We start from the raw sequence: 52,923 nt of genomic DNA, 5'->3' as shown, positions 1-52,923 counted from the left end.
GTTTTGGCGGTTCTTTTATTATGGAAAAACGCTTATTCACCGTAGGTGCTTCGCAAATTAAGTTACTAAAACAAGGAGTAGATGTATGTCTAAAAAATTGACTTTCCAAGAAATTATTTTGACTTTGCAACAATTTTGGAACGACCAAGGTTGTATGTTAATGCAAGCTTACGATAATGAAAAAGGTGCTGGTACAATGAGCCCTTACACATTCCTTCGTGCCATCGGTCCAGAACCATGGAATGCAGCTTATGTAGAACCATCACGTCGTCCTGCAGATGGTCGTTACGGTGAAAACCCTAACCGTCTTTACCAACACCACCAATTCCAAGTGGTTATGAAACCATCTCCATCAAACATTCAAGAACTTTACCTTGAGTCATTGGAACGTTTGGGAATCAACACTTTGGAACACGATATTCGTTTCGTTGAAGATAACTGGGAAAACCCATCAACTGGTTCAGCTGGTCTTGGATGGGAAGTTTGGCTTGACGGTATGGAAATCACTCAATTTACTTACTTCCAACAAGTTGGTGGTTTGCAAACTGGTCCTGTAACTTCAGAAGTTACTTACGGTCTTGAACGTTTGGCATCATACATCCAAGAAGTGGATTCAGTTTATGATATCGAATGGGCTCCAGGTGTAAAATACGGTGAAATCTTCCTTCAACCAGAATTTGAACACTCAAAATACTCATTTGAAATTTCTAACCAAGACATGCTTCTTGAAAACTTTGAAAAATTTGAAACAGAAGCAAAACGTTGCTTGGAAGAAAACTTGGTTCACCCAGCGTATGACTACGTTTTGAAATGTTCACACACATTTAACTTGCTTGATGCGCGTGGTGCTGTTTCTGTAACAGAACGTGCAGGTTACATCGCTCGTATCCGTAACTTGGCTCGTGTCGTTGCTAAAACATTTGTGGCTGAACGTAAACGTCTTGGTTACCCATTGCTTGATGAAGCAACACGTGAAAAACTTTTGAAGGAGGATGCTGAATAATGGCTAAAAATTTACTTGTAGAACTTGGTTTAGAAGAATTACCAGCTTACGTGGTTACTCCAAGTGAAAAACAACTTGGCGACCGCATGGCAGCATTTTTGAAAGAAAAACGTTTGGCATTTGAAAGCATTCAAACTTTCTCAACTCCACGTCGTTTGGCTGTACGTGTGATTGGTCTTGCTGATGCACAAACTGATTTGATAGAAGACTTTAAAGGTCCTTCTAAGAAAATCGCCTTGGACGCTGATGGCAACTTTACAAAAGCTGCACAAGGTTTTGTTCGTGGTAAAGGTTTGACAACTGATGACATTGAATTCCGTGAAGTTAAAGGCGAAGAATATGTCTATGTTACAAAACACGAGGCAGGAAAAGCTGCTAAAGAAGTACTTGTTGACATTCCAGAAATCTTATCAGCAATGACTTTCCCAGTAAACATGCATTGGGCAAATAATACATTTGAATACATCCGTCCTGTTCACACATTGACAGTTCTTCTTGACGACGAAGCTTTAGACCTTGATTTCTTGGATATTCATTCAGGTCGTGTGAGTCGTGGTCACCGTTTCCTTGGTCACGAAACAGAAATCGCTAACGCTGATTCATATGAAGAAGATTTGCGCAAAGTCTTTGTTATCGCTGATGCTAAAGAACGTCAAGACATGATTGTTAACCAAATCAAAGATATTGAAAAAGCACAAAATGTTCAAGTCGAAATTGACGATGAATTGCTTAATGAAGTTCTTAACTTGGTTGAATACCCAACTGCCTTTATGGGAAGCTTCGATACTAAATATCTTGAAGTTCCAGAAGAAGTTCTTGTGACATCAATGAAAAACCACCAACGTTACTTTGTTGTCCGCGATCAAGATGGTAAATTGATGCCAAACTTCATTTCAGTTCGTAACGGTAACGCTGAACACATCGAAAATGTTATCAAAGGTAACGAAAAAGTGCTTGTGGCTCGTTTGGAAGATGGTGAATTCTTCTGGCGTGAAGACCAAAAACTTAAAATCGCTGATCTTGTTGCAAAACTTGATAACGTTACATTCCACGAAAAAATCGGTTCACTTTCTGAACACATGAACCGTAGCAAAGTCATTGCTGCTTACCTTGCTGAAAAAGCTGGTGCTTCTGCAGAAGAAAGCAAAGCACTTGCACGCGCTGCTGAAATCTACAAATTCGACCTATTAACAGGTATGGTTGGTGAATTTGACGAATTGCAAGGTATCATGGGTGAAAAATATGCCCTTCTTGCTGGTGAAGATGCCGCAGTAGCAACAGCTATTCGCGAACACTATCTTCCAAACTCAGCTGATGGTGACCTTCCAGAAACTAAAGTTGGTGCACTTTTGGCACTTGCTGATAAATTGGATACAATCCTATCATTCTTCTCAGTTGGCTTGATTCCATCAGGTTCAAACGACCCATACGCTCTTCGTCGTGCGACAGCTGGTGTGGTTCGTATCATGGATGCCTTTGGTTTGAAAATTCCAATGGATGAATTGGTTGACAACCTTTACGCTTTGGAATTTGATAGCTTAACATACGAACACAAAGCAGAAGTGATGGACTTCATTCGTGCACGTGTTGAAAAAATGATGAACAAATCAGTTTCTAAAGACATTAAAGAAGCTGTTCTTGCTGGTTCAAACTTTGTTGTTGCTGAAATGCTCGAAGCAGCTGATGCTCTTGTTGAAGCAAGCAAAGCAGAAGGTTATAAAGCAGCAGTTGAAAGTCTTTCACGTGTCTTCAATCTTGCTGAAAAAGCAGCAGCTGATGTGGCTGTAGATGCAAGCTTGTTTGAAAATGATGAAGAAAAAGCATTGGCACAAGCTGCATCAGAATTGAACTTGTCAGGTAATGCTAGCGATAAATTGGCTCAATTGTTTGCATTGAGCTCAGTTATCGACAAATTCTTTGACAATACTATGGTAATGGTAGATAATGAAGCTGTTAAAAACAATCGTTTGGCTATCCTTGCTGAATTGACAGCAAAAGCTAGCAGCGTAGCAGCATTTAACAAATTGAATACCAAATAAGCTTAAGAAATCTACTCTTTGAGTAGATTTCTGACTTATATCGGACTTCTGAATTTTAGAGGTTTTGGTAAATTATAGAAAGGAATAGCGTACGAAACAGTTGTTTTGTATGTTAGGTGAGTCTTACTCATGAATGAAAAAAAGATTCAACGTATTAATGAACTTGCGCGTAAGAAAAAAACAGTTGGTTTGACTGGTCCAGAAAAAGTCGAACAAGCTAAACTTCGCAAAGAGTATATTGAAGGTTACCGTCATTCACTTCTTCACCACATTGCAGGTATTAAGATTGTCGATGAAGATGGAAATGATGTGACACCAGAAAAACTTCGTCAATTGCAACGTGAACGTGGTTTGCATGGCAGAAGCCTTGACGACCCAAATTCGTAAGAATATTTACAGCTCAGCCATTATGGTTGAGCTTTTTTAGAAAATGTTTACAAAAATCCAAATAATAATTTAATTTAAAAAGTCAAGTATTTTATGTTATAATAGAATCCGAACAATAATACTTTAAGTCCTTAAAAACAGAAAGGTTTCACTCATGACATTTGATGCTATTGATCAGTTGGCAGTCAATACTGTCCGTACGCTCTCAATTGATGCCATTCAGGCTGCTAATTCAGGTCACCCAGGCCTTCCAATGGGAGCTGCACCTATGGCTTATGTTCTTTGGAATCATGTAATGAATGTTAATCCGAAGACAAGCCGTTCTTGGTCTAACCGAGATCGTTTTGTATTATCTGCGGGTCACGGTTCTGCCCTTTTATACAGCCTTCTTCACTTATCAGGCTATGATGTAAGCATTGATGATTTGAAGAATTTCCGTCAATGGGCTTCAAAAACACCAGGTCACCCAGAAGTAAACCACACAGATGGTGTTGAAGCAACTACTGGACCTCTTGGACAAGGGATTGCTAACGCTGTTGGTATGGCAATGGCAGAAGCTCACTTGGCAGCTAAATTTAACAAACCAGGTTTTGATATTGTTGACCACTACACATATGCTTTGCATGGTGATGGTTGTTTGATGGAAGGTGTCAGCCAAGAAGCAGCAAGTCTTGCTGGACATCTTAAACTTGGTAAATTGGTTCTTCTTTACGATTCAAACGACATCTCACTCGATGGTCCGACATCAAAAGCTTTCACAGAAGATATTAAAGGTAAATTTGAAGCTTACGGTTGGCAACATATTTTGGTTAAAGATGGTAACGATCTTGAAGCTATTGCAAAAGCAATTGAAGAAGCAAAAGCTGAAACTGAAAAACCATCTATCATCGAAGTCAAAACAATCATCGGTTTCGGTGCTGAAAAACAAGGAACATCTGCAGTCCACGGTGCTCCTCTTGGTGTTGATGGTATTGCCTACGCTAAAAAATCTTACGGTTGGGAATATCCAGAATTTACAGTACCTGAAGAAGTGGCTAAACGCTTCGAAGTTGGTATCAAATTCCGCGGTGAAGCTGCTCAAAATGCATGGGAAACTAAATTCCGTGAATATGAAGCTGCTTATCCAGAATTGGCTGCTGAATACAAAGCAGCATTTGCTAACAAACCAGTTGATGTAAAACTTGAAGACTTCGAACTTGGAACAAGTCTTGCTAGCCGTTCATCAAGTCAACAAGCTATCCAACAAATTTCAGCACAAGTTCCATCATTCTGGGGTGGTTCAGCTGACCTTTCTGCATCAAATAATACAATGGTCAAAGTAGAATCTGACTTCCAACCAGATAACTACCTTGGTCGTAACATTTGGTTTGGTGTACGTGAATTTGCTATGGCAGCAGCAATGAATGGTATTGCTCTTCATGGTGGTACTCGCGTTTACGGTGGTACATTCTTCGTATTCTCAAACTACCTTCTTCCTGCTGTTCGTATGGCTGCTCTTCAACAATTACCAACAGTTTATGTTATGACACACGATTCAATCGCTGTTGGTGAAGATGGTCCAACTCACGAACCAGTTGAACAATTAGCTAGCGTTCGTTCTATGCCTAACCTTAATGTTATTCGTCCAGCAGATGGTAACGAAACAAATGCTGCATGGAAACGTGCTCTTGCTGAAACTGATCGTCCAACAATGCTTATCCTAACTCGTCAAAATCTTCCTGTTCTTGAAGGAACAAAAGAATTGGCAGAAGAAGGATTGAACAAAGGTGCTTACATTATTTCAGAAGCTAAAGGTGATCTTGATGGTATCCTTATCGCTACAGGTTCTGAAGTGAAATTGGCTCTTGATACTCAAGCTGCTTTGGAAGCTAAAGGTGTTCATGTTCGAGTGGTTTCAATGCCAGCTCAAAACATCTTTGATGAACAAGATGCTGCTTATAAAGAAAGCATCCTTCCATCTAACGTTACAAAACGTTTGGCAATTGAAGCTGGTTCAAGCTTTGGTTGGGGCAAATATGTTGGTCTCCAAGGTAAAACTCTTACAATCGATACTTGGGGAGCTTCAGCACCAGGTGCTAAAATCTTTGAAGAATATGGATTCACAGTTGACAACGCTGTTAACCTTTACGAATCATTGTAATCTTTGATTATTTATAGATAGAAGTCCTTGCTTTAGCAAGGGCTTTTTATAATTAGTTGACAAATAAAGTAAGAAAAGGTAATATATTGTAAAACCTTATTTGTGTTATTATGATAGTACAAATAATCTTGGGGGAAGGTGAGATTTAATGGAAGAAAAATGTAGTAAGTTATATTCAGCTATTAAAGTCGCTTATGAAGATATGATTGTCAGACAAGATATAGAACTATCAAAGATTTTACTATCAGCGTCTAATGAAGTTATCAAGAGTAGAGATGCTGGTTTATGTGCTTTGCATTTAAATCGCAAACTAAATCTCTACAGCGCTCATAACGATTTAATTTTGCCGCGTGGTGTTAAGGAATTAAAAAAATTAACTCAACAGTGGGCAAGAGATTATTACGAAAAAAAAGAAGTCTCTAAGTGGATAAAGTCACTTTGAGGAGATTAGGGGGAAAGAAAAAATGATTCGTTTTGAACATGTTTCAAAATTATATGGGGATAAGGAAGCACTTAGTGACCTAAACGTGAGTATTGAAAATGGGGAAATTTTTGGTTTAATTGGTCATAATGGTGCTGGGAAAACAACAACTATTAGTATCTTGACGTCAATTATTGATGCGACATACGGTGAAGTTTACGTGGATGATTTGGCACTTTCTAAACATCGTGATGAAATCAAAAAACGTATTGGTTACGTCCCAGACTCACCTGATTTGTTCTTGAATTTGACAGCTAGCGAATACTGGCATTTTTTGGCTAAAATCTATGGTGTTGCTGATGCGGAAGCTTCTGAACGAATTGATCGTTTGTCGCACTTATTTGATATTGCAGAACATGTCGATGACTTGATAGAAAGCTTCTCACATGGGATGCGTCAAAAAGTGATTTTAATTGGAGCTTTGATTTCGAATCCTGATATCTGGATTTTGGATGAACCATTGACTGGTCTTGATCCTCAAGCTTCTTTTGATTTGAAAGAAATGATGAAAGAACACGCTCGTGGTGGCAATACAGTTTTGTTCTCAACACACGTTTTAGCAGTTGCGGAACAATTGTGTGATCGTATTGGTATCTTAAAAGAAGGTAAATTAATTTTTGTTGGTTCTTTAGAAGAACTAAAAGCTAATCACCCTAACAAAGATTTGGAAACTATTTACCTAGAACTTGCGGGGCGCAAGGTAGAAGAGGGGTGAGCGTATGAACTGGTCAACTGTTTGGGAACTCGTTAAGATTAATATTCTATATTCAAATTCACAAACTGTAACTGCAGTTAAACGTAAGCAAGAAAAGAACCCAAAGAAAAATTTTTCAATGTACAAGAGTGTGATTCGTCAGCAAATTTTCTTGAGTCTTTTCTTTGCGGTGATTTACATTTTTATGTATGTCAACCTAGATTTTAACTACTATCCAGGTTACTTCACTTTTTATACTGCTATCTTTTTTATCATGGCAACTTTAAATGCATTTACCGCCATGTATAGCATTTTTTATGAAAGTGATGATGTTAAGCTTTATGCACATTTACCAATAAAATCAAGTGAACTTTATTTAGCAAAAGTAATCTCAAGTTTTGGAATGGGACTAACTTTTTTGATGCCCATATTATCACTCTTTTTCATAGCTTATTGGCAAATGGCAGGCCTTTTAGTTGCCATTATTGCAACTTTGATTGGATTTGGCATTCTTTTTCTAACGTCAACAGTGCTGTCACTTTATGTCAATAGTTTTGTTGGTAGCTTAATTGCTCGTAGTCACCATCGAAAATTGATTTCAACAGTTTTGATGTCACTTTCTACGATTGGTGCAGTAGGGGCCATTCTTTATATGAATGTCATCAACAGTAGAAATATGGGTGATGTTACAGCAATTACTGATTGCCCAGTTATTCCTTATTTTAGAGGTTTTTATGATCTTGTTAAAGCCCCCTTTAGCTTGGCGACAGTTTTGAATTTTTATTTACCTGTACTTGTTCTTTGCGGCCTAGTGATTGGTCTGGTTAAATGGGCGATGCCAAATTATTACCAAAGTACTTTGTATACTAGACCTAAAGAAGTTAAGGCTAACAAGCAGCCAAAATCTCATTCAGGTAAAATTCCTTCGTTGACAAATATGATGATTCGTCATCATACGTCGACACTTCAAAACGCAACCTTACTCAGTCAGACTTATTTAATGCCTTTGATTTATGTGGTGATTTTCTTAACCCCAATGCTGGTCAATGGATTTTCTTTAGCTAAGGTATCTAACCAGTATTTTGGAATAGCTTTGTTGGTTGGAGCTATTTTGGGAACAACTTGTGCTATGCCAACGACTTTATTAGGTGTTGGGATTTCACTTGAAAAAGAGAATTATAATTTTTTGAGAACTTTGCCGCTTAATTTTAAAGGTTTCCTTATTCAGAAATTCATCGTTTTGGCTTTTCTTCAAGCCTTAGTTCCTGCTTGTGTTTATTTGGTTGTTGGGTTATGGCTTTTACACCTAAGTTTGCCACTGATGTTAGCCTTCTTGCTGGGATTGTGCGCTATGATTGCTATTCAAGGACAAGTCATGTATTGGCGTGACTATAAGCATCTCAATCTGCTTTGGCAAGATGTGACACAACTCTTTAATCGCAATTCTGGTCAGTGGCTTGCCTTCGCTATTATGATGTTAGCTTATCTTCTTGGTGGAGGACTTGCACTAGGCTTAGTGATTCTTGGTAATGCAATTCATCAGGTACAACTTATTAATATGACCGTGGCAATTGTTTTAATCATTTTAGCAATTATCAGTCAAGTGCTGATTAGCCACAATTTTTGGAAGAAAATCTCACACTAATTTCTAAAATCTCCTGAAATTAGGATGAGAATTAAAACTGACTAAATAGTTAGATAAAACCTTATAAAAACAGTTCCTAGGACTGTTTTTTTAGTGTATAATAAGCGTATGAAACGAAATTTTGAATCAGTACAACGAATTGTTATAAAAATTGGGACAAGTTCTCTTGTCATGCCAAATGGCAAAATTAACCTTGAAAAAATTGATCAGCTAGCCTTTGTTATTTCTAGCTTAATGAATAAAGGAAAAGAAGTTGTTTTGGTATCATCTGGTGCCATGGGATTTGGTCTTAATGTCTTGAATATGGACAAACGTCCAACTGAGATTGCACGTCAACAGGCGGTGTCAAGTGTTGGACAGGTTGCTATGATGAGCCTCTACTCACAAATCTTTTCACATTATCAAACAGAAGTCAGTCAGCTTTTGATTACACGTGATGTTATCGAATATCCAGAAAGTTTGACAAACTTCACCAACGCTTTTGAAACTCTTCTTTCAATGGGAATTGTTCCAATCGTTAATGAAAATGATGCTATCAGCGTTGATGAAATGGATCACGCAACAAAATTTGGTGATAATGACCGACTTTCTGCCATCGTTGCTAAAGTGACAAAAGCAGATTTGCTAATCATGTTATCAGATATTGATGGTCTTTATGATAAGAATCCAAATGTTTATGAAGATGCTAAACTTCGTGAACATGTTACTGAAATTACTGATGAAATTATTAAGTCAGCTGGCGGTGCCGGTAGTAAATTTGGTACTGGTGGCATGCTTAGCAAGATTAAGAGTGCTCAAATGATTTTTGATAATAACAGTCAGATGATTTTAATGAATGGTGCAAATCCACGTGATATTTTACGTGCTCTTGAAGGTGCTAATATCGGAACATGGTTTTCACAGTCTAAGTAATAAAGGAGGCTTGAAATGAGCTATATTGATGAACTAGGTAAAAATGCAAAAACAGCTTCTCAAAGTTTGGTAAAGCTTGGGACAGCAGAGAAAAATAAAATCTTGGCTCAAGTAGCGGACGCTTTGCTTGCTGAAACAGATTTTATCTTGCAAGAAAATGCACGTGATGTGGCAAAAGCGCAAGAAAATGGCATTTCACCAGTTATGGTGGATCGCTTGCGCCTAGATGCTGGCCGCATTGAAGGTATTGTCGAAGGTGTTCGTCAAGTAGCTGATCTTCAAGACCCAATTGGACAAGTTGTTCGTGGCTATACGAATCTAGATGGCTTAAAAATTGTTCAAAAACGTGTGCCATTAGGTGTCATTGCTATGATTTTTGAAAGTCGTCCAAATGTCTCTGTCGATGCTTTTAGCCTTGCTTTCAAAACAAGTAATGCCATTATTTTACGTGGTGGTCGTGATGCCATTCATTCAAATACTGCTCTTGTAACAGTTATCAGAAAAGCTCTAGCTGAGGAAGGAATTGACCAAAATGTGGTTCAATTAGTCGAAGATACTAGCCACGCTGTTGCTGAAGAGTTGATGCAAGCTGTCGATTATGTTGATGTTTTGATTCCACGCGGTGGTGCTCGCTTGATTCAAACAGTTAAGGAAAAATCTAAAGTTCCTGTTATTGAAACAGGTGTCGGAAATGTTCACATTTATGTTGATGATTCAGCAGATCTTGATATGGCAACTAAGATTGTAATCAATGCTAAAACACAACGTCCAAGTGTTTGTAATGCAGCAGAAAGTTTGCTAGTGCATAAAGATGTCGCAGGAATTTTCTTACCACAATTAGAAGAAGCGATTAATAAGGTTCATGCGGTTGAGTTCCGAGCTGATGAGAGAGCACTAGCCATTTTCAAAAATGCAGTAGCTGCAACGGTAGATGATTACGCAACTGAGTTTTTAGATTACGTCATGTCTGTTAAGGTTGTTGATTCGCTTGATGAGGCTATTGACTGGGTAAATCATTATACAACACACCACTCTGAAGCTATTGTGACAAAAGATTTGGAACATGCTGAGCGTTTCCAAGATGAAGTGGATGCAGCGGCAGTTTACGTTAATGCGTCAACACGTTTTACGGATGGATTTGTCTTTGGTCTAGGTGCTGAAATTGGGATTTCAACACAAAAAATGCATGCGCGTGGCCCAATGGGCTTGGAAGCTTTAACTAGTACAAAATTTTATATTAATGGTAGAGGACAAGTTAGAGAATAAGCTGATTTTCTAATAAGGCTATTTTCAAGTGGCTGATAGTCTATATAAATTCAAATAATTACCAAGTATCTCAATTATGGGATACTTGGTTTTTCTATTTCTCCCTATCTTTTAAGGAAGAATCTTTCTATTTGTGTTATAATGAAAGGTATGACAAAAGACTTTCATCATATTACAGTACTTCTACATGAAACCGTTGATATGCTTGATATCAAGCCAGATGGAATCTATGTAGATGCAACGCTAGGAGGAGCAGGACACAGTGAATATCTCCTCTCTAAGCTTGGCCCGAATGGTCATCTTTATGCTTTTGACCAAGACCAGACGGCTATTGATAATGCACAAATTCGACTAAAAGATTATATTGAAAAAGGACAAGTCACTTTTATCAAGGACAACTTCCGAAATCTTGCTTCAAATTTAGCAATGCATGGAGTAACTGAGATTGACGGTATTTTATATGACCTTGGAGTGTCAAGTCCGCAACTAGATGAACGTGAGCGTGGTTTTTCATACAAGAAAGACGCTCCGTTAGATATGCGTATGAATCGTGAGCAAGATTTGACAGCTTACGATGTGGTAAATACATACGACTACCATGATTTAGTGCGCATTTTTTACAAATACGGTGAGGACAAGTTTTCTAAGCAAATTGCTCGCAAAATTGAGCAGGCTAGACAAGTTAAACCGATTGAAACAACAACTGAATTAGCAGAAATTATTAAATCAGCTAAGCCTGCTAAAGAACTTAAGAAGAAAGGTCATCCTGCTAAGCAGATTTTCCAAGCTATTCGAATCGAAGTTAATGACGAGCTTGGGGCAGCTGATGAGTCTATCCAACAAGCTATTGATTTGTTAGCAGTGGATGGTCGCATTTCTGTGATTACCTTCCATTCTCTTGAGGATCGTTTGACAAAACAATTGTTCAAAGAAGCATCAACAGTTGAGGTTCCAAAAGGTTTGCCATTTATTCCAGATGACATGCAACCAAAACTTGCTTTAGTCAATCGCAAACCAATTTTGCCTAGTCAAGAAGAATTAGAAGCCAACAATCGTTCACATTCTGCCAAGTTACGTGTGGCTAGAAAGGTTCGTAAGTAATGACTGAAAAACACCGTAATGAAGCCATTGCTAAGGCTCTTAAACGTCGTATTCGAAAATTTTCACGCATTGAAAAAGCTTTTTATGGTTCAATTATTTTAACGGCTATTACCATGGCGATTAGTATTATTTACCTTCAAAGCCGTAATCTTCAAGTACAACAGCAAATCACTGATTTAAATAGTCAGATTACTGAAGTACAGACAAATTACGACAATGCTAAACAAGAGGTTAACGAACTGTCAAGTCGTGACCGTGTTGAGCAAATTGCACAAAATGCTGGTTTAACAAGCCAACAGGATAATATTAAACAGGTGGAGTAGTCTATGAAAAAATTAATGAATCGTTTTTTAGACTATGTGGTAAAGGACAGACGCACACCCGATAAGAATCGCGAGCGTGTTGGTCAAAATCTGATGATTTTGGCAGTCTTCCTTTTCTTTGTGTTTATTATCAATTTCGCGATTATTGTGGGAACAGATACCAAGTTTGGTCATAATCTATCTAAAGAAGCCTCAGATGTTTACCAACAAACAGTGACGGTTCAAGCCAAACGTGGTACGATTTATGACCGTAATGGTGTTGCACTGGCTGAGGATTCGACAACTTATAGTGTTTATGCTATTATTTCGAAATCTTATGTGTCAACAACGGGTGAAAAACTCTATGTTAAAAAATCTCAATACGATAAAGTTGCTGAGATTTTGAATGCCCAAATCGGTATTGATAAAGACGAAGTCTTAAAACAATTGAATCAAAGTGGGCTTTTCCAAGTGTCATTTGGAAGTTCAGGGTCTGGTTTATCATACAGTAAGAAATCAGAAATTGAAACAGCTATGAAGGACGCTGGAATTAAGGGAATTGGATTTGAATCAACACCTGGACGTATGTATCCAAATGGTGTCTTTGCTTCGCAATTCTTAGGACTTGCCCAATTAAAAGAAAATAAAGATGGTAAAACATCAAGTCTTGTCGGAACCTCAGGTTTAGAAGCTTCTTTAGATGATGTTCTATCAGGGACAGACGGAAAAGTCACTTATCAAAAAGATAAAAATGGTAACTTATTATTAGGAACTGAAACAACTGTAAAACGAGCTGTTGATGGGAAAGATGTTTATACAACACTTTCTGAGCCATTACAATCTTATCTTGAGTCACAAATGGATATTTTCCAAAATGATGCTCAAGGTAAATATGCCAGTGCGACAGTGGTTAATGCTAAGACAGGAGAAATCTTAGCAACGACACAACGTCCAACTTATAATGCACAGACAATGGAAGGTTATAATGAAGATAACCTAAAAACATGGAATACCCTTCTATATCAAAGTTATTATGAACCAGGGTCAACCATGAAAGTAATGACACTTGCCTCAGCTATCGATGATGGTATTTTTACGCCAAATGAAGTGATTTCAACAATCAACGGTATTACAGTTGCTGATACAAAAATCAATGACTGGAACGTCAACGAAGGTAACACTTCTGTTCAATATATGACGTATGCCCAAGGGTTTGCTTGGTCAAGTAACGTTGCTATGACAAGTCTTGAACAAAAAATGGGTAATGACAAATGGCTAAACTATTTGTCTAAGTTTAAATTTGGTTACCCAACACGTTTTGGAATGGTTAATGAAGGTAGCGGTTTGTTGCCATCAGACAATGAAGTAACCATTGCTATGAGTGCATTTGGACAAGGTATTGGTGTGACGCAAGTTCAAATGTTGCGTGCCTTTACTGCGATTTCTAATAAAGGTGTCATGCTTGAACCACAATTTATTAGTCAAATCTACGATCCAAATAATAATACAGCCCGTAAAGCGTCAGCTGAAGTCTCTGGTAAACCTGTCTCAGAAAATGCTGCTAATCAAACACTTGATTACATGGTAACGGTTGGTACAGATTCACAATTTGGTACTTTGTATGATAACACAGAAGGAGCACCGGTTATCCAAGTTGGTGATTACTCAGTCGCTGTCAAATCAGGTACTGCCCAAATTGCGGCACCTGCCGATCAAGGTGGAGGCTATTTGACAGGTGACAATGATTACATCAACTCAGTTGTTGCCATGGTGCCATCAGATGATCCTGATTTCATCATGTACGTCACTCTTCAACAACCCACAACAAATTTCAAACGTAATTTCTGGAAAGATGTTGTAAACCCAGTACTTGAACGTGCTATGATGATTAAAGATACTTTGACAAGTACAGCTGTGACTGGTACTGATACAGAAACAAAATATCAATTAAAAGATTATATCGGAAAAGCACCTGGTGATACCGCTCAGGAACTTCGTAATAATCTTGTTCAACCAGTTGTTGTTGGGTCAGGTAATAAAATTAAGAAAATATCTAAAAAAGTCGGAAGTAACCTTTCACAAAATGAACAAGTGCTTCTTTGGACAGGAAAATTAAAAACAATGCCTGACATGTATGGTTGGACGAAAGAAAATGTTGAAAAATTTTCTAAGTGGACTGGAATCAAAGTGACTTTTAAAGGTTCTGGTTCTAAGGTAACTAAGCAAAGTGTCGATTCTGAAAAAGATATTGACCACGTCAAAAAAATTAAAATTACTCTAGGAGACTAAACTAAAATGTTTTTAAGTTTAATTGCAGGTATTGTTGCATTTGTATTGACAGTATTTGCTATGCCGCATTTTATTCGTATTTACCAATTGAAAAAAATTGGTGGACAACAAATGCACGAGGATGTCAAACAACATTTGGCTAAAGCTGGAACACCAACAATGGGTGGAACAGTCTTTCTAACAGTAGCCATTCTTGTTAGTCTTGTCTTTAGTTTCTTTATTGCAAGACAAGCTGGTGCTTCAATGGGAGCTATAGCAGGAATTCTTTTGGTTGTTTTGATTTATGGAGTTATTGGATTTCTCGATGATTTCTTGAAAATCTTTAAACAAGTTAACGAAGGGTTGACCCCATGGCAAAAAATGAGCTTGCAAATTATTGCTGGTTTGATTTTCTACTTTGTTCATGTTCGTCCAAGTGGTACTGATGATTTGAACGTTTTTGGTATTGATATTCACCTTGGCGTTCTTTATGTGCTTTTCGTTCTTTTCTGGATTGTCGGATTTTCAAATGCTGTTAACTTGACTGATGGTATTGATGGTCTTGCTTCAATTTCAGTCGCGATTAGTTTAGTAGCCTACAGTGTTATTGCTTTTGTTCAAAAACAATACGATGTACTTTTGATTGCTGTTACTATGATTGGTGCTTTGTTTGGTTTCTTTGTTTTCAACCATAAACCGGCTAAAGTCTTTATGGGTGATGTGGGAAGTTTATCTCTTGGTGCCATGCTTGCAACAATTTCAATTGCCCTTCGTCAAGAATGGACATTATTAATCATTGGATTTGTGTATGTTTTTGAAACAGCTTCAGTCATGCTTCAAGTATCTTACTTCAAATACACTAAGAAAAAATATGGTGAAGGTCGTCGTATCTTCCGTATGACACCATTCCATCATCATTTGGAGCTTGGTGGTTTGTCAGGGAAATCAGACAAATGGTCTGAATGGAAAGTTGATGCTTTCTTGTGGAGCGTTGGTGCTATTGCAAGTATCATCACATTAATTGCACTTTATGCCTTTTAATCAATAACAGCGAGTTGAGGTTTCTCAACTCGTTTTTTATTTAAAGCGCATAGTACTTTGCTTTAATCCCCCTATTAATGATATAATGGAAGGGAATGAATAAATTCCCCTGGTTACTTTTACTAGGGATTAAACGATAAGTAGATATAGAGAAATTTTCAAGTTCATCTTGATGAGATAAGAAATTGAGGTAAAACATGTCTTTTAACGATTTTAATTTTAAGCCCTACATCCGTGAGGCACTCGCAGAGCTTAAATTCAAAAATCCGACAGAAGTGCAACAAAAATTGATTCCTGTTGTACGTTCAGGTCGTGATTTGGTAGGTGAATCTAAAACAGGTTCAGGGAAAACACACACTTTCTTGTTACCTATCTTTGAAAAATTAGATGAAAATAGTGATAATGTTCAAGTAGTTATCACAGCGCCAAGCCGTGAATTAGCGACACAAATTTATCAAGCTACAAAACAAATTGCTGATAAGTCTGAAACAGAAATCCGCGTGGCAAACTATGTCGGTGGAACTGATAAACTTCGCCAAATTGAAAAACTAAAATCATCTCAACCGCACATCGTTATTGGTACACCAGGTCGTATCTATGATTTGGTAAAATCAGGCGATTTAGAAATTTATAAAGCTCATACCTTTGTTGTTGATGAAGCTGATATGACGCTTGATATGGGATTCCTAGATACGGTTGATAAAATCGCTGGAACATTGCCAAAAGATGTTCAAATTTTGGTCTTTTCAGCAACTATCCCACAAAAACTTCAACCATTCTTGAAGAAATATTTGACAAATCCAGTCATGGAAAAAATCAAAACAACAACAGTTATCGCCGATACAATCGATAACTGGTTGGTGTCAACTAAGGGACGTGATAAAAATGCACAAATTTTAGAAATCACAAAAGCCCTTAACCCATACCTTGCCATGATTTTTGTTAACACTAAAGAACGTGCTGATGAATTGCACAGTTACCTCGCATCAAATGGTTTGAAAGTGGCAAAAATCCACGGTGGTATTCCGCCACGTGAACGTAAACGTATAATGAACCAAATCAAAAAATTGTCTTACGAGTATATCGTAGCAACAGATTTGGCAGCGCGTGGAATTGATATTGAAGGTGTTAGCCATGTTATTAATGATGCTATTCCGCAAGATTTGTCATTCTTTGTTCACCGTGTTGGACGTACAGGACGTAATGGTTTGAATGGTATTGCGATTACTTTGTACCAACCAAGTGATGATTCAGATATTCGTGAACTTGAAAAACTAGGTATTAAATTTGTGCCGAAAATGCTTAAAAACGGTGAATTCCAAGATACCTATGATCGTGATCGCCGCGCTAACCGTGAAAAATCATATCAAAAACTAGATACAGAAATGATTGGTTTGGTTAAGAAGAAAAAGAAAAAAATCAAACCTGGTTATAAGAAAAAAATTCAATGGAAAGTTGATGAAAAACGTAAACGCGAACGCCGTGCAGCTAACCGTGCTAAAGGTCGTGCAGAACGTAAAGCTAGAAAACAAACGTTCTAAGATGAGAAGTAGTCTGAAACAAAAGTTTCGGACTATTTTTTATGCTTTTTTTAATGATTAGGGTATAATTGTCAAAAATAGAATCCCCCAGAAATTTGGCTTGTTGCAGTTCTGTCAAGAAATAGGATTTATGCCTTGATAGTTTTTCTTTATCGAGTCTATAGAAAATATATATTGGGAATGTCATGTTAAGTTTGGTAGACTGTAACAAAGATGATTAGAAGAGAGGACATTTAGATGAAATTGAAGAGATTATTGACTGTGACTTTCTTAGCAGCTACAGCTATTACTTTAGCAGCTTGCTCAAATCAAACACAATCTGGTGGAAAAACAGTTGTAAAAGTGGCAACTGACTCAGATACAGCACCATTTACTTATAAAGAAAATAATACCTTTAAAGGTTATGATATTGACGTGGTTAAAGCCATTTTCAAGGACTCTAAGAAATATAAAGTAGAATTTGTGACAACGGCCTTTGACTCTATTTTGACAGGGGTTGATGCCGATCGTTATCAAATTGCCGCAAATGATTTTAATTATAATGAAGAACGAGCTCAAAAATACCTTTTCTCAGACCCAATTTCACACTCAAATTATGCTATTACGAGTGCTGAAGGAACAAGCTATGATAGTTTAGATGATTTATCAGGTAAAAAAACTGAAGTGATTTCAGGTTCTAATTATGCCCAAGTTTTGGAAAAATGGAATAAAGAGAATCCTGATAAAGAGCCAATTAAGATCAAATATGCTGCAAGTTCAACTGGGCTAACAACACGTGTCCAACACATTGAAAATGGAACCATTGATTTTATCCTTTATGATGCGATTTCATCAAATTATCTGATTGAAGATCAAGGTTTCAATTTGACCGTGACAAATGTGAAAGATCAAATTGGTGGTGAAAATGATGGTTTGGAATACCTTTTATTTGCTGATACAAGTGAAGGAAAAGAGTTACAAAAATTTGTCAACAACCGTATCAAGGTACTAAAAAAAGATGGAACATTAGCTGAATTGAGTCAAACTTATTTTGGCGGTGATTTTGTTTCATCTGTTAAATAATAGAAGGAGTTTACATGTCTTTAACAACGATTGCAACTGGCTTATCTTGGTATGACAAGCTGGTTGAGAAAATACCTGAAGGTCAGTTATTTAGTTGGCGAGCAGTGTTTGATGCCATTCCCGATTTGATTGGGCGCTTGCCAATAACTTTGGGTTTGACCTTAGCAGGTGCTTTATTTGGTTTGATTTTAGCTTTGGTATTTGCGATTGTGAAGATTAATCGCACTAAGGTTTTGTATCCCATTCAAGCTGTCTTTGTCAGCTTTTTACGTGGAACACCAATTTTAGTTCAACTCATGTTAACTTATTATGGGATTCCACTCTTTCTAAAATTTCTCAAATTAAAATATGGCTTTGATTGGAATATTAATGCCATTCCAGCTTCAGTATTTGCAATTACTGCTTTTGCCTTTAATGAAGCAGCTTATACAAGTGAAACGATTCGTGCAGCTATTCAAGCTGTTAATGTTGGTGAAATTGAAGCAGCACGTAGTCTTGGAATGACCACTTTTCAAGTTTACCGTCGAGTCATTATTCCAAATGCGGCAGTCATTGCAACCCCAACTTTGATTAATAGTTTGATTGGTTTGACGAAAGGAACGTCGCTAGCTTTCAATGCGGGGATTGTTGAAATGTTTGCCCAAGCACAAATTTTGGGTGGATCAGATTACCGTTATTTTGAACGTTACATTTCTGTCGCCCTTGTTTATTGGGTTATTAGTATTATTATTGAGCAAATTGGCCGTTTAATTGAAAAGAAAATGGCTATTGATACACCGCAAGTTAATCAAGATACCGTAACAGGAGAGATTCGCTAATGATTAAGATTACAAATTTAACAAAAGCATTCTCTAATCAGAAAGTTTTAGATGGGCTAGATGTTGCAATTGAAAAGGGTGAAGTACTTGCTCTTGTTGGTGCATCTGGAGCTGGGAAATCAACATTTTTGCGAAGCTTGAATTATTTGGAGCAAGCTGATTATGGTAGTATTACTATTGATGATTTTAAGGTTGATTTCCAAAATATCTCAAAAGAAGAAGTGCTTGAACTTCGCCGAAAACTAGCTATGGTTTTTCAGCAATTTAATCTTTTTGAACGTCGTACAGCACTTGAAAACGTCAAAGAAGGATTAAAGGTTGTCAAAAAATTACCAGATACTGAGGCTACAAAGATTGCTAAAGAAGAGCTAGCAAAAGTCGGACTTTCTGATCGTGAGAACCATTATCCACGACATTTGTCGGGTGGACAAAAACAACGTGTTGCTTTGGCGCGGGCCTTGGCCATGAAACCAGATGTCCTTTTACTTGATGAGCCAACCTCTGCGCTTGATCCGGAATTAGTTGGAGAAGTTGAAAAATCGATTGCTGATGCCGCTAAAGCTGGTCAAACAATGATTTTGGTTAGTCATGATATGAACTTTGTTTATCAAGTAGCGGATAAAGTTCTCTTTTTGGACAAGGGACGTATTCTTGAAGCTGGGACACCAGAAGAAATTTTTAAGCATCCTAAGGAAGCAAGAACTAAAGAATTCTTTGCAAATTATACAAAAACGTATATTTAAGCAGACAGATTTGATATAATAAGAGCTGAAAGTTTTTTTCAGCTTTTTTAGAGCAATAGAATACTAGTGCAGGGTGAAATATGTTTTTAGAAATTTTTAGTCTCTATATTCAGGGATTACTTTTATCAATTATCAGTGTTTTGTTAGTTGGTGTGATTTGGAATTTTTGGCGAGCTAGTCGTAAGTATGATAAAACCGCCAAAGAACGCCAAGCTTTTTTGTATGATATTTTGATGATATCTATTATGGTAATTCCAATTCTTTCATTTGCTTTTATGGCTATCTTATTGATGTTTAAAGCATAATAATTGCCTTTTAGTAACGAGATTGATAGAATAGAAAAATAATCAATAAGACGAGGTAAAAAAATAATGTACGATACACTAATTATAGGTTCAGGTCCTGCCGGTATGACTGCAGGGCTTTATGCCGCGCGTGCTAACTTAAAAGTTGGTATTATTGAACAAGGAGCTCCTGGTGGGCAAATGAATAATACCTCAGAAATTGAAAACTACCCAGGTTACGATCACATTTCTGGACCAGAATTGTCAATGAAAATGCATGCTCCGCTTGAAAAATTTGGTGTTGAAAATATCTACGGTATTGTAAAAAGTATCGAAGATGCTGGCGATGTTAAGCGCGTCATCACTGAAGATGCTACTTATGAAGCTAAGACAATTATTTTGGCGACTGGTGCTAAAAACCGTGCCCTTGGCGTAGCTGGTGAAGAAGAGTACACTAGCCGCGGAGTTTCATACTGCGCCGTTTGTGATGGTGCATTTTTCCGTAACCAAGATTTATTGGTTGTCGGTGGTGGTGATTCAGCAGTAGAAGAAGCTGGATATTTGACACAATTTGCAAAATCAGTAACTATTATTCACCGTCGTGATGAATTGCGTGCCCAAAAAATCTTGCAAGAACGTGCTTTTGCCAACGAAAAAATCAACTTCATCTGGGATTCTGTTGTCAAAGAAATCAAAGGAAATGATATTAAGGTTTCAGGTGTTGTTGTAGAAAACGTTAAAACTGGTGAAATCAGTGAGCACGACTTTGGTGGAATCTTCATCTATGTTGGGGTTGACCCAGTTTCAAAAATGGTGGAAAATCTTGGCATCACAGATGAGGCAGGCTGGGTTATTACAGATGAGCATATGAGAACTTCTATTCCTGGTATCTTTGCCGTCGGTGATGTTCGTAAAAAAGAACTTCGCCAAATTACCACAGCTGTTGGTGATGGAGCTATTGCAGGGCAAGGTGTTTACCAATATATCGAAAATATGAAATAATTACAGACAGTCTGAGATGATAATCTCGGACTTTTTTAGTTATTAGCTAAGTTAGAAAGATGAAAATACTTTTTGAAAATCAGATTTTTTTCAAATCTTTGCGCAAAACCTCACAAAGTTTTAGCCAGTCTCTCGTAATTGTGCTATAATATGGGGGATAATTAATCTTTTGGCAATACTAGCAGAGGTTGTTTGAAACCAGATATGATAAGACTAGTATTAGGCCAATAATCTTAAAAAGGGGATACCACATGTATCAAGATGATAGTTTAACTCTCCACACAGATTTGTATCAAATCAATATGATGCAAGTTTATTTCGATAAAGGCATTCACAACCGTAAAGCGGTTTTTGAAGTCTTTTTCCGTAAAGAACCATTTTCAAATGGCTATGCTGTTTTTGCTGGTTTGCAACGTATGGTAGAATACCTCAAAAATCTTCGCTTTACAGAAACAGATATTGCCTATTTAGAAGAATTAGGTTATCCAGCTGATTTTATTGCTTACTTAAAAGATTTTAAATTAGAATTAAGCATCCGTTCTGCCCAAGAAGGAGATGTAGTTTTTGCCAATGAACCAATTGTTCAAGTTGAAGGACCACTTGCTCAATGTCAATTGGTTGAAACAGCTTTGCTTAACATCGTAAACTTCCAAACGTTGATTGCCACAAAAGCTGCTCGTATTCGTTCAGTTATTAATGACGAACCATTGCTCGAATTTGGTAGCCGTCGTGCCCAAGAAATGGATGCAGCAATTTGGGGAACACGTGCTGCTGTAATCGGTGGTGCTAATGCCACATCAAATGTTCGTGCTGGTAAAATGTTTGATATTCCAGTGTCAGGAACACATGCACATGCTCTTGTTCAGGCTTACGGTGATGACTATGAAGCCTTCATGGCTTACGCAGGCACTCACAAAGATTGCGTCTTTTTGGTTGATACTTATGATACACTTCGTTTGGGTGTTCCAGCAGCTATTCGTGTAGCCAATGAACTTGGCGACAAGATTAACTTCCTTGGAGTTCGTATCGACTCTGGTGATATGGCTTACTTGTCTAAAAAAATCCGCGAACAATTGGATGCTGCAGGTTACCCAGATGCTAAAATTTACGCTTCAAATGATTTGGATGAAAATACCATTCTTAACCTTAAAATGCAAAAAGCCAAAATTGACGTTTGGGGTGTTGGTACGAAACTTATCACGGCTTATGACCAACCAGCTCTTGGTGCTGTTTACAAAATTGTCTCAATCGAAGATGAAAACGGTGTAATGCAAGACACTATCAAATTGTCTAACAACGCTGAAAAAGTGTCTACACCAGGTAAAAAACAAGTTTGGCGCATCACAAGTCGCGAAAGAAATAAAACAGAAGGTGACTACATCACTTTCACTGATACAGATGTTAACCAACTTGATGAAGTTTACATGTTCCACCCAACATACACTTATATCAATAAAACAGTAAAAGATTTTGAAGCTGTTCCTCTCCTTGTTGATATCTTTGATAAAGGTGAATTGGTTTACGATTTACCAACACTTGCTGAAATTCAAGACTACGCTCGTAAAGAATATGACAAACTTTGGGATGAGTACAAACGTCTACTTAATCCACAAGATTATCCAGTTGACTTGTCACAAGAAGTTTGGCAAAACAAAATGGATCTTATCGACCGTATTCGCAAAGAAGCTCAACAAAAAGGAGAAGTTAAGTAATGACATTACAAGAAAAAATCATTGCAGAATTGGGTGTTAAACCAAGTATTGACCCTAAAGAAGAAATCCGTGTGTCTGTTGATTTCTTGAAAGATTACATGAAAAAACATACCTTCCTTAAAAGTTATGTTCTTGGTATTTCAGGTGGCCAAGATTCTAGCTTGGCTGGTCGTTTGGCACAAATCGCTGTAGAAGAATTACGTGCTGAAACTGGTGATGACAGCTACAAATTTATTGCTGTTCGCTTGCCATATGGTGTTCAAGCTGACGAAGAAGATGCCCAACGTGCCTTAAAATTCATCAAACCAGATGTTAGTATTGCTGTCAATATTAAAGAAGCTGTTGATGGACAAGTTCACGAACTTGAAAAAGCTGGTATTGAGGTTTCTGACTTTAATAAAGGTAATATTAAAGCACGTCAACGTATGATTACACAATACGCAGTAGCAGGTGCCAATAGCGGTGCTGTTATCGGTACTGACCACGCTGCAGAAAACATTACTGGATTCTTTACAAAATTTGGGGATGGTGGTGCTGATGTGATTCCACTTTACCGTTTGAACAAACGTCAAGGGAAACAATTGTTAGCTGAACTGGGTGCAGATCCAGCTATCTACGAAAAAATTCCAACAGCTGATTTGGAAGAAAATCGTCCTGGTATCGCTGATGAAGTAGCACTAGGAGTTACTTACAATGATATTGATGATTACCTTGAAGGTAAAACAGTTTCACCAGAAGCACAAGCCAAAATCGAAAACTGGTGGAATAAAACAGAACACAAACGTCACCTACCAATTACAGTATTTGACGATTTCTGGAAATAATATTTCATTTTAAAGAGACCCTTGGGGTCTTTTTTTCTTATGCATTTAACATTAAAAGGTAGAATCTCTTGTAGGTGGAGTATTTGATGTTTGAATTCCCGACATAAGTTGTTATAAAAGTTTACACATTTTTTTGAAAGTTTCAAAAAGTTCTACAATTTCTCTTGAAAAATGCCTAATAAGCGCTATAATGGTTATTAGTTAAGTCGGGTTAAGTCAGAAAATATAACACAATTGCTTAATCCAAAGTATTAGGAGGAAATATGTCAGAATTATCATCAACATTTACTGATAAACTATTTGCTGACTTTCAAGCAGATAGCAAATTGCGTGCTGTTGAAAATGCTGTAACTCACAATGGTTTGTTAAAATCACTTGAAACTCGCCAAAGCGAAATGAAAAATGATCATGCTTTTTCAATTGATTTAACAAAAGATAAAGTTGCTAACCAAAAAGCATCTGGTCGTTGCTGGATGTTTGCCGCTCTTAACACATTCCGTCATAAAATGATCTCAGATCTTAACTTGGAAAACTTTGAACTTTCTCAAGCACACACATTCTTCTGGGACAAATATGAAAAATCAAACTGGTTCTTAGAACAAGTTATCGCAACTGCAGACCAAGAACTTGGTAGCCGTAAAGTAAAATTCTTGCTTGATGTTCCTCAACAAGATGGTGGTCAATGGGATATGGTCGTTGCTCTTTTTGAAAAATATGGTGTTGTGCCAAAAGCAGCTTATCCAGAATCAATTTCATCAAGCAATAGCCGTGAATTGAACCAATACCTTAACAAATTGTTGCGTCAAGATTCTCAAATCTTGCGTGAAGCGATTGCAGCAGGTGCTGATGACAAAGCTATTCAAGCTAAAAAAGAAGACCTTCTTCAAGAAATTTTCAATTTCTTGGCAATCAATCTTGGTTTGCCACCACGTACATTTGACTTTGCTTACCGTGATAAAGATAATAACTATCATTCAGATAAAAATATCACACCACAAGAATTCTTCAAAAAATACGTTGGTTTAGACCTTTCAGAATATGTTTCAGTTATCAATGCACCAACAGCTGATAAACCTTATGGTAAATCATATACTGTTGAAATGCTCGGTAATGTTGTTGGTAGCCGTGACGTTCGTTACATTAACCTTGATATGGAACGCTTTAAAGAATTGGCCATCGCTCAAATGCAAGCCGGTGAAACAGTTTGGTTTGGTTCTGATGTTGGTCAAATTTCAGACCGCCAAAAAGGTATCATGGCAACAAATGTTTACGACTTTGAAACAGCTATGGATATCAACTTCACACAAGATAAAGCAGGTCGTCTTGATTACAGCGAAAGCTTGATGACACACGCTATGGTCCTTACAGGTGTTGATTTGGATGAAAATGGAAAATCTCTTAAATGGAAAGTTGAAAACTCATGGGGAGATAAAGTTGGTAACAAAGGTTACTTTGTTGCTTCAGATGCTTGGATGGATGAATTCACATATCAAATCGTGGTACGTAAAGAATTCTTAACAGCAGAAGAACGTGCAGCTTATGAAGCAGAACCAATTGTTCTTGCACCTTGGGATCCAATGGGAGCTCTTGCTAGCAAATAATGAGATTATCTAAATACCAGAAGCATCAGTACTTCTGGTATTTTTTTATCATAAAAAAGCCTCCTCTTGATATCAAGAGGAGGCTTTTAAATTTTTAGTTGCTAGTTTCAGTATCGCTACCATTATTATCTGATGCATTTTCAGATGATTGGTTAAATTCTGTAGAAGAACTTTCTTCGCTAGATGATTGACTAGATGAAGATTCTTCTGAAGAGCTTGAGCCATAGATGTTACTATATACAGAGCTTGATGAAGCTGAGTAAGTGTAGTTACTTGAGCCACTTAGATAAGCATAGCCACCACTTGTGTAAACACCTTTAGGAATATCAAAGTCTTCGCTACCACTACCATATTTTTCATTTAGATAACTTTGCATAGCTTTGTAAACATCAGCTGCAACGTTGAGGCCATTACCGTAAATAGGTGTCATACGGTTTTTGTATCCTGTCCAAACAGCCATTGAATATTGTGGTGTATAACCAACAAACATTTCATCTGGCGCCATTGTTCCAACGACACTGTTGTAAATACCTGTTGATTCTTCGATTTCAGCAAGTTCGTCATCTGAGTAGTTAGATGTTCCTGTTTTACCTGCTTGGTAAATACCAGGAAGAGCAGCTCTAGTACCAGTACCATAAGTCAAGACAGTTTTCATCATTGAAGTCATCAAGTAAGCTGTTGATTCTTTCATAGCACGGCTACCAGAGGCGTCAAATGATTTGCTTGTACCATCGTTGAATTCAATTTTATTAACGTATTGAGGTTCGTAGTAGATTCCACCGTTAGCAAATGCGGCGTAAGCAGCAGCCATTTTTTCACTACTTGCTCCATATTTTTGGTTAGAATCACTTGTTGAACTTGAGATAGCATTTGAGTAGTAGAGTTGTGGATAGTAAATACCAAGACCTTCTAAGAATGACTTAGATTTATTTAAACCAACTGCTTCAAGGGCTTTAACCGCAGGAACGTTACGAGATTGTTGAATAGCGGTCTGGATTGTCATGCTACCGTAGTATTGACGGTCCCAGTTATAAACTTGAGTTGATGTACCAGGCCAGTAGTATTTATTATCGCTAGTAACAGCAGCGGTACTTGTGTAGATACCATTTTCAATCGCTGGAGCATAGTCAGTGATTGGTTTCATTGTAGAACCCCAGTCACGGTCAGTTAGGACGGCTTGGTTAGTTCCAAGTGAAACAGTTGTGTCTTGGTTACGTGATCCAAGTTGGGCAATAACTTTACCAGTGTTGACGTCAACAACTGTTGAGGCAACTTGGAGGTCAGTATCAGGGTAGTATACGTATGAGTCAGTATTGTAAATATCCCATAGATATTTTTGAGCTTCAGTATCAACGTTTGTGTAAACTTTTAGCCCAGCTGAGTAGATATCTTGGCCAGTTTTATTGCTGACTTCTTGGATAACTTCTTTAATGTAGTTATCAAAATATGGTTCGTAGCTTGTTGATTCTGTCAGTGTTTGTAGACCATCTGTAACAGGAGTAGCAAGTGCTGCCTTATACTCAGATTTAGTGATGTTACCATCTTCGTACATTTCAGCTAGAACAGTATTACGACGGTTTTGGGCAGCGTCAGGATTTGTATATGGGTCGTATTGACTAGGAGCTTGAGGAATACCAGCAAGCAAAGCCAATTGAGCAATAGACAAATCTTTCAAATCTTTACCGTAGTAAGATTTAGCAGCTGTTAGCATACCATAGTTACCATTTCCCATGTACACTTTGTTAATGTAGAAAGTTAGAATTTCTTCTTTAGTGTACTTACGTTCCATTTGAAGGGCAAGCCAAGCTTCTTGAGCTTTACGTTTCAAGGTTTGGTCAGATTCTTTTGTTGAGAAGTAAGCTAACTTGATTAATTGTTGGTCAAGTGTTGAACCACCTTGAGTGCTAGAGCTTGTGAAGTTATTTAAAGCTGCACCAAGAATACGATAAACATCAATACCACGGTGTTTGAAGAAGCGTTTATCTTCGATAGATGTAACAGCATTAACCAAGTTTAAAGGAATGCTATTAGCTGATACGCTTTCGCGTTTTTCAGAACCCAAGTCAGCAATCAATGAGCCATTAGCATCATAGATAAGACTTGAATTAGTAGATGAGAGTTTGCTAGCTGTTAGTTTTGGTGTGCTGCTGACATAAAATGCAAAGATTGAGCCACCAATTAAGAAACCAGCAACAACTAAAGCCATCATTGTGATTAGACCGTATTTTAACACCTTAAGAGCAGTATCTTTAGATGCAGGATTACTTGTTCGTCTTTGTTTTGTTGTTTTCTTTTTAATTGTGATCACCGCCTAAAATTTTTTGATCGATAATATCCAAATAAGGAACTTGAGGGAGTGAACTTGTTGTCACCATATACCCATTTTTTCTGATATAATCAAGTGGCATGGATTTGGTGCCGAGGTTGATTTGGTAAAAGTCTACTAGAGCGCTAGCAGGTAAAAAATAAGTTTCCTTAAGTGTTGAAAAGTGAAGTAGTACAAAGCAGATGCCATCTTGCTTTAAGACATGTTCCATATGCTCAATTTGGTGAGCGTGAAAGTTTTTCAAAGGCATAGATGTCTTTTGTCGCGTTTCTTTCGCTTCAAAGTCAATGTAGCGTCCTTTATAGACACCAGAATAATCGGTCGTTGATGCTTGGCGAAAGTATGCTTCTACAATTTTGGCACGGCTTCTTTTTGGATAATCAACTTTTACAATTTGAATTGGGGTTGGTTTTTTGTGAACAACAGCAATATCACGAGATAAGTAGTAATTATTGGTTTCATTGATTGCTGCTTCAAAACTCATCCCACGATTAGCAAAATTAATCGTTGATTTTGTTGTCTTTCTAGAAGCTGGGACTGCTTGTTTTCGAATAAGATGATGAGGGTAATTAACCATAAAACTCCTAACATTCATGCTTAAGTCAATATAAGCACTACTATTATAACATATTTTTAGAAAGGAAGCAGGATATGACTTCAATTCTCGTCACGGGTTATAAGAGTTTTGAACTTGGTATTTTTCAAGAAAAGGACGAGCGAATCAAGGTGATTAAAAAAGCAATTAGGCATGATTTCATTCGCTATTTTGATGAAGGTGTTGACTGGTTAATTTTTATGGGAAACCTTGGATTTGAATATTGGGCATTACAGGTTGCAAAAGAGCTGCAAGAGGAGTATGATTTTAATATTGCAACGATTTTTACCTTTGCAAATCATGGCCATAACTGGAATGAGACTAATCAGATTAAATTAAGTGAGTTTAAACAGGTGGACTTTGTTAAATACTCTTATCAGGAATATGAAAATCCAAGCCAGTTTCGAAATTATAACCAATTCTTAGTAGATAATACGGATGGTGCTTATTTGTTTTATGATCCTGAAAATGAAACAAATTTGAAATATTTAGCACAGGTCATGCAAGAAAAAGATGACTATCCAATCCAGTTTTTGACCTTTGATCGTCTTAATGAATTTCTTGAAGATTGGTAATCAATTTTTAATGATCTTTTAAAAGTAAATGCTTGATTTTTCATTAAATTTTCTGTAACATATATCTTGATATGACGTTTTCATATTCTAAGGTTAACTAGAATAGTTTTGTTTGGAGAGAGATAGAATGGCAAGTATTATTTATAGTCCTAAGGACATTTTTGAACAAGAATTCAAAACCAGCATGCGTGGTTACGATAAAAAAGAAGTAGACGAGTTCCTTGATGATGTTATTAAAGATTACGAGAGCTATATTTCTCAAGTTCAAGAACTACGTGCTGAAAATGAAAAATTAAAAGAAGAATTGGCTGCTAAACCAAAAGCAGCTCCAGCGACTTCTTATGTTGCTCCGCAAGCAGAACACGCACGTGTTGCTCAAACAGCAACAAACTTCGATATTTTGAAACGTATCAGTCGTTTGGAAAAAGAAGTGTTTGGTAAACAAATCACTGAATAATAGCTTTTCTATTCATTATTAACGAAGTTGTTAGATGAATTTGTATATTACTTATCTTTATTTATGGAGGTAAGAAAGATAAATTGCAATTTTTGGATAATCGCGTGGTATTCTAATACCATGAGGAAAGTCCATGCTAGCACTGGCTGTGATGCCAGTAGTGTTTGTGCTAGGTTAATTAATAAGCCTAGGGACATCTTTTGATGTTACGGCGAGTGAAAAGGCTAAGTCTTTGATATGCCCAAATAGCTCTGAAAAGTGCCACAGTGACGTAGTTCCTGAGGAAACTTAGGAAGTGGAACGCGGTAAACCCCTCAAGCTAGCAACCCAAACTTTGGTAGGGGCACGGGATAGTAGGAATCCGAACGATCTATCCTGACTGGAAACAGTAGACAGATGATTATCGAAGGAGATAAGACCTAGTTATCTCTGGAACAAAACATGGCTTATAGAAAATTGCATATAGGTATCTAGCTAGCTTAGGCTAGCTTTTATTTTTGCTGTATTTTAATACTAAGATAATTCTTGGTTTGGTATTTGAAAATTAATCGATTTTTACTAGCTATATGCTAGTAAAACGTGTTAAACTTATAGATAAGTATTTTGATGAAATAGGAATGTGTGAATGAAAAAAACATTTAATTTAGTAGCAACTGCAGCTGCAGGACTTGAGGCTGTTGTTGGGCGTGAAATCCGTGATTTAGGGATTGATTGCCAAGTTGAAAATGGTAAAGTACGTTTTCAAGGAGATGTAAGAACGATTATTACGACAAATCTTTGGTTACGTGCAGCAGACCGTGTCAAAATTATTGTTGGTGAATTTCCAGCGCGTACCTTTGAGGAATTATTCCAAGGAGTTTATAAATTAGATTGGGAAAATTATTTGCCATTAGGTGCCAAATTTCCAATTTCAAAAGCTAAATGTGTGAGATCTAAATTGCACAATGAGCCAAGTGTTCAGGCAATTAGTAAAAAAGCTGTTGTCAAAAAACTTCAAAAAGTTTACCATCGTCCAGATGGTGTTCCATTGCAAGAAAATGGTGCTGAGTTCAGAATTGAAGTTTCAATTTTGAAAGATAAAGCAACGGTCATGATTGATACAACAGGAGCTAGTCTCTTTAAACGCGGTTACCGTGTGGAAAAAGGTGGCGCTCCGATTAAAGAAAATATGGCAGCTGCCATTATTGAATTGTCAAACTGGTATCCAGATAAACCATTTATCGATCCAACATGTGGTTCAGGAACGTTCTGTATTGAAGCAGCTATGATTGGGATGAACATTGCTCCTGGTTTTAATCGAGACTTTGCTTTTGAAGAATGGAATTGGGTTGACGCTGATTTGGTTCAACAAGTTCGCGACGAAGCTGAAGAAAAAGCTAATTATGATATTGAACTTGACATTTCAGGATTTGATATTGATGGTCGCATGATTGAAATTGCCAAGAAAAATGCTGAAGAAGCAGGACTTGGAGATATCATCAAATTGAAACAAATGCGTCTTCAAGATTTAAAAACTGATAAAATCAATGGTGTTATCATTTCTAACCCACCCTATGGTGAACGATTGCTTGATGACAAAGCTGTTGACATCTTGTATAATGAAATGGGACAGACTTTTGCACCATTGAAAACATGGAGTAAATTTATTCTGACCAGCGATGAACAGTTCGAACGAAAATACGGGTCACAAGCTGATAAAAAACGTAAATTATACAATGGTACGCTTAGAGTTGATTTGTACCAATTTTACGGTGAACGTGTTAAACGCTCTGCTATCACGCAAGCAAAAGAAAAGTAAGGAAAAGTGCGCTTAACAAGCTTAGTTAGGCAGTTGAAATTTTAATTAGAGAGGTGACCAAAACGTGTCAGAAAAAAAAGACATGCCGTCTTCTGAAGAACAAGATGGGCTTAATTTGCAAGATGTTAAAAATCTAACCATTGAAGAAGCTGTTCGAAAAGATTCTGAAATGAAAGCTGGAATTACTGAGTCTGATGGCGTTTTAGATAAGTATATTAAACAGCACCGAGACGAAGTAACATCACAAAAATTTGAAACAAAGCTATCTGATTTTGATGATTTAGATACAAAAGCTTTGGATAACTTTATTAAAAAACAACGCGAAGAACTTGTTAATAGTGGTATTGTTGGCAAAGAAGTTTTTGAGGAAGCTACTGAAGCTAATCAAGTGCCTGAAGCAGAAGAAGTGGTTGAACCAGCTGTTGAAGCTACCGAAACTGAGCCTGAACAAGTAGAGCCAGTAAGTTCTGAGTCAAAAGAAGCAACTTCAGAAGAAGCACCAAAGGTTGAAGAAACCGTTGAAGTTAATGAAGAAGAAAAAGAGGAGCCGGTAGTAGCTCAAATTGAAGATTCAGAAAAAACAGCTGAACCAACTATTGCTCTTACAACTGATGAAAGTAAAACAAGTTCTAAGAAAAAACGTGTTATTATTGGGAGTTTAGCTGCTCTTGTAGTTGCTATTTTTGGCGCTGGTTATGGTTTACACTATGTTAAAGGGTCAAATACTACAGTTGCTAGCTCATCAACATCATCAAGTCAGAAAAAAACATCATCAAGTTCAAGTGCAGCAGCGAAAGCAAAACAAGCCAAAAAAGCCAAAAAAGCTTTTGATGAAGCTTATACGGCAATGTTCACTGATGATACTAAGACTAAATTAAAAAACAGTGAATTTGATAAAATTTCTGTTCTAAAAGAAAAATTAGATGCCCTAAAAGGAACTGATTTTTATGATGATGCCAAAAAACAATATGATACAGTAGCAGCTCACATTACAGCTATCAAAGCTATCAATGCTTTATTTGAAAAAGATGTTATTGTTGATGGTAAAAAGGTTGCTGGAACAGTTAAAGCCGACGCCAAGTTTGATAGCTTGTCTAGTGATGTTTTGAATACTGGTGATGCTAAATTGGATAATTTATTGCAATCAGTAATTACTGATGGTAAAAATCAATTAGCTTCTAAGACTCAATCAAGTAGTCAAGCACAAGCAGCTGCAAACACTGCTAGCCAGACAGAAAGTAGTGAAGAAACAGCGGATGCCAAACCACAAGCTCCAGCTTCTGATAATTCAAATCTTCAACGCGATAAGAGTCGTGTTCCTTATAATGAATCGGCAATTGCTGATTCAGGAAATCCAGCTTGGACATTTGCTGATGGTGTGCTTGAAAAAATTGTTTCAACATCACAAGCGCGTGGCTATTTCTCAGGAAATGATTATATTCTTGAAAAAGTTAATATTATCAATGGTAATGGCTATTACAATATGTTTAGAAAAGATGGAACATATCTATTTTCAATTAACTGTAAAACAGGTTACTTTGTAGGTAATGGTTCTGGTCACTCTGACGCATTGGATTATTAATGAAAAGTTTGAAAAAGCTCTCCTCTTGGAGGGCTTCTTTTGGTTTTAGAAGTGAAATAATGAAAAATCTTGAAAAAGTTTCAAAAAATTGACAATAAAAAATGGAAGCGTTATAATTAGCGTAACTTAAAGATTAAGGGGTGATATTATGGTAAAAGTAGCCATTGTTACTGGTGCAGGTCAAGGGATTGGCTTTGCTATTGCAAAACGTCTTCACGAAGATGGTTTTAAGATTGGAATCTTGGATTACAATCAAGAAACAGCAGAAAAAGCTGTTCAAGAACTTTCTCCTCAAGATGCTTATGCTGTTGTAGCTGATGTTTCTAAGCGTGAAGAGGTTGCTAAGGCATTTGCGCAGGTTGTTGAACATTTTGGAGATTTATCGGTAGTTGTGAATAACGCAGGGGTTGCCCCAACAACGCCTTTAGATACAATCACAGAAGACGTTTTTGAACGCACTTTTGCCATTAATGTCGGAGGTGTTATCTGGGGAGCTCAGGCAGCCTTGGCTGAATTCAAAAAATTAGGTCATGGTGGTAAGATTATTAATGCTTCATCTCAAGCTGGTGTGGTAGGTAACCCTAATTTGACTGTTTACGGTGGTAGTAAATTTGCCATTCGTGGTATTACCCAAACCTTAGCACGTGATTTAGCAGATTATGGTATTACAGTAAATGCTTATGCACCTGGTATTGTTAAGACACCGATGATGTTTGATATTGCTCATGAAGTCGGTAAAAATGCTGGTAAAGATGATGAATGGGGTATGCAAACATTCGCAAAAGACATTACCCTTAAACGTTTATCTGAACCAGAAGATGTAGCTAAAGCTGTCAGCTTCTTAGCAGGACCTGATTCTGATTATATTACTGGACAGACCATTATCGTTGATGGTGGTATGCAATTCCATTAAAATTATCATAAAAGCAGAAAAGTCAGGGAAGAAAATTCTCTGACTTTTTTGATTTTTTAGATGACGTGACGTTCAAATGGATCGTCTGAGATACCATCTTTAAGGATGAGTTTTGCCCATTCTTTAGCAGTAAATAAGCTGTGGTCTTTGTAGTTACCGCATGATTCAATTGTTGTACCTGGTACATCATCCCATGATGTTACAGTAGCAACTTCTTCTAAACTTGATTTGATGACTTTTGCAATTTCAGTTGTGTTGTGTTTACCCCACATAATCAAGTGGAAACCAGTACGGCAACCAAATGGTGAGCAGTCAATCATTCCGTCGATACGTTCACGGATAAGTTTAGCAAGTAAATGTTCGATAGTGTGTAAACCAGCAGTTGGAATAGCATTTTCATTTGGTTGAACCAAACGGATATCAAAGTTTGTGATGACATCTCCAAGAGGTCCAGCTTCTTCAGAAATAAGACGAACATAAGGTGCTTTAACGATTGTATGATCTAGTTCAAAACTTTCTACAGTTACTTCTTTTTTTGACATAATAGACTCCTTTTTTATTCCTCTAATAATCATATCATAAATTTTAGTAAAACGCTTTACAATTTTAAATTGTGAAAAAACTCGATTTATGGTAAACTTGAAAGTAGCTTTCTATAGATGAAATCTAAAATTTTTATTGAGGTAAAAACATGCCAAATATTATTATCTTGATTGTTTTTGCCCTCATTGGTTTGATAGTTGGTTATGCACTGATTTCCATCAGACTTAAGTCTGCGAAAGAAGCTGCGGAACTCACTCTTTTAAATGCAGAACAGGATGCTGTTAATCTACGTGGTAAAGCTCAATTAGAAGCTGAACACATTAGAAAATCAGCTGAGCGAGAAACGAAAGCTCATCGCAAAGAATTACTGATCGAAGCAAAAGAAGAGGCTAGAAAATATCGAGAAGAGATTGAAAAAGAATTTAAATCTGAAAGACAAGAGTTAAAACAAATGGAGACTCGTTTGACTGAACGAGCGTCTTCTCTTGATCGCAAGGATGAAAATCTAACCAGCAAAGAAAAAGTGTTGGATAGTAAAGAACAAAGTCTAACCGATAAATCTAGACACATTAATGAGCGTGAAAAACAAATCGGAGAACTCGAAGAACAGAAAAAAGCAGAACTAGAACGTGTCGCCTTGATGACAATTGCTGAAGCGCGTGAAATTATTTTGACGGAAACTGAAACTAATTTGACGCATGAAATCGCAACTCGTATTAAGGATGCTGAACGTGAGGTTCGTGATAAGTCTAACAAGCTCGCCAAAAACATTCTCGCTCAGGCCATGCAACGAATGGCTGGTGAATATGTTACTGAACAAACCATTACAACCGTTCATCTACCAGATGATAGCATGAAAGGTCGTATCATTGGTCGTGAAGGACGTAATATTCGTACCCTTGAAAGTTTGACAGGGATTGATGTCATTATCGATGATACACCTGAAGAGGTGGTCCTTTCAGGATTTGATCCAATTCGTCGCGAAATTGCTCGCATGACATTGGAAGCTTTGATTCAAGATGGTCGTATTCACCCAGCTCGTATTGAAGAATTGGTTGAAAAGAACCGTTTGGAAATGGATAATCGTATTCGTGAGTATGGTGAAGCTGCTGCTTTTGAAATCGGTGCAGTAAACTTGCATCCTGATTTAATTAAAATTATGGGACGTTTGCAGTTTAGAACGTCATATGGTCAAAATGTTTTACGTCACTCAGTTGAAGTTGGTAAGATGGCTGGTATTCTTGCTAGCGAACTTGGCGAAAACGTAATGCTTGCTCGTCGTGCTGGTTTCTTGCATGATATGGGTAAAGCAATTGACCGTGAAGTTGAAGGTAGCCACGTTGAGATTGGTGCAGAATTTGCTCGTAAATACAAAGAAAACCCAATCGTGGTTAATGCAATTGCAAGTCACCACGGAGATGTAGAACCTGAAAGTGTGATTGCTGTTATTGTTGCAGCAGCGGATGCTTTGAGTTCAGCTCGTCCAGGTGCTCGTAACGAGTCAATGGAAAACTATATCAAACGTCTTCGTGATTTAGAAGAAATTGCAACAAGCTTCGATGGCGTTCAAAATAGCTATGCTTTGCAAGCTGGACGTGAAATTCGTATCATGGTGCAACCAAATAAAATTTCCGATGATGAGGTCACAATCATTGCACATAAAGTTCGTGAAAAAATTGAAAGTAACCTTGATTACCCAGGTAATATTAAAGTTACCGTTATTCGTGAACTACGTGCAGTCGATTACGCAAAATAATGAAAATAGAAAAAAGAAGTACGTTGCAAACGTACTTCTTTTTAATGTGAAGGAGCTTGTAAATTTCCTTGAAATATAGGTTTATCTTTGATATACTAGACTGTAGTCTAATTGATAAAAAGCAAGTCTTAACTTGTAGTCTATAATAAGGAGAGTGGCATGACCGAACGTGGTTTGTTAATTGTTTTCTCAGGACCTTCTGGGGTTGGTAAGGGAACAGTTCGCCAAGAAATTTTTTCAACACCTGATCATAAATTTGAGTATTCTGTTTCTATGACAACGCGCCAAAAACGGCCTGGAGAAGTTGATGGCGTTGATTATTTCTTCCGAACTCGTGAAGAATTTGAAGAGCTTATTAAAAATGGTCAAATGTTGGAATATGCTGAATATGTAGGCAACTACTATGGCACACCACTGACTTATGTTAATGAAACGCTCGATAAAGGAATCGACGTATTTCTTGAAATCGAAGTTCAAGGTGCTCTTCAAGTTAAGAAAAAAGTTCCAGACGGTGTGTTTATTTTCTTAACACCACCAGATTTGGACGAATTAAAAGACCGTTTGGTTGGTCGTGGTACTGATAGCGAAGAAGTTATCCGCCAACGTATCGAACGTGCGAAAGAAGAGATTGCTTTGATGCGTGAATACGATTATGCTGTTGTTAATGACGAAGTGCCTTTGGCAGCTGAACGCGTTAAACGTATCATTGAAGCAGAACATTTCCGTGTTGATCGTGTTATTGGACGTTACAACGACATGATTAAAGACATTGACTAAAAGAGAGAAGAGAGAAAAAAGCTATGATGTTAAAACCTTCTATTGACACTTTGCTTGATAAAGTGCCATCAAAATACTCACTTTGCATTCTTCAAGCTAAACGCGCTCACGAACTTGAAGCTGGTGCAAAACCAACTCAAGAATTCAAATCAGTAAAAGCTACTTTGCAAGCTCTTGAAGAAATTGAATCTGGTAACGTTGTTATTCACCCAGATCCAGAAGCAAAACGAGCTGCTGTTCACGCTCGTATCGAAGCAGAACGTTTGGCTAAAGAAGAAGAAGAACGTAAAATCAAAGAACAAATTGCTAAAGAAAAAGAAGAAGGAGAAAAAATCTAAGGTATTTTATCTTAGATTTTTCTTGTAATAAATCATTGTGATAAAGTAAACAAGTATTAAAAATGATTACTTATCACGATGATTATTCTTTTTTCATCAGGATAAATTTTTTGAGTTCATTAAGGATTAGAAAGGAGAATTATGACAAAAATTGCTCAGGTCATTGTTGATGTCCCATTAATGCAGACTGATAAGCCTTTCTCATATCTTGTGCCAGAAGATATGCAAAATCAAGTCACCTTGGGGTCGCGTGTTCATGTTCCTTTTGGTCGTGGTAACCGTCTTTTACAAGGATTTGTTGTAGGATTTTCGGAAACGTTAGAAAGTGATGCCAGCAACTTAAAAGCTATTAGCGAGGTATTGGATTTTGAACCAGTTTTGAATGAAGAACAGCTTGCTTTAGCAGATCAAATGCGTCATACTGTTTTTTCTTATAAGATTTCAATTTTGAAATCAATGATTCCTAATTTGCTCAATTCAACATACGATAAACGTTTGGTGCCGACAAAGACACTATCTAGCGAAGAACGTTTGGTTTTGTTCGGAGATAAAGAGAGCAGACTTCATTCAACGCTTTCTGAAGCGGAAGCTAAAAAAGTAGCTCGTCTAGTTCAAGCTGGAAAAATCACAGTTGATTATCTTGCTAAAGATAAGAAAAGTATCAAAACGGAAAAATTCTATCAAGTTAATCTCAAACAGCTCGCTCAAACAGAGATTTCAGTAAGGGCTAAAAAACGTTTACTTTTACGAGATTATTTACTTGAGCATCCTGACGAGGGAAAACTTTCTGATTTGCATCAGCTCTTCTCACGAGAAGTTGTTAAATTCTTTGTGGAGAATAATCTATTAGCCATTTTAGAAAAAGAGAAAAAACGTTCGGATGCTTACTTTGATGTTGCAATGACAGAATTTCTTGATTTGAATGAAGAACAAGCAGCAGTTGTTGAAGAGGTGACTAGCCAAATTGACAAAGACTCTAAACCATTTTTACTAGAAGGTGTGACAGGTTCAGGAAAGACTGAAGTGTATTTACACATTATTGATAAGGTCTTAAAACTTGGTAAAACAGCAATTGTTTTGGTGCCTGAAATTTCTTTGACACCTCAGATGACAAATCGCTTCATTTCACGTTTTGGTAAGCAAGTGGCTATTATGCATTCAGCTTTATCTGATGGTGAGAAATTTGATGAGTGGCGCAAAATTAAATCTGGTCAAGCTCGTGTTGTTGTTGGTGCACGCTCTGCCATTTTTGTTCCAATGGAAAATATCGGAGCTATCATTATTGACGAAGAACACGAAGCAACTTACAAGCAAGAATCAAATCCACGTTATCATGCGCGTGATGTGGCTTTGCTTCGAGCCAAATATCATAAAGCTGTTTTGTTAATGGGGTCTGCAACTCCAAGTATTGAAAGTCGTGCACGCGCCAGTCGAGATGTTTATCATTTTTTACAATTGACTCACCGCGCTAATCCATTAGCCAAGATTCCTAAAGTTGATATTGTTGATTTTCGTGATTATGTCGGTCAGCAGGAGGTCAGCAATTATACACCTTACTTGCTGGAAAAAATTGCGGATCGTTTGGAGAAAAATGAGCAAGTTGTGCTCATGTTGAACCGACGAGGCTATTCAAGTTTCGTTATGTGTCGTGATTGTGGTTACGTGGATGAATGTCCAAATTGTGATATTTCTTTGACGCTTCATATGGACACTAAGACTATGAATTGTCACTATTGTGGCTTTGAAAAAGCTATTCCACACACTTGTCCAAATTGTCATAGTCGCAGCATTCGTTATTATGGAACAGGGACACAGAAGGCTTACGATGAATTGGCAGAAGTCTTCCCGCAAGCGCGTATTTTGCGAATGGATGTTGATACTACGCGACAAAAGGGAGCTCATCAGCGTATTCTTGATAAATTTGGTAATCATGAGGCTGATATTCTACTTGGGACTCAGATGATTGCTAAGGGACTTGATTTTCCAAATGTTACCTTGGTTGGTGTCTTAAATGCGGATACGTCTCTAAATCTGCCAGATTTTAGATCATCTGAACGGACATTTCAATTATTAACACAGGTTGCTGGGCGTGCGGGACGCGCTGAAAAAGAAGGAGAGGTTCTTATTCAGACATACAATCCCCAGCATTACGCTATCAAGTTAGCCCAAAAGCAAGATTATGAAGCTTTCTATGCTTATGAGATGGGAATTCGTAAACAATTATCTTACCCACCATATTATTTTACTGTTGGCTTAACTTTATCACATAAGGATGAGCAGACTGTAGTGCGTAAGTCTTTTGAGTTGTTACAAATCTTGCGCCAGTATTTGTCTGATAAAATTAAAATCCTTGGACCAACTCCTAAACCAATTGCTAGAACGCATAATCTTTACCACTATCAAATCATTGTCAAATATCGTTTTGAAGACCATTTGGAAAGTGTCTTAAATCAGATTTTAGATATGACTCAATTACCAGAAAATAAAGATTTACGTTTAGTAATAGATTATGAGCCACAAAATTTTATGTAGTGCTCTGCTATGCTATAATAAAGAAAAATTTAAGTAATAAAATCCTTTGAGAGGAACTAAGATGACAAAATTAATTTTTATGGGAACACCTGATTTTTCAGCGACTGTTCTAAAAGGTTTGCTAGATGATGCCAACTATGACGTTTTGGCAGTTGTAACACAGCCAGACCGCGCGGTTGGTCGTAAAAAAGAAATCAAAATGACTCCTGTTAAGGAAGTTGCTTTGGAACATAATCTCCCTGTTTACCAACCTGAGAAGATGTCTGGTTCAGACGAGATGGCTGATCTTATGACTTTGGGAGCTGATGGTATTGTAACAGCTGCATTCGGTCAATTTTTGCCAACAAAATTGCTTGATTCTGTTGATTTTGCTGTTAATGTGCATGCATCACTTCTTCCTAAATATCGTGGTGGTGCACCAATTCACTATGCTATCATCAATGGTGATAAAGAAGCTGGTGTGACAATCATGGAAATGGTTAAGAAAATGGATGCTGGTGATATGATTGCTAAAGCCTCTACACCAATTACTGATGATGATAATGTTGGAACAATGTTTGAAAAATTAGCTGTCATTGGACGTGATTTGCTTTTGAAAACATTGCCGGATTACATCGCTGGCAACATCAAACCAGAACCACAAGATGAAAGCCAAGCGACTTTCTCACCAAATATCACACCAGAAGAAGAACGTATTGATTGGAATAAATCAGCGCGTGATGTCTTCAACCATATCCGCGGATTGTACCCATGGCCAGTTGCACATACTCTTCTTGATGGCAAACGTTTCAAAATTTATGAAGCAAGTTTGGTAGAAGGACAAGGAAAACCAGGTCAAATCATTGAAAAAGGTAAGAAATCATTGGTTGTGGCAACTGGAGATGGCGCTATTTCTCTTAAAACAGTGCAACCCGCTGGAAAACCACGCATGAGTATTGTTGATTTTCTTAATGGTGTTGGACGTAAGCTTGAAGTAGGTGACCTTATTGGCGAATGATTGGAAAAATCAAGCTCGTGGCTTAGCGCTACTTGTTCTTGAAAATGTCTTTGAAGAAGGAGCTTATTCTAATATCGCTCTTAATCAAGAACTAAAACACACGAAACTATCGCAAAAAGATAAGTCTTTAGTGACTGAAATTGTATATGGTACGGTGGCACGAAAGATTACTTTAGAATGGTATCTTGCTCACTATATCGAAGACCGCGATAAGCTAGATCCTTGGGTTTATTACCTCTTGATGTTGAGCCTTTATCAATTGTTATACCTTGATAAAATGCCTGCTCATGCTGTGGTTAATGATGCGGTTAATATTGCTAAAAATCGCGGTAACAAAAAGGGTGCTGAAAAATTTGTTAATGCTGTTTTACGACGCTTGGCCAAAGAAAAGCTCCCAAATCCTGAAGAGATTAAGCGTAAAAATAAGCGTTATTCAGTTCTCTATTCTTTACCAGTTTGGTTGGTTAAAAAATTAATTGATCAATTTGGTGAAGAACGTGCAATAGCTATCATGCAAAGTTTATTTGTCCGAAATAAAGCAAGTATCCGAGTAACACATCCTGAAAAACTAGCTGAGATTAAAGCGGCAACTGGCGCAGAACAATCTCTTTTATCACCAGTTGGTTTGGTCAAAACTTCGGGACATTTTGCAGGGACAGACTATTTTTCACAAGGTGATATCACCATCCAAGATGAGTCAAGTCAATTAGTGGCTCCAACTCTTAATATTCAGGGAAATGAGCAAATCTTAGACGCCTGCGCAGCACCTGGTGGAAAGACCACTCACATGGCTTCTTATCTGACAGATGGGCACATTACGGCACTAGATTTGTATGATCATAAGCTAGCGCTTGTCATGGATAATGCTAAGCGTCTGCATGTAGATGATAAAATCACGACACAAAAAATGGATGCCACAAGTGTCCATGAACATTTTGCAGCTGATTCATTTGATAAGATTTTAGTTGATGCACCTTGTTCAGGAATCGGCTTGATTCGCCGCAAGCCTGACATTAAATACAATAAAGAAAACCAAGATTTCAATGCTTTACAGGAAATTCAATTGCAAATTCTTGATAGCGTTTGTCAAACATTGCGTAAAGGTGGTATAATAACTTATAGCACTTGTACGATTTTTGATGAGGAAAACTTCCAAGTTATTAACAAATTTTTAGAAACTCATCCAAATTTTGAGCAGGTAAAACTGAGTCATACGCAAGAAGATATTGTCAAAGATGGCTGTATTGCTATTACACCTGAACAATATCAGACAGACGGGTTCTTTATTGGACAAGTTAAACGTATCTTGTAATCTCAAGGAGGAAACTGACACAGTCAGAAGGAAAACTATGAAAATTTCACTTGTAACTGATATCGGACAAAGACGTTCAAATAATCAGGATTTTATTAATAAATTTGATAACGAGAAAGGTATCACTTTAGTCATCCTAGCAGATGGTATGGGAGGTCATCGTGCTGGTAATATTGCTAGTGAAATGACCGTCACTGATCTTGGACGTGAATGGATTAGTACCGATTTTACTGAATTAAGCCAAATTCGTGATTGGCTGATTACTGCGCTAGAAGCAGAAAATCAAAGAATTTATGAACTGGGTCAAACTGATGAGTACAAAGGTATGGGAACAACCGTTGAGGCTTTAGCGATTGTTGATAACAATGTTATCTTTGCTCACGTTGGTGATTCACGCATTGGATTGCTCCATAATGGTGAATATAAATTGCTAACTAGCGACCACTCTCTCGTTAACGAATTGGTGAAAGCTGGTCAATTGACAGAAGAAGAAGCTGCAAATCACCCACAAAAAAATATCATTACACAATCTATTGGACAAGCTAATCCAGTTGAACCTGATTTAGGGGTTCAAGTTCTTGAAGAAGACGATTATCTTATTATTAACAGTGATGGTTTAACAAATATGATTACCAATGACGAAATTGTTAGCATTTTAAGTCAAGATAAAAATCTTGATGATAAAAATAATGAGTTAGTGACTCTTGCTAACGAACGTGGAGGTCTTGATAATATCACCATTGCTCTTATCCATGCCGAAAGCGAGGAAGCTTAATGATTCAGATTGGCAAATTATTTGCTGGTCGTTATCGGATCCTCAAATCTATCGGACGGGGTGGAATGGCAGATGTTTATCTTGCCAAAGATCTAATTCTTGATAATGAAGAAGTGGCTATCAAAGTTCTTCGGACGAATTATCAAACAGATCAAATTGCCGTTGCTCGTTTCCAACGTGAAGCGCGTGCCATGGCAGAGCTGAACCATCCAAATATCGTTTCGATTCGTGATATTGGAGAAGAAGACGGACAGCAATTCTTAGTAATGGAATATGTTGATGGCTCGGACTTGAAAAAATACATTCAAGACCATGCCCCTCTTTCTAATAATGAAGTTGTTAGAATCATGGAAGAAGTCTTGTCTGCGATGACTTTGGCTCATCAACAAGGAATTGTTCACCGTGATTTAAAACCACAAAACATTTTGTTAACCAAAGATGGAACAGTTAAAGTAACCGACTTTGGTATCGCTGTAGCTTTTGCAGAAACAAGCTTGACACAGACAAACTCAATGCTTGGTAGTGTGCATTATCTTTCACCTGAACAAGCGCGTGGTTCAAAAGCCACTGTTCAAAGTGATATTTATGCTATGGGGATTATGTTGTTTGAAATGTTAACAGGTCACATTCCATATGATGGAGATTCTGCTGTTACCATTGCCCTTCAACATTTCCAAAAACCACTTCCATCAATCATTGATGAAAATAAAAACGTTCCTCAAGCTTTGGAAAATGTTGTTATTAAGGCAACTGCTAAACGTTTAAGTGATCGTTATGCATCTACTTTTGAAATGAGCCGTGATTTGATGACTGCTCTTTCATATAATCGTAGTCGTGAACGTAAACTAGTTTTTGAGGACACTGAAAACACTAAGACGTTACCAAAAGTAACCACATCAACACCTGTTCCCTCAACTACAGAACAATTGTTGAAAAAACAAAAAGCTGCTAAGGCTAATCGAGAAACTACAGAAAATAAAATTGCAAAAGCAAAACCTAAGAAGAAAAAATCACACCGTATGTTTGGTACGATGATGAAAATTTTCTTTGCTGTAGTAATTGTTGCCATCGCTATTTTCACTTACTTGACGTTAAGCACCCCAGCCTCTGTTAATGTTCCAGATGTAGCTGGAACAAGTTTACAAGATGCTAAGACAACTCTTACATCAGCGGGGCTTAAAGTTGGTGATATTCATAAAATTGCTAGCGATACAGTGCCAAGTGGTCAAGTTATTAAAACAGATCCAACAGCAGGTTCATCTAAAAAAGAAGGTGCCAAAGTTGACATTTATGTGTCAAAAGGAACATCAGGCTTTAAGATGAAAGATTATACTGGTCAAAACTATCAAGAAGTTATCAAAGAACTTAAAGATAAGCACGGTATTTCAAGTGATAAGATTGATGTCGAATGGATAACAGGTACTAACTATGACGGTGGTACTATCATTAGTCAAACACCTGAAAAAGGTACAAAAGTAGCTAGTGAAGATAAGATTACTTTCAAGGTTGCAGCAATCGTTATGCCAAACCTTATTGGTTATACTTACCAAGATGCTATTGCTGAATTGACTGCACTTGGCTTATCAAGCTCACATATTACAGTATTCCAAGCAGATGCTACTTCATCAACTGGATACTCTCAAGTCAAAACACCATCTGCCTCTGCAGTTGTTGTGGCACAAGATCCTTACTTTGGCGCAGCTATTGAAGGAAATGTGAAACTTTACTTCTCATCTGGAAGTGACGTTCAATCTTCTGAAGTAGCACCATCGCAATCTGTTCCTGAGTCAACTGAGTCAAGTGAAACGACTGAGTCAAGTTCATCAAGTAGCAGCAGTAGCAGTACTGAAGAAAGCTCACAAACTGATGCATCAGTTGAACAATAATATTTTAAAAGAACACCCGAAAGGGTGTTCTTTTTTAGGCAAAACCGAGCATTTTTCCCTTCTTTTTGGTAAAATACAGAAAAAGAAAGGGTATGATATGAGGAAAGTTCAATTTTTTGTCATTGTAGAAACGATTCTATTGGTCATGGGCTTGATGACAATCATGGCAAATAATTTATCGAGTTTTATCTTGATTTTAGTGTTAATTCTTTTAGCATTGCGTTTTTATAATCAGGACAAACGCAATAATTTTTTGCTAACAGTAGGCTTAGTTCTTTTATTTTTAATCCTAATGTTAAACCCCTACATCATTATGGCAGTGGTACTTGGGGTTGTTTATGTGGTTATTAACCATTTCTCACAAGTTAAAAAGAAAAATCGTTTTGCACTTGTACGATTTCGTGAGGAAGAGTTAAAAGCTAAACCAATTCGTAATCAATGGATTGGCGCTGATATGCATGATAGTGATTTTTATGCTTTTGATGATATTAATATTATTCGATTAACAGGAAGTGACACAATTGATTTAAGTAACGTTATTGTGACAGGTAAGGATAATGTTGTTATCATTCGTAAAGTGTTTGGGCCAACTAAAATTTTAGTTCCTATTGATGTTGGTGTTAAATTAGATGTTAGTGCTATTTATGGCAGTGTTCGTTATTTTGATTTTGCTGAATATGATTTGCGAAATGAATCTTTAAAATTATGGCATGAGCAAGATGATGACTATTTGAAAGTAGTTAAAATCATTGTTAATACATTAGCTGGAGATGTCGAGGTGGTACGTAAATGAAAAAGCATCATTTTTTACTTTTGATTCTCTATGCAAGTATTATCATTATTTCTATTGTTGTCGTTGTTTTAGATAGTCTAGAATTACATTTAGAAAATCTTATTTCAGATTTTTGGATGGGAGAGCGTTTTGTTTTCTCAATTGTCTTCTTAATTCTAGCTGTTACGATTTTGCTACTGCTACTTTGGGTTATTTTAGATGATAATAGCAAACGCAGTATTAACCAAAATCTACGATGTATTTTGAACAACCAAGAGGTATTTTTAGACGAAGACACTGAGATTAATGCTAATTTATCACGCTTATCTAAAAAGATGACGCATTTGACAAATAGCCTACAAAATACGGAAAACAGTCGTATTCAAAATGGACAAGAAATTGTGGAGCAAGAACGTAAACGTATTGCTCGTGACCTTCATGACACAGTTAGTCAAGAACTGTTTGCTTCTTCGATGATTCTTTCTGGGGTATCTGCTAACCTTGATCAGATTGAAAGAGAGCAGCTTGAATTCCAGTTGACTGCCGTTGAAAGTATGCTACAAAATGCTCAAAAAGACCTGCGTATTTTGCTCTTACATTTACGACCTACTGAATTAGAAAATAAAACCCTTTCAGAAGGTTTTGATATCCTCTTGAAAGAATTAACAGATAAGAGTAGTATAGAAGTTGTTTATAAGAAAAATATTGGAAAACTACCTAAAAAGATTGAGGATAATGTTTTTCGTATTGCTCAAGAGTTTATTAGTAACACACTCAAACATGCTAAAGCAACACGTTTAGAAGTTTACCTTAATCAAACCAAAACTGAGCTACAATTAAAAATGATCGATAATGGTGTTGGTTTTGATATGGATGAAAGACATGATTTAAGTTATGGTCTTAATAATATTGAAGAACGTGTTGATGACATGGCTGGAACGATGACATTATTGAGCCAAAAGGGAAAAGGAGTATCGATGGATATCCGCTTGCCTTTGGTTAAGGGAGAAAACGAGGAGAAAGAAGATGACCCAGAAAATTAGAGTTATCCTAGTTGATGATCACGAAATGGTACGTCTGGGATTGAAAAGTTTTTTTAACTTGCAACCAGATATTGAAGTTGTTGGTGAAGCAGGAAATGGTGTTGAAGGGATTAAACTTGCTTTAGACTTAAAACCAGATGTAGTAGTTATGGATTTAGTGATGCCTGAAATGAGTGGTGTTGAGGCCACTTTGAAACTTCTAAAGGAGTGGAAAGAGGCTAAAATCCTTGTTTTGACATCATATCTTGATAACGAAAAAATCTATCCTGTAATCGAAGCGGGCGCCAAAGGTTACATGTTAAAAACATCTAGTGCAGCAGAAATTTTAAATGCGATTCAAAAAGTTGCGCGAGGAGAGCTAGCTATCGAAACAGAAGTTGATAAAAAAATCAAAGCTCATGACAAGCAACCTGAATTGCATGAAGATTTGACCGCACGCGAGCGTGATATTTTGAGACTTTTAGCTAAAGGTTATGATAATCAAACCATTGCTGATGAATTGTTTATTTCATTGAAAACGGTCAAAACACACGTTTCAAACATTTTAGCTAAGTTAGAAGTAGATGACCGTACGCAAGCAGTTGTCTATGCCTTTAAGCATCATTTAGTACCGCAAGATGAGGATTAATGATATAATAAGAACATAGCTTTTCTTTGATTTTAAAGTTAGAAAGGAAAATGGGATAAAAAGTCTTTGGACTTTTTATGGAAAATGAGATTTAATGACCATTTCCTTTCCCATAATGATACAGATGGATGTAAAAACAAAATACAAGGCTAAGAAGACAAAAATTGTTTTCTTTGACATTGATGATACCTTACGTGTCAAAGTCACAGGTTATATGCCAGAATCAATCAAGTATGTTTTTAAAAGTTTGAAAGAAAAAGGCATTATGACAGGAATTGCGACAGGACGCGCTCTTTATGGTGTTGTTCCTGAAATCCGTGATTTAAACCCTGATTATTTTGTCACAATCAATGGAACATATGTTGTTGACAAAAAAGAAGCAGAGATTGTTAGTGATCCTCTTCCACGTGATTTAGTTGAAAAATACGTCAACTGGGCTAAGTCAGAAGGTATTGAGTACGGCTTTACTGGTAAGGATAAACCAGTCGTGTCAAAACGTTGTGACTTGATTGATGATGCTATGAGTCCGATTTATGGCATTTGTGATGTTGAACCAGATTTTTATTTGACAAACGATGTTTATCAAATGTGGACATTTGCTGAAAATAATGCTGACTTGCAATTGCCTGAAGAATTAGCTAGTGAAATTCGCTTGGTTCCTTGGCACGAACATTCATCTGATGTTGTTAAAGTTGGTGTGTCTAAAGCCTCAGGTGTTGCTCATGTTTTAGAAAGTCAAAACTTAAAACCAATCAATGCGTTGATGTTTGGCGATGGACCAAATGATATGGAAATCTTTGATTATGTTGGTTTGAAAATTGCTATGGGCAATGCCGTGCCTGAACTCAAAGAAAAAGCAGATTTTGTAACAAAAACAGTAGAAGAAGATGGCATTTTATATGTTTTGGAGGAACTCGGTTTGGTAGAAAAACAATTAAATTTCCCACAAGTTGATTTATCAACAATTGAAGGTCCAGTTGCGACAATAAAAACAAATCATGGTGACATGAACATCAAACTTTTCCCTGATCATGCACCAAAAACAGTAGCGAACTTTGTTGCTTTGTCAAAAGATGGTTACTATGACGGTATCATTTTCCACCGTATTATTCCAGAATTCATGATTCAAGGTGGTGACCCAACTGGTACTGGTATGGGTGGACAATCTATCTATGGCGATAGCTTTGAAGATGAATTCTCAGAAGAACTTTACAATGTTCGTGGAGCTCTTTCAATGGCGAATGCTGGACCAAATACAAACGGAAGCCAATTTTTCATCGTTCAAAATAGCAAAATTCCATACGCTCAAAAAGAACTAGAACGTGGTGGCTGGCCAAAACCAATCGCAGAACTTTATGCTGCTAAAGGTGGAACACCTCACCTTGACCGTCGTCACACAGTTTTTGGACAAATCATGGACGAAGAATCATACAAAGTTCTTGATGAAATTGCAAACGTTGAAACTGGCGCACAGGACCGACCAGTTGAAGATGTAGTTATTGAAACAATTGAGGTAGTAGATTAATGAGAATTGGCGACAAAATCACTGGAACAATAACAGGTATAAAACCTTATGGTGCCTTTGTCGCATTGGATAATGGGACTACAGGCCTTATTCATATCTCAGAAATTAAAACAGGCTATATTGAAAATATTTACCAACTGTTAAAAGTTGGTGAGAAAGTCTTGGTTCAAGTAGTTGATTTTGATGAATTTACTCAAAAGGCAAGCTTATCATTACGTACGCTGGAAGAAGAAAAACATCATCTTCATCGTCGCCACCGATTTTCAAATAGTCACTTAAACATCGGCTTTCAACCTTTAGCAGATAATCTGCCAAAATGGACTAAAGAAAGCCTAGAACTATTAACAAAAGATTGAAAAAGAGGCACCGTTGGGTGCTCTCTTTTTATAATGTATGTAAAAAAGGTTAGGGCATTGCCCCAGCCTTTTCATATATAATATTCTTTATTCACCAAAATCGTAAAGAGACGTTGAAAGGTAACGTTCACCATTATCTGGAAGAAGTGCCAAGACTTTTTTACCTTTACCAAGTTCTTTAGCTTTTTCAATAGCTGCGAAAATAGCTGCACCAGATGAAATACCAGCAAGGAAACCTTCTTTTCCACCAAGATTACGGCTTGTAAGAATGGCATCGTCTGATGCTACGCGAATGACTGCATCATAAGATTTAGTATCAAGAGTATCTGGAATGAACCCAGCTGAGATACCTTGAATTTTATGTGGTCCTGGTTTTTCACCAGAAAGTACAGCGGACTCATCGGCTTCAACAGCATAAACTTTAATATCAGGGTTGGCTTTTTTAAGTGCGTGAGAAACACCAGAAACTGTTCCCCCTGTACCAACACCAGCTACGAAAGCATCAAGTCCTTTTGGTCCAAAGGCTTCGATAATTTCAGCACCTGTTGTTGCTTCGTGGACGGCTGGATTAGAAGGGTTAGCAAATTGAAGTGGTACCCAACCATTTTTTTCTGCAGCAACTTCTTTAGCTTTGGCAATAGCACCTTTCATTCCTTCACTTCCTGGTGTCAAAACAAGTTCAGCACCATAAGCTTGAATAATTTTACGACGTTCAAGGCTCATTGTTTCAGGCATTACAATAATGACTTTGTATCCTTTAGCTGCACCAACCCATGCAAGTCCGATACCAGTATTACCAGATGTAGGTTCGACGATTGTATCACCAGGTTTGATAGTACCAGCTTTTTCAGCATCTTCGATCATACGAAGAGCAATACGGTCTTTAACAGATGAACCTGGGTTAAATGATTCAATTTTAACATAAACATCAGCAGCATCTTCAGGAACAATGTTATTAAGCTTGATAATAGGAGTATTTCCAATTAGTTCAGTAATTGAGTTATAAATCTTTGCCATAAATGATTCTCCTTGAATTAAAATTTATAGGTCAAGTATATGCTCAAATTGACTGTTTGTAAAATATATAATTCTTATCATGGTGATAGAGAAATCTTATCACAGCTCAATTTCAACGATTTTTGAACCAGATTTTTCAAAAGAAACTTTTCCTTGATAAAATTCAACAAGGCGATCACTGACTGCTTGAACATTTTCTGGATCAAGGTAGATGTGTGTCGTAACATTTTCTAAAAATTCAGTTTCGAATTCTTGAAGATTTTCAGCCTGCAAAAAGTTAGAGAAGGTCTGATATTGAGGGTATGAAAGTGTTAGCTTAAGCCCATCTTGTTCTTTAACTTCAACAATTCCAATTTCTTTTAGAGCATTGGCGACGCTCCCAGCATAAGCACGAATTAAGCCACCAGCGCCAAGTTTAATACCACCGAAATAACGTGTGACAACAGCAACAACGTTTGTTAAGCCTTGTTTTTCTAAAACAGTTAGCATGGGAACGCCAGCTGTCCCGCTTGGTTCACCATCATCACTAGAACGCTTGATTTCAGCATTTTCTCCAATAATCATCGCTGAACAAGAATGAGTTGCTTTGTAGTGTTCTTTTTTAATTTGAGCAATAAATTCTCGTCCCTCTTCTTCAGTTTCAACACGTTTTAATTGGCAAATAAAGCGAGATTTTTTTATTTCTTCTTCGCAAATACCATCAGTTTTGATTGTTTTATAGTTCATACCAAAATTTTACAAGATTTTTAAGGATTTAGCAAAATTTTCGAATAAATAGGTATGACAGAGATGAATGATTATTATGGAAGAATTTTTACCGAAGCACAACTGACTGATGAATTGAAGGAAAAAGCAAAGGTAATGCCATCTATGATAAAACAAAATGGCAAAATAATTTGCAACCGTTGTGGGAGCAGAGTGTCGCCAAATCATCTGTTACAAACTGGTCGTATCTATTGTAGAGAATGCTTGACTTTTGGTCGAAATACCAGTGATAGTAACCTATATTATTTTCCTCAAATTGGCTTTCCAGAGACTAAGTCTCTCATCTGGCAGGGAGAATTAACGCCTTATCAAAAAGAAGTTTCTCAAGGAATCTTGGCAGGCATTGCTCAAAAAAGTGATTTATTAGTTCATGCAGTAACAGGTGCTGGAAAAACAGAGATGATTTATCAAAGTGTTGCAAGCGTGATTGACCAAGGTGGTTGTGTTTGTCTGGCAAGTCCCCGAATTGATGTTTGTTTAGAGCTTTATAATAGGTTGTCACGAGATTTTTCTTGCCCGATAACCTTGTTACATGGAGATTCAGAAGCTTACAAACGTTCACCACTGATTATTGCGACGACTCACCAGTTGTTGAAATTTTACCGAGCATTTGACTTATTGATTATCGATGAAGTTGATGCCTTTCCTTTTGTTGATAATAAAATGCTTTATCACGCTGTTAATCAATCCATCAAAGATGATGGGGTCAAAGTTTTTCTTACAGCGACCTCTACGGATGAATTGGATAAAAAAGTAAAAAAAGGAGAACTGACAAAATTACACTTAGCTAGACGTTTTCACGCTAATCCATTGGTTATTCCTAAAATGGTTTGGTTGGGTGGTTTGCTGTCGTCAATGGAAAAAGGAAAAATTCCTAATAAGTTAATATCTCTTCTAAAAAAACAGCGGCAGAGCCATTTTCCTCTTCTTATCTTTTTTCCAAATATCGAACAGGGCAAACAATTTTCAATTATTTTGCAGGAAATTTTTCCTGCCGAAGCTATTGGATTTGTTTCAAGTCAGACCGAAAATCGTCTAGAACTGGTTGAACAATTTAGAAAAAAAGAGCTCACTATTCTTGTGACAACAACTATTTTAGAACGAGGTGTAACATTTCCGTGTGTAGATGTCTTTGTTTTGCTTGCTAATCATAGATTATACAGTAAAAGTGCCTTAGTCCAGATTGCAGGTCGTGTTGGACGGGCAATTGAAAGGCCAACAGGAGAACTATTATTTTTACACGATGGCACAACAAAAGCTATGAAAAAGGCCATTGCAGAAATCAAAGAAATGAATAAAAAAGGAGGATTTGGATGAAATGTTTACTTTGCGGGCAAGAATTCTCCGAAAGAGAAACATTTTTAGGAATAATTTCTATGAGAAAAACTGCCAAGTTAATTTGTCCAGAGTGCCAGAATGCTTTTGAGAAAATCGGCGATGAGCATTGCCCAACATGTTATCGAAATGGAAGTAGTGAACAATGCACAGACTGCAAAAAATGGGCTAAAGAAGATCATAATGTTCAACATCGAGCAATTTATACCTATAACGAGGCAATGAAAGAGTATTTCTCTAAGTATAAATTTCAAGGAGACATGCTATTAAGTCAAGTCTTTGTTAAAGAATTAAAACAAGTTTTAAAAGAATATAAAGATTATACGGTTGTTCCTGTCCCCTTAAGCACGGAGCGAATGGCCGCAAGGCAATTTAATCAGGTTACAGCGTTACTTGATTCCGCGCATATTTCTTATCAAGATATTTTAAGCAAGAAAGAGATAAGAAAGCAGTCTGATAAGAACAGAAAAGAAAGACTAGAAAGTGATTGTCCCTTTAGTCTGAAATCAGATAATTATATTCCAGATAAAGTGTTGATAATAGATGATATCTACACGACAGGAGCAACTTTAAGAGGAATTTACCAATTATTTTATGAAAGAGGAACAAAGATTGTAAAAAGTTTAACAATTGCACGGTAAATGCTTGCAAATTTTCATGAAAGCAGTATAATAAAAGAGTAAAGAAAGCGCTTTATAGCGAGAAAGAGGTGTTTTTATGATTAAATATAGTGTTCGTGGAGAAAACATCGAAGTAACAGATGCAATCCGTAACTATGTCGAATCTAAACTCGGAAAAATTGAAAAATACTTCAATGCTGAACAAGAATTAGATGCTCGTGTTAATCTAAAAGTTTACCGTGAAAAAACTGCAAAAGTTGAAGTAACAATTTTGGTTGATTCAATCACTCTTAGAGCTGAAGACGTTTCACAAGATATGTATGGATCAATTGATTTGGTAACTGATAAAATCGAACGTCAAATTCGTAAAAATAAGACAAAAATTGCTAAAAAACATCGTGAAAAAGTTCCAGCTAGCCAAATTTTCACAAGCGAATTTGAAGCTGAACCCGTTGAAGAAGGTCCAGTTGTAAATGTCGTCCGTACGAAACATGTTAGCTTGAAACCGATGGACCTTGACGAAGCGCTTCTTCAAATGGACCTTTTGGGACATGATTTCTTTATCTACACAGATGCTGAAGATGGGGTAACAAACATTCTTTATCGTCGTGAAGATGGTGAACTTGGTTTAATTGAAGCCAAATAACTGATTGTAAATCCGCTAAATTTTTAGCGGATTTTTTTAATTTCCACTTGACAGAAGATAAAATAGATGATAAATTATTAGAGTTGCTGCTTGAGGGGCTCCACGGAAGAGGAAATCCAAGAGAAAAAAATCTTAAAAAAAGATGTTGACAAAATCAAATGGCAATGCTAAACTAATATAGCTGTTGT

48 protein-coding genes and 1 other RNA gene are annotated in these 52,923 nt (G+C 37.0%); 44 read left to right on the top strand and 5 right to left on the bottom strand.

The window, feature by feature from the left end; genetic code table 11:
- Window positions 1-85 precede the first annotated feature (85 nt).
- From glyQ to pepC, 22 genes are all read left to right on the top strand, one after another.
- Window positions 86-1,003 carry a glycine--tRNA ligase subunit alpha gene (gene glyQ, locus B4D49_RS06760; protein WP_006531137.1) on the top strand — a complete coding sequence of 306 codons (918 nt, stop codon included), beginning with the start codon at window positions 86-88 and terminating at the stop codon, window positions 1,001-1,003.
- Window positions 1,003-3,042 carry a glycine--tRNA ligase subunit beta gene (glyS, locus tag B4D49_RS06755; protein ID WP_286783606.1) on the top strand — a complete coding sequence of 680 codons (2,040 nt, stop codon included), beginning with the start codon at window positions 1,003-1,005 and terminating at the stop codon, window positions 3,040-3,042. The genes glyQ and glyS overlap by 1 nt, the downstream gene beginning before the upstream one ends.
- A 129-nt stretch (window positions 3,043-3,171) precedes the next feature.
- Window positions 3,172-3,429: a DUF896 family protein gene (locus B4D49_RS06750; protein WP_039695920.1), complete on the top strand. Its 258-nt coding sequence runs from the start codon at window positions 3,172-3,174 to the stop codon at window positions 3,427-3,429.
- 154 nt (window positions 3,430-3,583) lie between these two features.
- The gene (tkt, locus tag B4D49_RS06745; RefSeq protein ID WP_132869266.1) at window positions 3,584-5,569 is read left to right on the top strand and encodes a transketolase; all 1,986 of its coding nucleotides are present in this window, start codon (window positions 3,584-3,586) and stop codon (window positions 5,567-5,569) included.
- A 148-nt stretch (window positions 5,570-5,717) separates the two neighbouring features.
- On the top strand, window positions 5,718-6,011 hold the full coding sequence (locus B4D49_RS06740) for a bacteriocin immunity protein (protein ID WP_074482654.1): 294 nt from the start codon (window positions 5,718-5,720) through the stop codon (window positions 6,009-6,011).
- Between the two features lie 22 nt (window positions 6,012-6,033).
- Window positions 6,034-6,765 (top strand): ABC transporter ATP-binding protein, encoded by a 732-nt coding sequence (locus B4D49_RS06735; protein WP_074482655.1) that lies wholly within the window; start codon window positions 6,034-6,036, stop codon window positions 6,763-6,765.
- Window positions 6,766-6,769: 4 nt separating this feature from the next.
- Window positions 6,770-8,389: an ABC transporter permease gene (locus B4D49_RS06730; RefSeq protein WP_132869334.1), complete on the top strand. Its 1,620-nt coding sequence runs from the start codon at window positions 6,770-6,772 to the stop codon at window positions 8,387-8,389.
- Window positions 8,390-8,497: 108 nt separating this feature from the next.
- A complete protein-coding gene (gene proB, locus B4D49_RS06725) occupies window positions 8,498-9,301 on the top strand; it encodes a glutamate 5-kinase (protein WP_132869335.1) in 804 nt (267 codons plus the stop codon).
- A 15-nt stretch (window positions 9,302-9,316) separates the two neighbouring features.
- A complete protein-coding gene (locus B4D49_RS06720) occupies window positions 9,317-10,567 on the top strand; it encodes a glutamate-5-semialdehyde dehydrogenase (protein ID WP_132869336.1) in 1,251 nt (416 codons plus the stop codon).
- A 150-nt stretch (window positions 10,568-10,717) separates the two neighbouring features.
- Window positions 10,718-11,668: a 16S rRNA (cytosine(1402)-N(4))-methyltransferase RsmH gene (gene rsmH / locus B4D49_RS06715; RefSeq protein WP_024344632.1), complete on the top strand. Its 951-nt coding sequence runs from the start codon at window positions 10,718-10,720 to the stop codon at window positions 11,666-11,668.
- Window positions 11,668-11,991 carry a cell division protein FtsL gene (gene ftsL / locus B4D49_RS06710; protein WP_286783605.1) on the top strand — a complete coding sequence of 108 codons (324 nt, stop codon included), beginning with the start codon at window positions 11,668-11,670 and terminating at the stop codon, window positions 11,989-11,991. The genes rsmH and ftsL overlap by 1 nt, the downstream gene beginning before the upstream one ends.
- A 3-nt stretch (window positions 11,992-11,994) precedes the next feature.
- Window positions 11,995-14,259 carry a penicillin-binding protein PBP2X gene (gene pbp2X / locus B4D49_RS06705; protein ID WP_286783604.1) on the top strand — a complete coding sequence of 755 codons (2,265 nt, stop codon included), beginning with the start codon at window positions 11,995-11,997 and terminating at the stop codon, window positions 14,257-14,259.
- Between the two features lie 6 nt (window positions 14,260-14,265).
- Window positions 14,266-15,279 carry a phospho-N-acetylmuramoyl-pentapeptide-transferase gene (gene mraY / locus B4D49_RS06700; RefSeq protein ID WP_286783603.1) on the top strand — a complete coding sequence of 338 codons (1,014 nt, stop codon included), beginning with the start codon at window positions 14,266-14,268 and terminating at the stop codon, window positions 15,277-15,279.
- Between the two features lie 197 nt (window positions 15,280-15,476).
- A complete protein-coding gene (locus B4D49_RS06695) occupies window positions 15,477-16,820 on the top strand; it encodes a DEAD/DEAH box helicase (protein ID WP_199544819.1) in 1,344 nt (447 codons plus the stop codon).
- Between the two features lie 237 nt (window positions 16,821-17,057).
- A complete protein-coding gene (locus tag B4D49_RS06690; protein WP_286783602.1) occupies window positions 17,058-17,882 on the top strand; it encodes a transporter substrate-binding domain-containing protein in 825 nt (274 codons plus the stop codon).
- Window positions 17,883-17,896: 14 nt separating this feature from the next.
- Window positions 17,897-18,700: an amino acid ABC transporter permease gene (locus tag B4D49_RS06685; RefSeq protein WP_286783601.1), complete on the top strand. Its 804-nt coding sequence runs from the start codon at window positions 17,897-17,899 to the stop codon at window positions 18,698-18,700.
- Entirely contained in the window at window positions 18,700-19,443 is a 744-nt protein-coding gene (locus B4D49_RS06680; RefSeq protein WP_286783600.1) for an amino acid ABC transporter ATP-binding protein, read from the top strand. Before B4D49_RS06685 ends, B4D49_RS06680 begins: the two co-directional genes overlap by 1 nt.
- 80 nt (window positions 19,444-19,523) lie before the next feature.
- Window positions 19,524-19,748: a DUF4059 family protein gene (locus B4D49_RS06675; protein ID WP_132869544.1), complete on the top strand. Its 225-nt coding sequence runs from the start codon at window positions 19,524-19,526 to the stop codon at window positions 19,746-19,748.
- A gap of 66 nt (window positions 19,749-19,814) precedes the next feature.
- The gene (trxB, locus tag B4D49_RS06670) at window positions 19,815-20,729 is read left to right on the top strand and encodes a thioredoxin-disulfide reductase (RefSeq protein ID WP_199544822.1); all 915 of its coding nucleotides are present in this window, start codon (window positions 19,815-19,817) and stop codon (window positions 20,727-20,729) included.
- A 251-nt stretch (window positions 20,730-20,980) separates the two neighbouring features.
- A complete protein-coding gene (locus B4D49_RS06665) occupies window positions 20,981-22,441 on the top strand; it encodes a nicotinate phosphoribosyltransferase (protein ID WP_132869546.1) in 1,461 nt (486 codons plus the stop codon).
- Complete coding sequence (gene nadE / locus B4D49_RS06660; RefSeq protein WP_286783599.1) at window positions 22,441-23,265, top strand: ammonia-dependent NAD(+) synthetase; 825 nt, start codon at window positions 22,441-22,443, stop codon at window positions 23,263-23,265. Before B4D49_RS06665 ends, nadE begins: the two co-directional genes overlap by 1 nt.
- Window positions 23,266-23,528: 263 nt before the next feature.
- Window positions 23,529-24,866 carry an aminopeptidase C gene (gene pepC / locus B4D49_RS06655; protein WP_286783598.1) on the top strand — a complete coding sequence of 446 codons (1,338 nt, stop codon included), beginning with the start codon at window positions 23,529-23,531 and terminating at the stop codon, window positions 24,864-24,866.
- A 94-nt stretch (window positions 24,867-24,960) separates the two neighbouring features.
- Here the strand turns inward: pepC and pbp1a are convergent, their stop codons facing one another.
- Both pbp1a and recU read right to left on the bottom strand, forming a co-directional pair.
- Complete coding sequence (gene pbp1a / locus B4D49_RS06650; RefSeq protein WP_132869178.1) at window positions 24,961-27,174, bottom strand: penicillin-binding protein PBP1A; 2,214 nt, start codon at window positions 27,172-27,174, stop codon at window positions 24,961-24,963.
- Window positions 27,161-27,769 carry a Holliday junction resolvase RecU gene (gene recU, locus B4D49_RS06645; RefSeq protein ID WP_074482672.1) on the bottom strand — a complete coding sequence of 203 codons (609 nt, stop codon included), beginning with the start codon at window positions 27,767-27,769 and terminating at the stop codon, window positions 27,161-27,163. Before recU ends, pbp1a begins: the two co-directional genes overlap by 14 nt.
- Window positions 27,770-27,843: 74 nt before the next feature.
- On the opposite strand from recU, the gene B4D49_RS06640 reads away from it, so the two are divergent.
- The 6 genes from B4D49_RS06640 to B4D49_RS06615 all read left to right on the top strand — a co-directional run bounded on the left by B4D49_RS06640 (window position 27,844) and on the right by B4D49_RS06615 (window position 33,112).
- Window positions 27,844-28,362 carry a DUF1273 domain-containing protein gene (locus B4D49_RS06640; RefSeq protein WP_132869177.1) on the top strand — a complete coding sequence of 173 codons (519 nt, stop codon included), beginning with the start codon at window positions 27,844-27,846 and terminating at the stop codon, window positions 28,360-28,362.
- Between the two features lie 127 nt (window positions 28,363-28,489).
- A complete protein-coding gene (gene gpsB, locus B4D49_RS06635; RefSeq protein WP_132869176.1) occupies window positions 28,490-28,819 on the top strand; it encodes a cell division regulator GpsB in 330 nt (109 codons plus the stop codon).
- 88 nt (window positions 28,820-28,907) lie between these two features.
- Window positions 28,908-29,273: RNase P RNA component class B (rnpB, locus tag B4D49_RS06630), an RNA gene on the top strand.
- Window positions 29,274-29,444: 171 nt separating this feature from the next.
- Complete coding sequence (locus B4D49_RS06625; RefSeq protein ID WP_132869175.1) at window positions 29,445-30,617, top strand: THUMP domain-containing class I SAM-dependent RNA methyltransferase; 1,173 nt, start codon at window positions 29,445-29,447, stop codon at window positions 30,615-30,617.
- A 64-nt stretch (window positions 30,618-30,681) separates the two neighbouring features.
- Entirely contained in the window at window positions 30,682-32,199 is a 1,518-nt protein-coding gene (locus B4D49_RS06620; RefSeq protein ID WP_286783597.1) for a cell division site-positioning protein MapZ family protein, read from the top strand.
- 148 nt (window positions 32,200-32,347) lie between these two features.
- The gene (locus B4D49_RS06615; RefSeq protein ID WP_286783596.1) at window positions 32,348-33,112 is read left to right on the top strand and encodes a (S)-acetoin forming diacetyl reductase; all 765 of its coding nucleotides are present in this window, start codon (window positions 32,348-32,350) and stop codon (window positions 33,110-33,112) included.
- Between the two features lie 56 nt (window positions 33,113-33,168).
- Here B4D49_RS06615 and B4D49_RS06610 read toward each other — a convergent pair whose 3' ends face one another.
- Window positions 33,169-33,654 (bottom strand): S-ribosylhomocysteine lyase, encoded by a 486-nt coding sequence (locus tag B4D49_RS06610; RefSeq protein ID WP_286783595.1) that lies wholly within the window; start codon window positions 33,652-33,654, stop codon window positions 33,169-33,171.
- Window positions 33,655-33,803: 149 nt separating this feature from the next.
- On the opposite strand from B4D49_RS06610, the gene B4D49_RS06605 reads away from it, so the two are divergent.
- From B4D49_RS06605 to B4D49_RS06545, 13 genes are all read left to right on the top strand, one after another.
- Window positions 33,804-35,411, top strand: a complete 1,608-nt coding sequence (locus tag B4D49_RS06605) for a ribonuclease Y (protein ID WP_286783594.1) — start codon at window positions 33,804-33,806, stop codon at window positions 35,409-35,411.
- Window positions 35,412-35,570: 159 nt separating this feature from the next.
- Window positions 35,571-36,188 carry a guanylate kinase gene (gene gmk, locus B4D49_RS06600; protein ID WP_003063524.1) on the top strand — a complete coding sequence of 206 codons (618 nt, stop codon included), beginning with the start codon at window positions 35,571-35,573 and terminating at the stop codon, window positions 36,186-36,188.
- Window positions 36,189-36,211: 23 nt separating this feature from the next.
- A complete protein-coding gene (gene rpoZ / locus B4D49_RS06595; RefSeq protein ID WP_014334364.1) occupies window positions 36,212-36,526 on the top strand; it encodes a DNA-directed RNA polymerase subunit omega in 315 nt (104 codons plus the stop codon).
- Window positions 36,527-36,667: 141 nt separating this feature from the next.
- Complete coding sequence (locus B4D49_RS06590; protein WP_286783593.1) at window positions 36,668-39,058, top strand: primosomal protein N'; 2,391 nt, start codon at window positions 36,668-36,670, stop codon at window positions 39,056-39,058.
- 61 nt (window positions 39,059-39,119) lie between these two features.
- The gene (fmt, locus tag B4D49_RS06585; RefSeq protein ID WP_286783592.1) at window positions 39,120-40,055 is read left to right on the top strand and encodes a methionyl-tRNA formyltransferase; all 936 of its coding nucleotides are present in this window, start codon (window positions 39,120-39,122) and stop codon (window positions 40,053-40,055) included.
- The gene (gene rsmB / locus B4D49_RS06580) at window positions 40,045-41,367 is read left to right on the top strand and encodes a 16S rRNA (cytosine(967)-C(5))-methyltransferase RsmB (RefSeq protein WP_199544844.1); all 1,323 of its coding nucleotides are present in this window, start codon (window positions 40,045-40,047) and stop codon (window positions 41,365-41,367) included. Before fmt ends, rsmB begins: the two co-directional genes overlap by 11 nt.
- 37 nt (window positions 41,368-41,404) lie before the next feature.
- Window positions 41,405-42,142, top strand: a complete 738-nt coding sequence (locus B4D49_RS06575) for a Stp1/IreP family PP2C-type Ser/Thr phosphatase (RefSeq protein WP_132869380.1) — start codon at window positions 41,405-41,407, stop codon at window positions 42,140-42,142.
- Window positions 42,142-44,028, top strand: a complete 1,887-nt coding sequence (gene pknB / locus B4D49_RS06570; RefSeq protein ID WP_199544846.1) for a Stk1 family PASTA domain-containing Ser/Thr kinase — start codon at window positions 42,142-42,144, stop codon at window positions 44,026-44,028. Before B4D49_RS06575 ends, pknB begins: the two co-directional genes overlap by 1 nt.
- Before the next feature lie 97 nt (window positions 44,029-44,125).
- Window positions 44,126-44,821, top strand: coding sequence for a cell wall-active antibiotics response protein LiaF (gene liaF, locus B4D49_RS06565; RefSeq protein WP_199544851.1), 696 nt, complete (start codon window positions 44,126-44,128; stop codon window positions 44,819-44,821).
- Entirely contained in the window at window positions 44,818-45,843 is a 1,026-nt protein-coding gene (locus tag B4D49_RS06560; RefSeq protein WP_286783591.1) for a sensor histidine kinase, read from the top strand. The genes liaF and B4D49_RS06560 overlap by 4 nt, the downstream gene beginning before the upstream one ends.
- Entirely contained in the window at window positions 45,827-46,471 is a 645-nt protein-coding gene (locus B4D49_RS06555) for a response regulator transcription factor (protein ID WP_199544855.1), read from the top strand. Before B4D49_RS06560 ends, B4D49_RS06555 begins: the two co-directional genes overlap by 17 nt.
- Window positions 46,472-46,595: 124 nt before the next feature.
- Window positions 46,596-47,996 (top strand): Cof-type HAD-IIB family hydrolase, encoded by a 1,401-nt coding sequence (locus B4D49_RS06550; RefSeq protein ID WP_286783590.1) that lies wholly within the window; start codon window positions 46,596-46,598, stop codon window positions 47,994-47,996.
- Window positions 47,996-48,352, top strand: coding sequence for a S1 RNA-binding domain-containing protein (locus B4D49_RS06545; protein WP_020916316.1), 357 nt, complete (start codon window positions 47,996-47,998; stop codon window positions 48,350-48,352). The genes B4D49_RS06550 and B4D49_RS06545 overlap by 1 nt, the downstream gene beginning before the upstream one ends.
- Before the next feature lie 87 nt (window positions 48,353-48,439).
- On the opposite strand, the gene cysK is transcribed toward B4D49_RS06545, so the two are convergent.
- Complete coding sequence (gene cysK, locus B4D49_RS06540; protein WP_286783589.1) at window positions 48,440-49,369, bottom strand: cysteine synthase A; 930 nt, start codon at window positions 49,367-49,369, stop codon at window positions 48,440-48,442.
- 99 nt (window positions 49,370-49,468) lie between these two features.
- Window positions 49,469-50,095, bottom strand: a complete 627-nt coding sequence (locus B4D49_RS06535) for a YigZ family protein (RefSeq protein WP_286783588.1) — start codon at window positions 50,093-50,095, stop codon at window positions 49,469-49,471.
- A gap of 54 nt (window positions 50,096-50,149) precedes the next feature.
- Here B4D49_RS06535 and B4D49_RS06530 point away from each other — a divergent pair, with 54 nt between their 5' ends.
- From B4D49_RS06530 to hpf, 3 genes are all read left to right on the top strand, one after another.
- A complete protein-coding gene (locus tag B4D49_RS06530; protein WP_286783587.1) occupies window positions 50,150-51,451 on the top strand; it encodes a DEAD/DEAH box helicase in 1,302 nt (433 codons plus the stop codon).
- Complete coding sequence (locus B4D49_RS06525; protein WP_199544859.1) at window positions 51,448-52,110, top strand: ComF family protein; 663 nt, start codon at window positions 51,448-51,450, stop codon at window positions 52,108-52,110. The genes B4D49_RS06530 and B4D49_RS06525 overlap by 4 nt, the downstream gene beginning before the upstream one ends.
- A 76-nt stretch (window positions 52,111-52,186) precedes the next feature.
- On the top strand, window positions 52,187-52,735 hold the full coding sequence (gene hpf, locus B4D49_RS06520) for a ribosome hibernation-promoting factor, HPF/YfiA family (protein WP_074482701.1): 549 nt from the start codon (window positions 52,187-52,189) through the stop codon (window positions 52,733-52,735).
- The last annotated feature ends 188 nt before the right edge of the window (window positions 52,736-52,923 follow it).

It is taken from the genome of Streptococcus sp. UBA4344 (assembly GCF_002393675.1).
GTDB classification, from domain to species: domain Bacteria; phylum Bacillota; class Bacilli; order Lactobacillales; family Streptococcaceae; genus Streptococcus; species Streptococcus vicugnae.
The sequence above is the reverse complement of the archived record's forward strand: the minus strand, read 5'-3'. Positions and strand labels throughout refer to the sequence as shown.

Bases quoted from the DNA above. Each gene is read 5' to 3' on its own strand.
- B4D49_RS06560 (WP_286783591.1), top strand. From the start codon at position 44,818: ATGAAAAAGCATCATTTTTTACTTTTGATTCTCTATGCAAGTATTATC.
- B4D49_RS06545 (WP_020916316.1), top strand. From the start codon at position 47,996: ATGAGAATTGGCGACAAAATCACTGGAACAATAACAGGTATAAAACCT.
- pbp2X (WP_286783604.1), top strand. From the start codon at position 11,995: ATGAAAAAATTAATGAATCGTTTTTTAGACTATGTGGTAAAGGACAGA.
- cysK (WP_286783589.1), bottom strand. From the start codon at position 49,369: ATGGCAAAGATTTATAACTCAATTACTGAACTAATTGGAAATACTCCT.
- hpf (WP_074482701.1), top strand. From the start codon at position 52,187: ATGATTAAATATAGTGTTCGTGGAGAAAACATCGAAGTAACAGATGCA.
- B4D49_RS06740 (WP_074482654.1), top strand. From the start codon at position 5,718: ATGGAAGAAAAATGTAGTAAGTTATATTCAGCTATTAAAGTCGCTTAT.
- B4D49_RS06680 (WP_286783600.1), top strand. From the start codon at position 18,700: ATGATTAAGATTACAAATTTAACAAAAGCATTCTCTAATCAGAAAGTT.
- B4D49_RS06720 (WP_132869336.1), top strand. From the start codon at position 9,317: ATGAGCTATATTGATGAACTAGGTAAAAATGCAAAAACAGCTTCTCAA.
- B4D49_RS06675 (WP_132869544.1), top strand. From the start codon at position 19,524: ATGTTTTTAGAAATTTTTAGTCTCTATATTCAGGGATTACTTTTATCA.
- B4D49_RS06550 (WP_286783590.1), top strand. From the start codon at position 46,596: ATGGATGTAAAAACAAAATACAAGGCTAAGAAGACAAAAATTGTTTTC.
- B4D49_RS06685 (WP_286783601.1), top strand. From the start codon at position 17,897: ATGTCTTTAACAACGATTGCAACTGGCTTATCTTGGTATGACAAGCTG.
- B4D49_RS06735 (WP_074482655.1), top strand. From the start codon at position 6,034: ATGATTCGTTTTGAACATGTTTCAAAATTATATGGGGATAAGGAAGCA.
- gmk (WP_003063524.1), top strand. From the start codon at position 35,571: ATGACCGAACGTGGTTTGTTAATTGTTTTCTCAGGACCTTCTGGGGTT.
- B4D49_RS06535 (WP_286783588.1), bottom strand. From the start codon at position 50,095: ATGAACTATAAAACAATCAAAACTGATGGTATTTGCGAAGAAGAAATA.
- B4D49_RS06555 (WP_199544855.1), top strand. From the start codon at position 45,827: ATGACCCAGAAAATTAGAGTTATCCTAGTTGATGATCACGAAATGGTA.
- B4D49_RS06665 (WP_132869546.1), top strand. From the start codon at position 20,981: ATGTATCAAGATGATAGTTTAACTCTCCACACAGATTTGTATCAAATC.
- B4D49_RS06530 (WP_286783587.1), top strand. From the start codon at position 50,150: ATGACAGAGATGAATGATTATTATGGAAGAATTTTTACCGAAGCACAA.
- B4D49_RS06605 (WP_286783594.1), top strand. From the start codon at position 33,804: ATGCCAAATATTATTATCTTGATTGTTTTTGCCCTCATTGGTTTGATA.
- B4D49_RS06640 (WP_132869177.1), top strand. From the start codon at position 27,844: ATGACTTCAATTCTCGTCACGGGTTATAAGAGTTTTGAACTTGGTATT.
- B4D49_RS06690 (WP_286783602.1), top strand. From the start codon at position 17,058: ATGAAATTGAAGAGATTATTGACTGTGACTTTCTTAGCAGCTACAGCT.
- B4D49_RS06575 (WP_132869380.1), top strand. From the start codon at position 41,405: ATGAAAATTTCACTTGTAACTGATATCGGACAAAGACGTTCAAATAAT.
- B4D49_RS06750 (WP_039695920.1), top strand. From the start codon at position 3,172: ATGAATGAAAAAAAGATTCAACGTATTAATGAACTTGCGCGTAAGAAA.
- rsmH (WP_024344632.1), top strand. From the start codon at position 10,718: ATGACAAAAGACTTTCATCATATTACAGTACTTCTACATGAAACCGTT.
- proB (WP_132869335.1), top strand. From the start codon at position 8,498: ATGAAACGAAATTTTGAATCAGTACAACGAATTGTTATAAAAATTGGG.
- tkt (WP_132869266.1), top strand. From the start codon at position 3,584: ATGACATTTGATGCTATTGATCAGTTGGCAGTCAATACTGTCCGTACG.
- B4D49_RS06610 (WP_286783595.1), bottom strand. From the start codon at position 33,654: ATGTCAAAAAAAGAAGTAACTGTAGAAAGTTTTGAACTAGATCATACA.
- B4D49_RS06590 (WP_286783593.1), top strand. From the start codon at position 36,668: ATGACAAAAATTGCTCAGGTCATTGTTGATGTCCCATTAATGCAGACT.
- B4D49_RS06625 (WP_132869175.1), top strand. From the start codon at position 29,445: ATGAAAAAAACATTTAATTTAGTAGCAACTGCAGCTGCAGGACTTGAG.
- glyS (WP_286783606.1), top strand. From the start codon at position 1,003: ATGGCTAAAAATTTACTTGTAGAACTTGGTTTAGAAGAATTACCAGCT.
- pepC (WP_286783598.1), top strand. From the start codon at position 23,529: ATGTCAGAATTATCATCAACATTTACTGATAAACTATTTGCTGACTTT.
- B4D49_RS06695 (WP_199544819.1), top strand. From the start codon at position 15,477: ATGTCTTTTAACGATTTTAATTTTAAGCCCTACATCCGTGAGGCACTC.
- glyQ (WP_006531137.1), top strand. From the start codon at position 86: ATGTCTAAAAAATTGACTTTCCAAGAAATTATTTTGACTTTGCAACAA.
- liaF (WP_199544851.1), top strand. From the start codon at position 44,126: ATGAGGAAAGTTCAATTTTTTGTCATTGTAGAAACGATTCTATTGGTC.
- B4D49_RS06730 (WP_132869334.1), top strand. From the start codon at position 6,770: ATGAACTGGTCAACTGTTTGGGAACTCGTTAAGATTAATATTCTATAT.
- B4D49_RS06525 (WP_199544859.1), top strand. From the start codon at position 51,448: ATGAAATGTTTACTTTGCGGGCAAGAATTCTCCGAAAGAGAAACATTT.
- gpsB (WP_132869176.1), top strand. From the start codon at position 28,490: ATGGCAAGTATTATTTATAGTCCTAAGGACATTTTTGAACAAGAATTC.
- fmt (WP_286783592.1), top strand. From the start codon at position 39,120: ATGACAAAATTAATTTTTATGGGAACACCTGATTTTTCAGCGACTGTT.
- nadE (WP_286783599.1), top strand. From the start codon at position 22,441: ATGACATTACAAGAAAAAATCATTGCAGAATTGGGTGTTAAACCAAGT.
- rpoZ (WP_014334364.1), top strand. From the start codon at position 36,212: ATGATGTTAAAACCTTCTATTGACACTTTGCTTGATAAAGTGCCATCA.
- trxB (WP_199544822.1), top strand. From the start codon at position 19,815: ATGTACGATACACTAATTATAGGTTCAGGTCCTGCCGGTATGACTGCA.
- mraY (WP_286783603.1), top strand. From the start codon at position 14,266: ATGTTTTTAAGTTTAATTGCAGGTATTGTTGCATTTGTATTGACAGTA.
- ftsL (WP_286783605.1), top strand. From the start codon at position 11,668: ATGACTGAAAAACACCGTAATGAAGCCATTGCTAAGGCTCTTAAACGT.
- recU (WP_074482672.1), bottom strand. From the start codon at position 27,769: ATGGTTAATTACCCTCATCATCTTATTCGAAAACAAGCAGTCCCAGCT.
- pknB (WP_199544846.1), top strand. From the start codon at position 42,142: ATGATTCAGATTGGCAAATTATTTGCTGGTCGTTATCGGATCCTCAAA.
- B4D49_RS06615 (WP_286783596.1), top strand. From the start codon at position 32,348: ATGGTAAAAGTAGCCATTGTTACTGGTGCAGGTCAAGGGATTGGCTTT.